Consider the following 57,251-nt stretch of genomic DNA (forward strand, 5'->3'; position numbering starts at 1 on the left):
GCGTTCGGGGTGTGCGGTGGTCATGCGCCCCAATGTGGCGTTGGTTGCGTCCAACGCACCGAACGCCACATTGGGGCGTTTGGGCCACCCTGAGAGCGGGCGGGTTAGTCGTCCTCGGGGTGGAGGTCGGGGATGGGCGGCGGGGCCCAGGTGAGGTCGTCCTGGGGGAGCAGGGCGGTGGCGCGCTGGGTGGCCGCCAAGTACTCGGCGTGTGCCTGCGGGTTGGCGGGGCCACCCGCGGCCATGTAGCCGTCGAATTCGAGTGCCTGTGCGGCGCTGACGGCCGCGACCTGCCGCAGGAACCGTTCTGCCCGCTGGGTCTGCTCTCGCAGCTCTGTCAGGTCGAAACCGTCCTGCTCCAGCTTTTCGAGGCGCCGGCCGATGTCGTGATGGGAGTCCGCGGCATCCATCGCCGCGGCCACCGCACGACGCAGCGGTTCGGCGCTCGGATGGGGCGGTGCCGGCCCGTTCTCGGCGTCCATCCCCCGACCCTACCTCCGGACATCAGGATTCGGAGGGCATCAGCTCCCGGCTGCCATCCCACGCGACGTCGACCGTGGCGAGGACGTCACCGGGCTCGTCGTAGTCGTCGATCTCGCCGTAGCAGAAGTTGAAGTACCCGGACTCGTACCGCCCGGTGCGCAGCAGCGCGAATCCCCACTCCCGCAGTTCCCGTACCGACGTCTCGTGTTTTCGTACCGCGGAGTTCATTTCGGCGAAGCCGATGAATCCGTAATCCACCTTGTTGATCGAGATCTTGCGTTGTTCGTAAGCGAAGTAGCCGTAGCGCATTGCTTCCCCTAATGGTGTGCTTGTTGCCGCAACTCTATGGCCTGCCTCTGTCGCCGTGCCAAGGTGTTTCACCTGAAAGGAGGTCCCCATGCCCAGACCCAAACCGAAACCGCAGGCACGTGGACTTGCAGAGGGGTTACGAAATACGCGTAAGGCCTGCAAGCTCGCGATGATCGAGGTGGCCGAGAAACTGGGGTGGTCGCAATCCACGCTGAGTCGTATCGAGACCGGTTTACGCAATGCATCGGCCGAAGAGGTGTCGGCGCTTCTCGCCGTGTACGGCGTGACAGGCGAGAAGAAGGAACGGCTCATGGAGCTGGCTCGCGACATCGACAGGCCTACGTGGCTCGAGACCGCGTACGCAGAGGTTCCCGAGCAAGCCAAGACACTGGCCAAACTCGAACTCGACGCCACCAGGCTCGTCGACGCGGAGGTGACGTTGATTCCGGGTTTGTTGCAGACGCCGTCCTATGTCCGCTCTCTCATGAACTCCGCTGGTGTGGCTCCCGCAGATATCCAGCCTCGGGTTGACCTGCGAAGGGAACGGCAGAAGGTGCTGGAGACCAGGAAACCGCCAGAGTTCGTCGCGTTCATGGATGAGGCTGTGCTGCACCGCCGAGTCGGGGGTGCCAGGGTCATGGCTGATCAGCTACGGCATTTGCTCGCTATGGCTCAACGCCCATCCGTTGAACTGCGGCTCATCCCTTTTGACGTCGGCGGACACGCCACGGTCAATGGTGCTTATTTGCTGCTGGAGTTCGGTGATGGCCGCCCGGTGGTGCATCTGGAACAACGACGTTCCCTGTTGTTCTTCGACCAGCCCGCCGACGTGGAGCCCTACATTCAGGCCACTGCCAGCCTGAATGCGGCGGCACTGGATCCTATGCAGTCGGTGCAAATGATCGAGCACCTCCTTGCAACCTACGAGTGAGTAGACTGCACACATGGACCTCACGTCGGCGATCTGGCGCAAATCCAGCTACAGCGGCACCGAGACGAACTGCGTCGAGGTCGCGTTCGGTACGGCGGAAGCGGCCGTCCGGGACTCCAAGGACCCGGCCGGAGGCGCGCTCGTCCTCGGCCGGGCCGCCTTCACCGCACTAGTTGTCGAGGCTGGCGCGCAGCGAGGCGATCTTCTGGGCCAGTAGTCCGGGTTCGCCCGGCAGCACGGTGATGTACCGGTTGCCGGGCGCCCCGGACAACTCCATGGCGACACGGCCCGAGTCGATGTCGAGGTAACTCAGCTCGTCTCGGGCTACTTCGCGCTGTCCGCCGCGAGGCCGCTTCGCCACCGTGAACTGGCCGAGCCCGTAGTAGGGCTGGTTGAACACGTCGTCGAGCATGCGGGCCGCGCGGGTGCGATCCTCGGAACGTTCGTAGCGGCCGTCGCCGCCGTCGGTGCGGAACTCGTCCTGCGGCAACGAGAACGTCGGAAAGCTCGCGGGCGCGTACTCCGGCAGATTGGCGACCAGCACCTCCGGCGGCTGCTGGCGGTCCGGGACCTCCTTGAGCCACACGCGCTCGCCCGAGCACAACGCGGTGACCGCGACCCCGCCCGCGACGGCGACGAGCACTCCGAACTGCTCGTTCATGTCGCGGGCGTACGCGAAGTACTCCGACTCGGGCCGATCCAGCGTGTGCAGGACGTCCTCGAACTCGCCGGTCAGCCGATCACCCCTGGTGAACCCGAACTGCGCGAGCTCGTTCAGGGCCTCGCGGCTGACCTGTCCCTCCGCGGACGGCGGGATGTACCGCAGCCCGCCCGCGAAGACCGGATGCGGATCGCCGCACCCGGCGTGACGCATCGCGGTCAACACGGTATTCAGCGTGAGCTCCACTGCGCGCGTGAGCACTACGTCACCCTCCCCTTGGCCGCGGTGCTACTTGCGCTGTTCGCCGATGACCGGCGGCATGGGTTTGACCTCGGTGCCGCCGAACGTCTCGTCGGGGTCGGGGTTGAGCAGGTAGGACGGGGCCTTGTGCTCTTTGTCCTCCTCCTTCTTCTTGCCCTTGCCGCCAGCACCCGCGCCCATCGGCATCCCGTTCGCGCCCTTGGCACCCGCGGCCCCGGCAGGCCCACCCGGCATCCCGGCCCGACCGCCTCCCGGCACCCGCTCACCCGGCATTCCCGCCCCGGAGCCACGTCCCGCACCCCGGCCCGGCTCGTTCGCGCCACCACCGGTCCCGCTGCCACTGCGATAACCGCCGCTGCCGCTACCGCCCGGCCCGCCACCGCCCGGCACATTGCCGGATCCATACGGCCCGAACTCGCCGCCGCCACCCGTCGAGGTGTACGGATTCACCGGCTGCCCGGTCGGCCCGAACTGGTAATTGTTCGACGCCGCGGGCGGCACAATCGGCTTCGGCACATAGGAATTCGCGCGCGTACCGTCCGGAATGGACGATGTGTGTCCCGGCGGCTGCTGCCACCCGCCCGGCCTGTTGGGCTGCTGCCCCGTCTGCCCGCGCTGATCGCCGCCGGTCGTCTGCCCGGTGTTGCCCGTGTTGGTGCCCGGCTGCTGCGTGCTGCGCCCCGTTGTTCCCGTGTCCGTCCCGGTCCCGGTACGGGTATCCGTGCCGAACCCGCGAACCTGCTTACCGTCCTGCCCGCCCGTGTCGCCGGTTCCGCCCGGCGGAGCCATGCTGACCGGCGCCCCGGGATCCCGCAGCTCGGAATATTGCGTCGGAATCCGCGCGTTGTTGTCGCCGCTGGACGAATGGTAAGCACTGAAGGTATCGATATTGTGCTGACTGTCTGCCTGCCACTGTGAAACCTTGTCGCGGTAACCACCGCTGTTGCCGTTGAGCGCGCTGACGAGGTCTTCGGCGGTGAACTCCGGCTGCTGCGCCGGCACCTTCTTCACACTGTTCCTCGCCGAACTGAACGCGGTCATCTGATCCCCAACCGCCTGATCGGCGTTGGAGAGATGCACACTGTCGTCAGCCGACGCCATCGCCAACGGCTCCGTCGAATCAGCCGCCGCTTGAGCAGCCCCACCCTGCCACCCGGAAAGAGTCTTCTCGCGCAACAGGATAACCCGGTTGGACCGGTCATTCAGCTTCTTGCCCAAGTAATCGATTATCCCTTGGGCTTCAGACAGCTTCCCTGTTCCTGGCCCATTGGTGATCTGATCGTAGATCTCGGCGGCTGTCAAAGGCCCCTCGGCAACCATCAGCGCCCTCCCTTGACGTTGGCTAACGCTTCGCCAGCGACCTTCTGGGCAATCTCACACGGATCCTTTTTTCCAATGTTTTTGTCGGAAAGTGTGATCACGCTATCGAGCCTCGAAGTGTCACTGGTGCCGATCGCGACAATGCACTCGCCTTTGGTGTTGCGCCGGTCGCTCACGTCGTAGGCGACGGCGGGGAATCCTGCTATAGGAGGAAGTTCCATGAAGAATTTGTAGTCGTTTCCACGCTGGCGGTAGATCCTGCTTAATCCCGTCGCATCGGCGGTGAAGAAGGATACCTGGACTAGTGTGTTCGAATTTCCCGGTGGCCGCCAAGTGCATGTTGGACCGGCAGGGTCATTGAGGTCGGATTTAGAACGTGCGTCCGCGCCAAGAAGCTCGGAGACCTGTGCTTCTGTAAGGGTTGTGCAGGGGGTTTGATGGTACGAAGTAGTGTCGATCGGGCTGTTGACCTTGGGTACACCTGGCCCGGGGACTTGGTCGGCAGATCCGGGCGGTGGTGCTGTTTGGCTGCGTGAGCTACTCGTGCCGGGTGAAGGTTGGGCATTGCCTGGTGTGTCGGTGGAGCAGGCGGTGAGCGCCAGTGCGACTACTCCGAGCACCGGAGCGATCCGGTGGACTGCTGACCTCACAGAATGCCTCCTCCGGCCTGCCGGACATCACTCTTGCCGGTTTCCTCAGCCGTGGCGTACTTGCCCAAAGCGGCGATGTACTTGTCGGCCATGTCGCGGCAGTACTTCTGGCGTTGTTCGAAGGTCACGGCCAGGGCTTCGCCGGAAGTATGGATTCGGTCCGCGTGTCCAGCGCTGGCGTACTCCTTGCCTGGGCCCACCACGTCGCCCAGGCGCCTGGCGGTCGACGCGTCTTCCTGGAACTCGTCGGCTAGGCCCTTCCAGTCCGCGACCAGGGAGTGGAGGGTGGCTTCGTCGTACTGGAAGCCGGGGGTGTCGCCGGTGAGGTCGGTGACCCAGGAGTTGGCGGGCTTGCCACCGTAGCTGCCGCCAGGCGGCGGCGCCTCGGGCTCGAACCAGCGGATGTTGCCGTTCGGATCGTAGGTCGGCGGCTGCTCAGCCATGGCGTTTCACCCCCGTCACCCCGAATGGTTCCGGTGTGCAAGGGCGAGGGCGCCCCGAAGCCGTCGTCATCACTGTGCTCTCCCCGTAGCAGCAGGGTGCTTTCTCCCCGGCACCCTGCGTAGTCCGACGCACCGGAGCTTACCTGAGTTCCTTCACCGCGTCGTCCGGTCCGCAAGAAGATCCGTACCGGGCTGAATAGCGCTCGTGAACATCGTGACTAAAAGTAATTGCCATTCGGGTGAATGTCTCGACGAGAAGTGCATTTTTCCTGGTGAAGATGCAGATCCGTATGCACACTCAGCGTGATGATTACGCGTAAAGTGGCGCTCGTCGCAGCTCTGGTCCTCCCGCTCGCCCTTTCCGGTTGCGCGACCGAAACCGCGCCGGGACCCGCCTCTGAATCGGCGTCGCCATCGGCGGAATGGGCGCCTCGGCAGCCGCGGCCCGCCGATCGTGACCGGGCCGCGCTGGCGGAGGTGGACAAACTGGACCTTTGCGCATTGATCGACCTCGGCGTCTACGCGAAGCGCAAGGCGAACGACACCCCGGTCAACCTCGTGCCCTGGACGCGTGACGACCGGCGCGAGTGTCGGTTGACGCGCGATGACGCGCCGCTGCTCACGGTGACCGACGAGGAATCGACCGGCGACACCGAACGGCGGTTCAGCACGGTCGTCGACCTGGGCGGGGTCAAGGGTTATCAGCTGGAGAGCCGACGCGGCGGAGAGACCGTCGACTGCGTGTATCGCATTCCGGTCAGTTTCCGTCGCGCGATCCGGATCGATCCGTACGTCGGCAGAGCCGAGGGGCCGCATGCCTGTGAAATGGTCAAGGATTTCGCGGCGGGGGCGGCGGCGAAGCTGCCCAGGAACCTCGTCTATCCGCCGGACGGGCAGGACACCGGGGCGCTAGGGGCATGCGCGGACCTGCTGGGCGGCGAAATCTGCGATCCGGCCGTACCGGTGCCGGTTCCGGAGGATCACCGGGAACTGCTGGTCGCTGGTGAGCACAATCCGAACGTGCTGTGTGCGACGTTCGCCGCAGCGGTTACCCAGGTCTACGGTGCCGGTTTCCGTCCGGTCGCAACGCCGAATGCGTGTTATTTCGTCGAATCACAGCACCGGCTCCAGATCGAAGCCGGATTCACGGCGAGGGGCGACAACGCGGGCATTTTCGGATCGGACACCACGCTGTGGAAGGACAAAAAGAAGATAACCGTGGTCGACAAGCCCGCGGTCATGTATCAGACCCTCGGCGAGGACGAATTCGACATCTACGCCTCGCCTACGGGCGACCTCGACGAACGCGGGCACGTCCGGTTCCGGCTGAGTGCGAAGGATGAACGCGGGATACACAGCGACGCGCACCCAAAGCTGTCCAAAGAGGACTGGGTGCGCGCGCTGCGTGTCATGGAATCCGTGATCGACCGGCACTTCCTCGGCTGGTGATCACGGCGTCGGGGAGCAGGCCGTGGAGCCGACGGTGACGCTGCCGGTGATGCCCGAGTCCGGCGTGAAGTCGATGCGCAGCATGGTCAGGGACATGCTGCCGTCGCCGGGCAGGTTCTGGACGTTGAACACCGCGTTCGCCAGCACGGTTCCGCCGGACTTCGTCAGCGGCTTCGTGTAGTTGGCGGGCATGGGTGAGGGCAGGCCGGTTATGCCGCTGAGACCGCCGAACGTCCAGTTCGCGTTCGTTTGCGTCTGGGTGGCGGTGCAGGTGACCTCGTAGTTGCGGATCCGGACGCGCGGGCCGCCGAGGCTCACCAGCGCGGACAGTTCGAAGTTCGTTCCGGTGGCCTTCGACGTCGTGGTCGTGATGTCGTTGGCGGGGTCGGTCACGGTGGTCGTGCACGACGAGGTGCCGCCGCCGAAGCTGACGCCGGGCTTGGTCACCAGGCCGGATTGCGCGCTCGTCGGGCCTTCGACGGCGCAGGGCGCCAGCGTCGGGATCGTGCTCGTGGTACCGGACTTGGTGAAGTCGGCCGCGCCAAGCGAGGCGACGCCCGCCGGAGTCGTGGCGTGGGCGGGGAGGACGCCGGCGGTCAGCCCTGCCACCAGCAACGCGGTCAGTGCGCCGGCTCGTTTCGCCATCGTGCTGCGCATTTCGTGTCCTCCTCGCTCGCCTTGCTTGTACGAGGTGAATATCCGTCAGGTTGTTCCGGCTGTTGCATTCACGGCCGATGTGTCACTCGTTCGTGCGGGACGACCACCCGATCGCAAATCCAGTCGTGTATCCGGATACAGGTATGTATCTTGACGATCATGCCGACCTACCGCGTGCTCGTCCGGGGCAAGTTCGACCGGCCCGACGAGCCGACCCGAGCCCGGCTGCTCGCCGCCGACCAGCCCGAAATGGCCTTCACCGAAGAGGGTTCGCTGTCCTACAACCACCATCTCGCGAGCTTCGGCTTCCGGATCGTCGTGCACGTCGAGCCGGGGGAGAACGCCGAACGCGAGGCGCGCGACCAAGCCGAGCTGAGGGCGATGGAACTACTCGAGGAACAGCGCTACCCGTATCGGGACCTCGGATCCACCGCGACCTGCATGGACGACATCAAGATCAACCGTCGCGGCCGCTGAACACGACACCGCTCCGCCGGTGTCATGTTCGTCACCGTTTCCGCAGGACAGCGGGTAAACGGCGGCACCGGGCGTACTACTACGCTGGAGGCCGACTCGACTGGTGCATGAGAGAGCGGAGCCGACGTGTCTGTGTCTTCACCAGCCCCCGGGGCGGGATCCAGCCCCGCTGTGCCCGGTGACGCCCTCGCGGACCTGCGCGCGACCGTTGGGCTCCAGATCGCCGACGAGACCCTGCTTCGCTCGATCGCGGGCGGCCTGGCGGAGGTCGAGAAGCTGCTTCGCGACGTCGTGCGCAGCGACGTCCAGGCCGTCAACGACGCGGCGTCGCACCTGGTGGAGGCGGGGGGCAAACGTTTCCGTCCGCTGTTCACGCTGCTCTCCGCCCAGTTCGGGCCGAAGCAGGACGAGCACGTCGTCATCGCGGCCGCCGCGGTGGAGCTGGTGCACCTCGCGACGCTGTACCACGACGACGTCATGGACGAGGCGACCATGCGGCGGGGCGCGGAGAGCGTCAACGCGCGGTGGGACAACACCGTCGCCATCCTGACCGGCGACTTCCTCTTCGCGCACGCTTCGCGGCTCGTTGCGGATCTCGGGACCGACGCAGCGCGGATCATCGCGGAGACCTTCGGCGAGCTCGTCACCGGTCAGATGCGCGAGACCGTCGGGCCCCGCGAAGGGGATGACCCGGTCGAGCACTACCTGACGGTCATCGCGCAGAAGACCGGCTCGCTGATCGCGACATCCGGCCGGTTCGGCGGGATGATGTCCGGCGCCGCCGAGGAGCACATCGAGGCGCTGCGCCGCTTCGGCGACATCATCGGGACCGCGTTCCAGATCTCCGACGACGTCATCGACATCGCCTCGCCTTCGGCCGAGCTGGGCAAGGTGCAGGGCACTGACCTGCGCGAAGGCGTCCGCACGCTGCCGATGCTCTACGCGCTGGCCGATCCCGCCATCGACCCGCGCCTTGCCGAGCTGCTGTCCGGTCCGATCGCCGACGACGCCCTGGTGGCCGAGGCACTCGAACTCCTCCGCCGGTCCAGTGGCCTTGAACGCGCACGGGTGACCCTTTCCGACTACGCTCAGCGAGCACGTGCCGAGCTCGCAGCGCTGCCCGCGTCCCCTGCGCGGGACGCGTGTGAGTCGGTCGCCGACTACCTGGTCGAGCGCACGCACTAAGGGCACTAAGGGGCAGATGGATGTCCATTTTCGGACAGGTGTGGCTGTGGAGCCTGCTGGCGTTCTTCATCGGCGTGCTGCTGACCTGGCTGCTGCTGGTGCTGCCCGCCCGCAAGCGCGTCCGTGAGCTGGAAGGCGCGCTGAGCGACGCCCGCGCCGATGCCGCGCGGATACCGGCGAACGCGGGCGTTCTCGCCGCCGGGGCCGGGGCGGCGGGCGCCGCCGCGGCCGGAACGGCGATCTTCGCGCGGCCGGGTGCCGACGAGGAGCCGCCCGCGCGGGGCTATCCGGACACGATCGTGGAACAGGAGCCGGTCGCGGCTCCGGAGTACGAGCACGCGGCCGAAGAAGGTGTGCTCGGTTCTCACCGCGAGCCGGAGTCTCGGGCGGAGGCGGACGAGGAAGCGCTTACTGCGACGCAGGTCTTCCAGCCGGAACCCGCGTACCCGGCGGAGGATCACGAAGCCGCGTACGCCGCCGAGCCTGCGCCCGAGCCGGAGCCCGCTCCCACTGCGGAGGAGGAGTTCACGCACTCCATCGAGCGAGTGAGCGATCCCGAGCCGGACTACCGCGCCGCCGCGACCGAGTACCTCAGCGTGCCGCCGGAGAGTGGTTACCAGTCGGACGCGACGGAGTACCTGCGCCCGGTCGAGCCACCGTTGCCGGAGGAGCCCGCTCCGCCGGCGGGGTCGTTGTTCACCTCCCCGCTGGAGGACGCCGAACCGGCCGAGTACGAACCCGCGGAGCCCGGCGAATCCGTCGAGTCCTTCGAATCCGGGGCGTCCGGGGCGGCCGAAACCCCGGCGGAGCCGGAAGAACAGCCCGCTCAGACCGGCTCGCTGTTCCAGTCCGAACCCGTCGCCGACGCGCCGCAGCGCTCGATGCTGGAGGAGCGGCTCGAACCGGGTGGCGAACCGGCTTCCCTTTTCCAGCCGTCTTCCCGCACCGAGTCCGAACTGGCGCCCGACTGGTTCGACAAGGAACCGTTGCCGGAGCGGTCCCCGTTCGAGGAGCCCGCTTCCGCCGAATACCTCGGCGAGCACGCGGCTACCGAGCAGTCTCCGTCCACATCGGACACCCCCGCGTACGCCTTCGGTGGCGGCGAGGAAACGGCTTCGGACGGCGTGCTCGAGGACGTTCCGGAGGAGACTCCCGCGGAGGCGACCCAGGTGCTGCCGAAGCGGCAGCCGAGGGAGTCGCCGCGTGGCGGGTTCGAGCCGCCGCGGCCGATCCAGCCGTCGATGCGGCCGGTCGAACGGCGCGACCCGGAACTCACCGGCGGGCACAGCGGATCGCTCTTCGAGCCGTCCGTGCAGCCGAACCAGGTCGCGGCCTCGATGGCGCAGCCGCCGGAGCCGCCGCCCGCGCGGGAAGTGGCCGAGGATTCGGTGCCGCCCGGTCCGTTCGGCCCCGGCTCGGCGATGCCGCGTCCCGGCGGTGGACGTCCCGCCGAGGGCTTCGCGGTCAAGGCGAGCGTGACGGCTTTGCGGTACTGCACCGAGGATTCGCCGCAGTTCCCGCGCATGGTGGCCGAGGTCTGGTTCCGGACGCCCAGCGACGCCGAACGAGTCGGCTTCCGCCCCCTCACCTGAGGTAGCTCCGGCAAAGGTCCGTGAATGCCACATTGAGGGAATCAGAGTCCCTCAATGTGGCATTCACGGACCTCGGAAGCTCTTACGCGACCGTCCAGGTGTCCTTGCCGCGCAACAGGCCCTGCAGATCGGGCGTGCGGGCGGCGCGGGCCTCCTCGACCTGGGCGCGGGCGCCGTCGTCGTAGGTGGGGCGCTCGACCTGGCGCAGGATGCCGGTCGGAACGTGCGTGAGGTTCTGGTCGCCCAGCCGCGTCAGCGCGAAGGCGTACGAGGTGTCAGCGATCGACGGGTCGTGCACCACGAGGTTGTCCTCGCCGATGTCGGCGACCTTGCCGATGTCCAGACCACCCCAGTCACCGCGCTGGACGCCGAACTCGCTCTCCGGGCCGAAGCGGATCGGCTCACCGGCCCGCAGCGGGATCAGCCGCTGCGCCGCCTCGTCCTTGTCCTTGAGGACGTCGAACGCGCCGTCGTTGAAGATCGGGCAGTTCTGGTAGATCTCGACCAGCGCCGAGCCGCGGTGCTTCGCGGCGGCTTCGAGGACCTCGGTGAGGCCCTTGCGGTCGGAGTCCAGCGCGCGCCCGACGAACGACGCCTCGGCGCCGATGGCCAGCGAGAGCGGGTTGAACGGGGTGTCGACCGAGCCCATCGGGGTGGACTTGGTGACCATGCCCTGCCCGGACGTCGGCGAGTACTGGCCCTTGGTGAGCCCGTAGATCCGGTTGTTGAACAGCAGGATCTTGATGTTCACGTTGCGCCGCAACGCGTGGATCAGGTGGTTGCCGCCGATGGACAGCGCGTCGCCGTCCCCGGTGACGACCCATACCGACAGGTCCGGGCGGGCGGTGGCCAGGCCGGTCGCGATCGACGGCGCGCGGCCGTGGATCGAGTGCATGCCGTAGGTGTTGAGGTAGTACGGGAAACGCGAGGAGCAGCCGATCCCGGAGATGAAGACGATGTTCTCGCGCTTGAGCCCGAGCGTCGGCAGGAACGACTGGACGGCGTTGAGCACGACGTAGTCGCCGCAGCCGGGGCACCAGCGGACTTCCTGGTCGGACTTGTAGTCCTTCGCCTTCTGCGGGTCCTCGGTGCTGGGCACGAGGTCCAGACCACCGAGCGTGGGCAGCCCCAGATCGATCGCGGTCACTTGACCCCCTCCGTAACACTGCTGGTGATGATCTCGGTGAACACGTTCTGCAGTTCCTCGGCCTTGAACGGCAGCCCGGCGACCTTGGTGTGCGAGTGCACGTCGACGAGGTACTTCGCCCGCAGCAGGAGTGCGAGCTGGCCGAGGTTCATTTCCGGGACGACGACCTTGTCGTAGGAACGCAGGACGTCGCCGAGGTTGGCGGGCAACGGGTTCAGGTGCCGCAGATGCGCCTGCGCGATCGGCATCCCGAGCTTGCGCACCCGGCGGCACGCCGCGCCGATCGGGCCGAACGAGGAGCCCCAGCCGAGCGCGAGCACGCGGGCCTTGCCACCGCTGGGATCGTCGACGACGACGTCCGGGACGTCGATGCCGTCGATCTTCGCCTGGCGCAGGCGGACCATCTTGTCGTGGTTGTCCGGGTCGTAGGAGATGTGGCCGGTGCGGTCGGCCTTCTCCAGCCCGCCGATGCGGTGCTGGAGCCCGGCGGTGCCGGGGATCGCCCACGCGCGGGCCAGCGTCTCGGGATCGCGCACGTACGGCCAGAACTCGCCGGATTCGTTGTCGGAGTTGGGTTCCGACGCGAACTCGACGCGCAGGTCCGGCAGGTCGGCGACGTCCGGGATGAGCCACGGCTCGCTGCCGTTGGCGATCGCGCCGTCCGAGAGCAGCAGCACCGGGGTGCGGTACTTCAGCGCGATGCGGGTGGCTTCGAGCGCGGCGTCGAAGCAGTCCGCAGGCGAGAGCGGCGCGACGATCGGCACCGGGGATTCGCCGTTGCGGCCGAACATCGCCTGCAGCAGGTCGGCCTGTTCGGTCTTGGTCGGCAGTCCCGTCGACGGCCCGCCGCGCTGGACGTCGATGACGACCAGCGGCAGCTCGGTCATCACGCCGAGGCCGACGGCCTCCGACTTCAGCGCGACACCGGGACCGGAGGTCGAGGTGACGCCGAGCGCGCCGCCGTAGGAAGCGCCGAGCGCGGCACCGATCCCGGCGATCTCGTCCTCGGCCTGGAAGGTGATGATGCCGAAGTTCTTGTGCTTGCTCAGTTCGTGCAGGATGTCCGACGCCGGGGTGATCGGGTACGTGCCGAGCAGGATCTGCAGGCCGGACTGCTGCCCGGCGGCGACGATCCCGTACGCGAGCGCGGTGTTGCCGGTGATCTGGCGGTAGGTGCCCTTGTTCAGCTTCGCCGGGGCGACCTCGAACGTCGTCGCGAAGGATTCGGTGGTCTCGCCGTAGTTCCAGCCCGCGCGGAAGGCGAGGATGTTGGCCTCGGCGATGTCGGGCTTCTTCGCGAACTTCTCGCGCAGGAACCGCTCGGTGCCCTCGGTCGGCCGGTGGTACATCCACGACAACAGGCCGAGCGCGAACATGTTCTTGCAGCGCTCGGCGTCCTTCTTGCCGAGCCCGGTGTCCGCGAGCGCACCCTGCGTCAGTGTCGACATGGCGACGCGGTGTACCTGGAACGAGGACAGCGTGTCGTCGTCGAGCGGGTCGTTGTCGTAGCCGACCTTGACCAGGTTCCGCTTCGAGAACTCGTCGGTGTTGAGGATGATCGTCCCGCCCGACGGGACGTCGCCGAGGTTCGCCTTCAGCGCGGCGGGATTCATCGCGACGAGGACGTCGGGACGGTCGCCGGGGGTCAGGATGTCGTAGTCGGCGAAGTGCACCTGGAACGAGGAGACGCCGGGGATGGTGCCCTGGGGCGCCCGGATCTCGGCGGGGAAGTTCGGCATCGTCGACAGGTCGTTGCCGAACGCCGCGGCCTCCGACGTGAAGCGGTCGCCGGTCAGCTGCATACCGTCACCGGAGTCGCCGGCGAACCGGATCACCACGCGGTCCAGCTTGCTGACCTCGGTCGGCCTGGAAGCGGCCAGGCTCGCGGAGGCGCCGTTGCCGTTCGCACTCGTGCTCATGGGTCAGGGATTCCCTCTCTCCCGACATGCTGCGTGGCCCGGGTCGGCTCCTCGGGTGGACGCCCGCCCGGTGGTGTCGGCTCCGGCCACAGGGCCTTCCACGAGGTTAGCTCGTACCGGACCTCAGGGTCGTCGGGTGCCCGCTCGATGGACGCCTTCCGGGCTGCTGTTCCGGCGTCGCTCGCCGGACGTCCTATTTACCTGTAACTGATGGTAACGGTTAAGCGCGCGGATCGCTGTGACCCACGTCTCGGCGCCGACCGTAGTGGCCGGGTGTCGAGGTCTTCTCAACGCCCGCTGATACGGGCCTTCATCGCCGCGAGCCGTTCCGCGAAGGCCGGTGAGGCCAGCGAAGCGAGCTGCGGCTTGATCTCGGCGTTGACCGCGTCGGCGTGCTCCGTGAGTCCGCGGCTGTTCCGCAGTGACTCCTTCGTCGCGAGGACAACGTCGCGCGGTGCGGCCACGGCCGGAGCGGCGAGGTCGAGTGCGGCGGTGAGCAAGGCGTCGTGATCGCCGTCGACGACCCGGAGCGCGAGCCCGGCCCGTACGGCGGCTTCGGCGTCGAGTACTTCGCCGAACAGTGTCATCGCCGCCGCTTGCTGGCTGCTGACGGCTCGCTGAACCATCCACGTCATCCCGCCGCCGGGATGCAGCCCCAGTTCCAGGAACCGGGCGACGAACTTGGCGCGGGGTCCGGCGAGGCGGACGTCCGCGGCGAGCGCGAGGTTGAGTCCCGCGCCGACGGCCGCGCCGCCGACCGCGGCGATCGTCGGAAGCCGACATCGGGCCACGGCTAGGAAACCGTCGTAGATCGCGCGGAGGCCTTCTTCGTTCGCGGTGCCCAGGGCGGTCAGGTCGGCGCCCGCGCAGAACGCCGGGGGAGCGCCGGTGACGACCACGGCGTGCACGGCCGTGTCCGCTTCGGCTCTCGCGACGGCTTCGGCCAGTTCGGCGGAGAGGTCGAGCGTGAGTGCGTTGCGGGTGTCCGGGGCGTCGACGGTCAGCAGCGCGACGCCCTTGTCGTGTTCGCTGCGGATGGTGTCGCTCATCCTCCGAGCGTGACACGGAACACGCGGCGGGTTCCCGGAATGTGGCGCACACCGCCCTTTTCGGTGCTGTTTCAAGATTCGGGAGAGGGCGGTCGTTCCAACAGGCGAGACAACACGACCGTGGAGACGGTCCGGTCGACGATCTCCAGACCGCGCAGCCGCTCCAGCGCCGTCTCCAGATGGTGGATGTCGCTCGCGCGCAGATGCACGATGGCGTCGGCGGCGCCGGACACCGTGTAGGCGGCGACGACCTCGGGCAGTGGTTCGAGCCGGGCGCGGATCCGCGCGGGCGTGATGTTGCCGTTGCAGGTGACCTCGACGAACGCCTCGGTGCCCCAGCCGAGCGCCTCGGGGTCGACGACGGCCGTGAAACCCCGCAGGACACCGGTTTCCAGCAGCCGGTCGACCCGCCGTTTCACCGCCGGGGCGGACAGGCCGACGACCTTGCCGATCTCGGCGTAGCTGGAGCGCGCGTTCGCCACGAGGCACGAAACGATTCGCTGGTCGATGGTGTTCACGCGCAATGTTTAGCATGCGGATGCGCAGTGAACAGTGATTGATTGCGGTATTAGGCGCCCCTTACCCTGCAATCATGCAGGGATCCCGACCGCTGGAGCAGCCGCGCGTGCCCACCACGCGCCGATACCTGATGTGCCCGCCGCGGTTCTTCGCGGTGGAGTACGCGATCAACCCCTGGATGGACCCGACCCAACCGGCGAGCGCCGAGGTCGCGCTCGAACAGTGGACGGCGCTGCGCGACACGTATCGCAGGCTCGGCCACACCGTCGAAGAGATCGACCCCGAACCCGGCCTCCCGGACATGGTCTTCGCCGCCAACTCCGGCACGGTCGTCGCGGGCCGCGTCCTCGGCTCGCGGTTCCGCGCGCCGCAGCGGGCCGCGGAGGCCGAGCACTTCCGCCGCTGGTTCGTCGAGCACGGCTACCGCGACATCACGATGCCGGAGAAGATCAACGAGGCCGAGGGCGACTTCGCCTGGACAGGGAACCTGCTGCTGGCGGGCACCGGCTTCCGCACAGACCCCGCGGCGCACGCCGAGGCACAGGAGGTCCTCGGCGTACCGGTGGTTTCGCTGAACCTCGTCGACCCGCGCTACTACCACCTCGACACCGCGTTGTTCGTGCTCGCCGAAGCCACCGACACCACCCGTGCGCAGATCGCGTACTACCCGGAGGCGTTCTCGCCGGGGTCGCGCCGGGTGCTGGAGCGGCTCTTCCCGGACGCCGTGCTGGCCGACGCCGCCGACGCGGAGTGCTTCGGGCTCAACGGTGTTTCCGATGGCCGCAACGTCGTCCTGCCGGTCGAGGCGACCGGATTGGCCGCACGCCTGGAAAAGCAGGGCTACGAGCCCGTCTTCGTGGACATTTCGGAGCTGCGCAAGGCCGGTGGCGGGCCGAAATGCTGCACGATGGAGATCCGCAAAGGCTAACTGCCGGTAAAAAGATGTAACTCTCGCGCTAATCGCTCGATAGATCCACGAACCCGACCGAAAGATCTGAGCGAGGCGAGAGATGGCGGTGGCGGTCAATCTGGCCGTGCACGGGATAGGCCGCCCGGCCAGGGCGCTCGACCCCGGGGAGGACGAGCGCTGGGTGACCGAGGAGCAGTTCGAGCAGCTGCTCGACGCGGTCGCCGGGCGGACGGACGTGCACCTGAGCTTCGACGACGGCAACTCCTCCGACGTCGAGATCGCGTTGCCGCGGCTGGTGGAGCGTGGCTTGCGTGCCGAGTTCTTCCCACTCGCGGGCAAGCTCGGCGAGCGGGGTTACGTGGATTCCGACGGCGTGCGCGAACTCGTGCGCGCGGGGATGACCATCGGGTCGCACGGCTGGGAGCACCAAGACTGGCGGCGGCTCGACGACCGGCGCGCGCGGCGGGAACTCGAGAAGGCGCCGCGGGTGCTCGGCGAGCTGAGCGGGACGCCGGTGCGGCGTTTCTCGCTGCCCTACGGCGCTTACGACCGCCGAGTGCTCGGGCGGCTGCGTGCGGCCGGGGCGATCCGGGTGTACACGAGCGACGGTTTCCCCGCGCGGGCGGACAGCTGGCTGCAGTCGCGCACCGAGGTACGGCACGATCTCGACCAGCGGTGGCTCGATGACGTCCTCGCCGGCGCGGGCACTGTGTACCGTCGAGCGGGACGCTGGGCCGCTCGCTGGGTGCGGCGCGTCGCGCGCTAGCTGGCGCTTCTTCACGCGCGTTTGAACAGTGGGAAAACTACTCACGCCTGGCTCTTGAGTTCGGTGACGCTGCGGTGCATCCTAAGTACCCGCCGCGCACGTAAGGAAGTCTTCCTAACAAATGGGAGCCAGGTTATGCGGAAACTGATCCTGCTCGTGACCCTCTTGCTGGCCGCGGCGGTGACCCCATCGGCTGTGGCCGCGCCTTTGGGTGCGTCTTTGGGTGCTCCGGCTGATGCTTCTGGTGCTTCTGTACAGGCGGGGCCGAGTGCGGCGGAACTGCTGGCGAAAACCGCGGGCTGCAAGCAGATCTCGAAGGGCAAGTACAAGACCGACGAGGAAACCGGTGCTTCGATCCCGGTGTGTGATGCCAACGGTGCCGTGTTCTGGAAGGCCGACATGGACATCGACTGCGACGGTCAGCGGACCGCGCAGTGCAACGAAAAGACCGACTGCTGCTTCCTGCCGGACACCGCTTTCCCGCAGTCCGACGGGAAACCGCTGAACGCCGCTGCGTTGCCGTATATCGTCGTGCCGCAGGCGAGCGGGATCTGGAACTACGAGGCGTCCAAACTGAAGGGCGCGGGTTCCTGCGCGGTGATCTACAACAACAAGGTGGTCTACGCGGTCATCGGGGACACCGGGCCGAAGTCCATCATCGGTGAGGCCTCCTATGCCACCGCCAAGGCACTGGGCATCAACCCCGACCCGAAGAACGGTGGCGTCGACTCCGGCGTGACCTACATCTGCTTCAAGAACTCCACGGTGTCGCCGATCGAGAACCACAGCAAGGCGACGTCGGTCGGTGAGGGGCTGGCGACGAAGTTCGTGCAGAGCAACTGATTCTTTCTCGATCTTCTGCGAGGGGCGCCTTCGGTGCGGTGGTCGCGTCGGGGCGCCCTTTGGCGTGTTCAGGTCCACAAAGGACGGAGAGGTGGGTGTGCTGAAGGACGCCTTCGGTGCGCTCCGTGCGCTCAAGGCGTCCTTCAGTGCCGGGAAGTCTCGCCTGCCAAGCCTGCCGGACGCCGTGAAGGCCTCCTTACCGGCGCTCAGCGCCCTTAAGGACCCCTTCGCGGCTAGACTGTCCACAAAGGACAAGCCTGCTGGCGCTGAACTGGGTGCCGAGGGACGCCTTGGGTGCGTTGAGTGCGACAAGGGCGTCCCTCGGTGCATCGAGCGCACCGAAGGCGTCCCTCGGCACACCGCCCAGCACTCGCTGCGGCAGATATCCACAGCCATTCGTGATTGTGGACAACTTCCCTTCCCGGAGCGCTTTTCGCGGGTTTTGTCGTACCCGGGCGATAGAATGTTGCGGGGACGCCCCCCAAGGGAAGGGTGGGGGAGGGGGTTAGGGCGGAGCGGAGCCGCGGTGATCGCCGGGTGAGTCGATCATCGGAGGCCCGGTGTCAGGGGTTCCGTTGTGTGCCAAGGATAGTGGGCCGAACGGACGTGGGGAGAGTCAAGGAAGCGTAACGACACGCACCGTCGCCGAATCGACGCGTGGGAAGCGGTAACGAACCGCGCGCGGGTACCGACCAAGGGTGCAGCGAATCCGGCTGGAGGGTGTGTCGTGAAGATCAGCGTCTTCGGGCTGGGCTACGTGGGCTGCGTGTCCGCCGCGTGCCTCGCCGGTCGTGGTCATCAGGTCGTCGGGGTGGACGTCAACCCGATCAAAATCGATCTCGTCACCCGGGGCAAGGCCCCGGTGGTCGAGGAACGCATCGGCGAGCTGACGGCGGAGGTCGTGGCGTCCGGGGCGCTGCGCGCCACCACCGACGTCGCCGAGGCCGTCGCCGCCAGTGAGATCTCGCTCGTCTGCGTCGGTACGCCGTCGGCGCCCAACGGCAGCCTTTCCACCGCGTACCTCGAACGCGTCGCGGAGGAGATCGGCGAGGCACTGAGCGCGAAAGCCCGGCGCCCCGAAGGGGCCCGCCACACGGTCGTCTTCCGCAGCACCATGCTGCCCGGCACCTGTCTCGACCTGCTGGTTCCCATTCTGGAAAAGGCCTCCGGCGGCACCGCCGGGGTCGACTTCGGGGTCGCGGTGAACCCGGAGTTCCTGCGCGAGGGCAGCAGCGTCCGCGACTTCTTCGACCCGCCGAAGACCGTCATCGGCGAGTTCGACAAGCAGAGCGGCGACGCCGTCGCGCAGCTCTACGAAGGTCTGCCCGGCGACGTCTTCCGCGTGCCGATCCCGGTCGCCGAGATGACCAAGTACGCCGACAATGCCTTCCACGGCTTGAAGATCGGCTTCGCGAACGAACTCGGCGCCGTCTGCCGCGCGCTCGGGCTCGACTCGCACCAGGTCATCGACGTCTTCCTCGCCGACCGCAAGCTCAACATCAGCCCGGCCTACCTGAGACCCGGGTTCGCGTTCGGCGGCTCCTGCCTGCCGAAGGACCTGCGTGGCCTGGTCTACGCCGCGCACCGCGCCGACGTGTCGGTGCCGATCCTCGCGCACGTGCTCCCGTCGAACGACGAGCACCTGCAGCGCGCGTTCGACCTCGTCGCCCGCACCGGGAAGCGCAAGATCGGCCTGTTCGGGCTGTCGTTCAAGCCCGGCACGGACGACCTCCGCGAGAGCCCGCTCGTCGAACTGGCCGAACGGCTGCTCGGCAAGGGCTACGACCTCAAGATCTACGACGCCAACGTCAGCCTGTCCCGGCTGATGGGCGCCAACCGCGAGTACATCGAGAGCAGGCTCCCGCACCTCGGCCAGCTGCTCGCGGGCTCCATCGGCGAAGTCCTCGCCCACGCCGACGTGTGCCTCGTCGGCAGCTCCGACGCCGCGGTCGCCGACGCGCTCCCGCACGGCGGCGACCAGGTGCTCATCGATCTCGTCCGCCTCCCCGACGCCGCCACGCGCCGGAACGAAAAGGGATACGTCGGCCTTGCCTGGTAAAAGAGCCCTGATCCTCGTCGAGAATCTTTCGGTCCCGTTCGACCGCCGGGTATGGCAGGAGAGCACGACCCTGCGCGACGCGGGGTGGGAGGTGCACGTCATCTGCCCGCAGGGCACCAAGCGGGACACCGAGGCGTACGCGGAGATCGACGGCGTCCACATCCACCGGTACCCGCTCAAGGCCGCGACCGGTGGCCCCGCCGGGTACCTGCAGGAGTACGGATCCGCGCTGTGGCACACCTTCCGGCTCGCGCGGAGGATCGGCCGCGTCGACGTCGTGCACGCCTGCAACCCGCCGGACCTGCTCTTCCTCGTCGCGCTGCTGCTCAAACGCCAGGGCGCCCGGTTCATCTTCGATCAGCACGATCTATGCCCCGAGCTGTATCTTTCGCGCTTCGACCGCGGCGAGGACTTCCTCTACCGCGGGGTCTGCGCGCTCGAACGCGCCACCTACCGCGCCGCCGACGTCGTGATCTCGACCAACGAGAGCTACCGCGAGGCCGCGCTGACCCGCGGGAAGAAGTCGCCCGACGACGTCTTCGTGGTGCGCAGCGCGCCGGTGATCGACCGCTTCCAGCAGGTCCCCGCCGAACCCGAACTCAAGCGCGGCAAGCCGCATCTGCTCTGCTACCTGGGGGTCATGGGCCCGCAGGACGGCGTCGACTACGCCCTGCGTGCGCTCGCCGCGCTGCGTGACGAGGTCGGCCGTGACGACTGGCACGCCGCGTTCGTCGGCTCCGGAGACACTTTCGACGAGATGGTCGCGCTGTCGAAACAGCTCGGGCTGGCCGATCAGGTCGAGTTCACCGGCCGCATCCCGGACGCCGATCTGGTGCGCTACCTGTCGGCCGCCGACGTCTGCCTCGCGCCCGACCCGCTGAACCCGCTCAACGACGTGTCGACGATGAACAAGATCATGGAGTACATGGCCATGAGCCGCCCGATCGTCTCGTTCGACCTGCGGGAGGCGCGGGTTTCGGCGGGGGACGCGGCCCTCTACGCGCCCGCCAACGACGTCGGCGAGTTCGCGAAGCTCATCGCGAAGCTGCTCGACGATCCCGCCGAGCGTGAGCGCATGGGCGAGCTGGGCAAGGAACGCGTGAACGGGCCGCTTTCGTGGGACAACTCCCGCACCGCGTTACTCGCTGCCTACGAGCGCGCGACCTCCTGAGTGCCGAGTACAAAACTTTGAACAAAACTCCGGCGTAGCTGTAACCAATGTCGTGAACGCGACGACGGGTGGGATGAAAGCCGCGCTTCCAGCGGTGACAAGCCTTTACCAAGGCCGGATTGGTATCCACCGGCACAGTACGAGGGGAGACCCCGGCGTTGCGTGACGATACGGTGCGCCTGTCCATGGTCGGGCAGGTTCTCCGCAGGCGTTGGCGGCTGCTCGCTGTCCTCGTCGTGGTGGGGGGCCTGGCCGGTGCCGGCGCTTCCCTGCTGTTCTCCCCCGGCTACAAGACCACCGCGAGCGTGCTGATGCAGGGCCCCCGGCAGGCCGACGAGCTGCTGACCCAGGCCCAGGTCGCGACCAGCTCCGTGGTGCTCGACCGGTCCGCCGCCAACCTCGGCTGGCACGTCTCCTCCGACGACCTCCGCAAGCGGATCACCGCCTCGGCCGCGCAGGGCAACGTGGTGACCCTGGAAGTCTCCGGCGCCACCGCCGACGCGGCGAAACAGCTCGCCGACCAGGTCGCGGACCAGTTCGTGAAGTACTCGACCCAGCTGCTGGCCAACAGCATGGACCCCGCCGGGCAGCTCGCGCGGGAACAGCGGGAGACCCTGCGCCAGCAGGTCGTGCAGACCAACCAGAAGATCTCCGATCTGCAGCGTTCGGTCGAGGGCAAGGACCTGACCGTGGAAAGCGTCCAGGCCCGCACCCAGCTCGAAGGGCTGCGGACCTCGCTGGAGCAGGCGATCAACAACCTCAACCAGGCCGACGCCGCCACCGGGCAGGGCAACATGGTCGTCATGGGCCCGGCCGCGCGGCCCAGCGCCGCGGCGGCGCCGACCATGGTCCAGTTCGTCGCGGGCGGCGCCGTGTTGTTCTTCCTCGTCGGAGTCCTCGGCCACCTCTTCGCCGCGCGCGCGGACCGCAGGCTCCGGAGCGAGACGGAAATCGCCGCCGCGCTCGGTGCCCCGGTCCTTTCCGCGATCGACGTCCCCGACGCCGCCGCCCCGGCCGCCGCCACCGGACTCGGCGGGAAACTGCGCCGCGCGGTGGGCGGCGACCGGCCGTGGCACGTCCCGCGGCTCGAAATCCCGGCGGACGACCTCAACCGCGACGTCCGCTACCGGCGTGTCCTGACCCGGCTCGGGCTCACCCACGGCACCCGCGAGCGGATTCTGGTGCTCACCGCGGACGACGACGGGCCCGCGGCGGGCGCCGCCGAACAGCTCGGCGTCGCGGCCGACGCCGAGGCCGTCCCACGGTCGGCGATGGACCGTGCCGAGATCGTCGCCTCGCGTCCGATCGTCCTCGACGGCGGCGGCGTGACGGGCGTGCTCGTCGTGCTCGGCGCGGGTTCGCGGACCGCGTGGGAGCTGGTCGGGATCGCCGAGGCCTGCGCGGACGCCGGGCACGAGATCCTCGGCGCGCTGCTGGTCCATCCGGTGCGGCCCGGTGCGGAACCCTCGAAAAGCCAGGACACCGTCCGGCGCGACGCGATGGCGGGTTCGGCGTGACTACCCGGCAAACCTCCTCCCAGCCGCTGCTCGACCTGCCGCGGCTGATCGCCTCGGTCCGCCGGGGCCGCAGGCTGTGGCTTTCCCTCGCCCTGCTCGGTCTTGTAGCAGGCGGCGCGCTCGCGGTCGTCCTGCCGTCGCCGCCGACCGCGGTCACGAAGATCATCGTGCTGCACAAGGACGATTCCCCGACCGACAGCGGCACGCTGATCCGCACCGACGTCGCCCTCATGCAGACGACGCAGATCGCCGGCGCCGCGCTGAAAGCCGTCAACAGCACGCAGAAACCGGAAGACTTCCTGAAGGACTACCAGGGTCTCGGCCTGACGAACAACGTCCTGCAGGTGACGGTCAAGGGCACCAGCGCGGCCGACGCGACAGCGCGCGCCAAGGCACTCGCCGACGCGTTCATCGCCGATCACGCGCAGCGCAACCAGGCCGCCGCGTCCGCGCAGGCCAAGGCGCTGAGCGATCAGCGCAACCAGATCCAGGCCCAGCTCGCCGACGTCGACGCGCAGATCGCGGAGAAGGAGAAGACGAACGTCAGGGGCCGGACGGCAGGCAACGCGACGGAACTCGAAACGCTGTACGGCAGGCGCGCCGCGCTCACCGCGCAGATCTCCGACTTCGAACAACGCGCGCAGCAGGCCGGGATCGGCACCCCGCAGATCGCCGCGGGCACGCAGATCATCGAGACACCGCGGGTCCTGCCGCGTTCGCTGCTCAAGACCGGCGCGCTCAACAGCGGTATCGGTCTCGCGCTGGGCCTGGCACTGGGGCTCGCCCTCGCGCTCGTCACCGGCGTCGTGCGGGACAGGCCGGTGCTGCGCCGCGAGATCTCCGAACACCTCGGTGCGTCGGTCATCGCACAGCTTTCTTCGCCGCCGCGCGGTCCGGTCAAACTCTGGCGACGTTCACGCGGGGTCACCGACCGGAAGAGGATCGCGACGACACTCGTCCGCGCGATCCGCTCCGACGCCGGGTCCGTGTCGTTGCTGGAACTCGGCTGTCCGAAGGTCACCGCCGCGCTCGCCCTCGACATGGCAGCTGAACTCGATGAGCCGGTCGCGCTCGTCGACGATCTGCCGGGCGGGGAGCTGCGCACGCTCGCCGCCGCCTCGGGCAGCGAGGCCAGGCTCGTGGCCGTCGACGCCCCACCGGCCGAGCCCGAGGAACGCCGGATCGGCGTCGGCTCGGTCTCGCCGGGGGTGGCGTGGACCGACCTTGACGCGCTCGGCGAGGAGACCGTGCTCGTCGTGCGGGCAGGGAAGGAAAGCACGCTGTGGCTGCACACCGTGGCGCGGCAGCTGGCCGACCGGGCCATCCCGATCATCGGCGTCGTCGTGGTCGACCCCGATCCGCGCGACCGTACCGACGGCACGTTGTGGGACGGCCTGCACACCGCGTTGCGCGGCCGTGCGGCCGCACAGCGGTCGAAGGAACTGGACGTCCCCGAAACCACGCCGGCGATTCCGGAACCGGTGGACGACGGACGGAAGATCTCGGACTCCGAGGCCCCGACGAGGATTCTGGCGCCGGTCAAGCCGGTGGCGAAACCCAAGCCGGGCAAGCAAATCCGCAACGGCGTGCCACGCAGGCCGACACCGTTGCTGCACGATCCCGCGCACAAGGGCGAACTGCCGACCGAGCACTTTTCGCCGGTCACCGGGGAGAAGAACGCGGAAGTCTCGTGACGACCGCACCCAGTTCCACGAATTGAAGGGGACGCCACGCAGATGTGCGGCATCGCAGGCACCTATCTCTGGCCCGACGGCGGCCCGCTCACCCAGCGGCTCACGAAGGCGCTGGCCCACCGCGGCCCGGACGGCGCCGGCCACTACGAGCACGCCGCCGGCGCTGGGGAAGTCCACTTCGGACACCGACGGTTGTCGATCATCGACCTGTCGGAGACCGGCGCGCAGCCGATGGTCGCCGACGGCCTCGCGCTGACCTACAACGGAGAGCTGTACAACGCGCCGGAGCTGCGTGCCGAACTGGAGGCGGCCGGGGTGCGTTTCCGTGGCACCTCGGACACCGAGGTGGTGTTGCAGGCGTGGCGGGTGTGGGACATCGGATGCCTGCCGCGGCTGCGGGGCATGTTCGCGTTCGCGGTGTTCGACGAACGCTCCGGCGAACTCGTGCTGGCCCGCGACCAGCTCGGTATCAAGCCGCTGTTCCTGGTACGACGTGGCGGCGGGGTGGTGTTCTCCTCGGAGCTGAAGGCGCTCGCGTCCGAACTCGGTGGCTCGCTGCGCATCGACGAAGCCGCCCTCGTGGCCTCGCTGCTGTACTACTGGGTGCCGGACGGCCGGTGCGCGTTCCGGGAGGCCGAGAAGCTCCCGCCCGGCAGCTGGCTGCGCTTCCACCCCGACGGACGAACCGAACAGGGCAGCTTCTGGTCCCTGCGCGAGGTCGCGGCCGAGGGCGCCGAATACACCGGTGACGTCGATCTGGACGCGGTTGTCGCCGAGTCGACAAGGAAACACCTGCTCGCGGACGTCCCCGTCGCGACGTTCCTTTCCGGTGGGCTCGATTCGAGCTACCTGACCGCGCTCGCCGCCCGCGAGCAGCCGGGGATTTCGGCTTACACCATCGGTTTCCGCGCCGAGGACGCGAAGTTCGAGGCCATGCCGGACGATCTGCGCTACGCCCGGCAGGTCGCCGCTAAGTTCGGCGTCGACCTGCACGAGATCGAGATCGCGCCGCAGGTGCTGGACCTGCTGCCGCGGATGACCTATCACCTCGACGAGCCGATCGGCGATCCGGCGGCGATCAACACCTTCCTGATCTGCACCGCCGCGCGGGAGGCCGGGGTGAAGGTCATGCTGTCCGGGATGGGCGCCGACGAGCTGTTCGCCGGTTACCGCAAGCACCTCGCGAACGTCCTGGCGCTGCGGTACCAGCAGGTCCCCGGCGCGCTGCGCAAACCAGTCCATTCCCTTGTGGACAGACTGCCGGTCGCGACGGCGAAGCGGGGCTTCCGCTCGGTGCGGTTCGCGAAGCGATTCCTTTCGTTCGCCGAGCTGCCGGAGGAGACGGCGTTCCGGCGCAGCTACACGATGTACGACCGGGCCGAGCTGCTCGATCTGCTCAACCCGGACCTTTCGTCCACTGTGGACGACGTGCTGACCGAGCACGCCGACACGTACAACGACAACGTCCTCGACGACTTCGTCAACCGGATGTGCCTCGCGGACTCCCGGCTGTTCCTGCCCGGCCTGAACCTGACCTACACCGACCGGTCCAGCATGGCGGCCTCGACCGAGGTGCGGGTGCCCTTTGTGGACGTCGAGGTCGTCAAGGCCGCCTTCCGTATCCCCGGCAACCGCAAGATCGTGGGGCGGCAGGGGAAGATGGCGCTCAAGCAGGCCGCACTGTCCATTTTGCCCGGTGAGATCGTGCACCGGCCGAAGGGCCTGTTCAGCGCGCCGATCCGGGCGTGGATGAGCCGGGACCTCGCACCCGTGGTGCGGGAGGTCGTCAACGACGGCGAACTCGTCAAATCCGGGTTCCTGCGGCGCGAGGCGTTGCAGCGGCTCGTCGACGAGGACGCGGCCGGGCAGCAGGACCGGTCGAAACACCTCTGGCACGTACTGACTCTCGAATACTGGTACCGCGGCGCCACCGCCGCGGGCGCGGGCAGCGGTAACAACTAGGAGTGACGTGAAACAGGTAGTGCAGAACTACAAGAGCGGTGAGCTGGCCCTTCTCGAGGTGGCCGCGCCGGCGTGCAAGGCGGGCGGGGTGCTCGTGCGGACGCTGTTCTCGCTGATCTCCACCGGCACCGAGATGATGAAGGTCTCCGAGGCGAGCCTTTCCTTGGTGGGCAAGGCCCGTGCCCGGCCGGACCAGGTCGCGAAGGTTGTGCAGAGCGTGGCCACCAACGGCCTCGCCGCCACCTACCGCAAGGCCATCAACAAGCTCGACTCCTACACTCCGCTCGGCTACTCGCTGTGTGGCGTGGTGGAGCAGGTCGGCGACGGCATCGAGGACGTCCAGATCGGTGACCTCGTGGCCTGTGCGGGCAACGAGCAGGCGCTGCACGCCGAGCTGAACTGGGTGCCGAAGAACCTGTACAGCCGCGTTCCCGCCGGGGTCGATCCGCGGCACGCCGCCTTCGGCACCGTCGGTTCGATCGCGATGCAGGGTGTCCGGCGCGGGGAACCGCAGCTCGGCGATGTCGCGCTGGTGATCGGGCTCGGCCTGATCGGCCAGCTCGTCGTGCAGCTGCTGACCGCGTCCGGTGTCCGCGTCATCGGTGTCGACCCGGACCCGACGCGCTGCGAACTCGGCGAAAAGCTCGGCGCGCTGGCGTGCGGGAATCCGGCGTCCGAGCAGATCGAGGCCGCGGTCGCCGAAATCACCGCGGGCCACGGCGTCGACCAGGTCTACCTCGCGGCGGGTGGCAGCACGAACGAGCCGGTGGAGCTGGCCGCGAAGCTCGCGCGCGACCGCGGCCGCATCGTCGACATCGGCAAGTGCAAGCTCGACCTGCCGTGGAACGCTTACTACGAAAAGGAACTCGAGGTCCGGTTCTCCCGTTCGTACGGACCCGGCCGCTACGACCCGGAATACGAACTCCAGGGCCGCGACTACCCGATCGGCCAGGTGCGCTGGACGGAACGCCGCAATATCGAAAGCGTTCTCGACCTGATCGCCCGCAAGCGCATCGACGTCGAACCACTGATCTCGCACGTCGCGGACTTCTCGACCGCCGTCGAGACGTACCGCAAGCTCAACGACGGCGAGCTGAAAGCGGTGGCGGTGCTCTTCCGCTACCCGGACGCGCTGGCCGACGTCCATGTCCAGGAAGCCATTCTCACGGCGCCGCGGGTGGCTCCGGCGACCAAGGTCGCGAAGGCGCTTCCGCTGGGGCAGCCGCTGCGGCTCGGCTTCATCGGCGCGGGGAACTACGCGTCCTCGATGCTCCTGCCGCATCTGGCCGAGATGACCGATGTCCAGCTCCGGCACGTGGCCACCACCTCGGCGCTGTCCGGAGCCAACGCTCAGCGCAAGTTCGGCTTCGCCGAGGCGTCCACCGAGGTCGACAAGGTACTGGAGGACCCGTCGATCGACGCGGTGTTCGTCGTGACCCGGCACAGCTCGCACGCCGAGCTGACCCGCCGCGCGTTGCTCGCGGGCAAGGCCGTGTTCGTCGAGAAACCCCTTGCCCTGTCGGAAAAAGAGCTGACCACCGTGGTGGAGGCTATCGAGGAGTCGGGCAACGACCGGCTCCAGGTCGGGTTCAACCGCCGCTTCGCACCGCTGCTGCTGGAGGCGCGGGGCCAGTTCGGCCCGCGGGTCGGCGCGGCTTCGGTGCGCTACCTCGTCAACGCCGGACGTCTCGAGCACAACAGCTGGTACAACCAGGTCGACAGCGAGGGCTCGCGGTTCGCCGGTGAGGGCGGGCACTTCATCGACACGGTGAGCTGGCTGCTCGGCAGCGACCCGGTTTCGGTGTACGCGTGCGCGACTCCGAGCGGCGCCGACCTCCAGATCCTCCTGCGCTACCCGGACGGCTCGACGGCTTCGATCAGCTACGCCACCAGCGGGTCCAGTGGTTTCCCGAAGGAAACGCTCGACGTCGTCGCGGACGGGAAGGTCCTGAAGTTCGACGACTTCGTCCGCGCGTCGGTGTTCTCCCGCAAGAAGTGGGCCAGCTCGCGGATTCCGAAGGGCCGCGACAAGGGCCAGCGCGCCGAACTGGAGGCGTTCGTCCGCGCGGTCCGGCGCGGTTCACCGATGCCGGTTTCGCTGAATTCCCTGGTCGCGACGACGCTCACCACGTTGGCCGTACAGCGCAGCCTCACCACCGGCACCCCGGTGCGGATCGAGGGTTCGTGATGGATCCCGCCTGGTACCTGCGCCGGCTATCCCGGATGGGACCGGCCGAGATCGCCGGGCGCGTCACCGACGTCGTCCGGAAACGGCAGTGGCGTGAGCTGCCCGCCCAGTCCACGCCGTTGCCCCGGCGAAGATTCGCCGCGGTCCTCGATGACGACGTGCTCAAGGCCGTCGGCGACGAGGCCGTAACCCGGCTCGTCGCCACTGCAGACCGCTTGCTGGACGGCCATGGCGAGTACTTCGGCGTCGAACGGCACGACCTGGTCGCGCCGGAGTGGTCCCGCGACCCGAAGACCGGGCTCGGCGCACCGTCCGATGTGTACTCGTTCGACATCGACTACCGCAGCGAGGACACGGTCGGGGACATCAAGCAGATCTGGGAACCCTCACGGCACCAGCACCTGACCGTGCTCGCCGCCGCGTTCGCGCTGACCGGCGAGGTGCGGTACGCCCGGCGCGTCGCCGAACACCTGCGGTCCTGGTGGTCGGCCAACCCGCCGATGCGTGGTGTGCACTGGGTGAGCGGGATCGAACTGGGCATCCGGCTGCTGTCCTGGGTCTGGGTCCGCCGCCTGCTCGACGGCTGGCCAGGGGCGCGCGACCTGTTCGAGGACAACCCGGTGGCACTGCGGCAGATCTGGTACCACCAGCGCTGGCTCGAGGACTTCCCGAGCCGGGGTTCCTCGGCGAACAACCACGTCATCGCCGAGGCGGCCGGGCAGCTCGCCGCCGCGAGCGCGTTCGCGTGGTTCCCGGAATCCCCGGGCTGGCGGGCGGACGCGCTGCGCTCGCTCGACGAGCACCTGCGCGCGAACACCTTCGACTCCGGCCTGAACCGCGAGCTGGCCACCGAGTACCACGGCCTCGTCCTGGAACTGGGTCTCGCGGCGGCACTGGAGGCGAACGCCGCGGGCGCCCACGTTCCGGATTCGACCTGGCTCGTCCTGCGACGGATGTGCGACGCACTGGCGTCCATTGTGGACGTGAAGCTGCATCCGCCGAGGCAGGGTGACGCCGACGACGGTTTCGGCCTGATCCTCGACGGTCCCGACGTCGGTCGCTGGGCGTCGTTGCTCGCCACCGGGGACGCGCTGTTCGGCCGTCGCGACTGGTGGCCGGAAGTGTCCGAAAAGGACGTACGAACCCCGCTGCTCGCCGCGCTCGGCCCGGTGCCACAGCCGACGTCCGCGCGGCCCGCGCGCCACCCGGCGCATCACGCCGACGCCGGGATGACCATCCTGCGTTCGCGCGGTGAAACGGGGGAGATCTGGTGCCGGTGCGACGCCGGGCCGCACGGCTTCCTCTCGATCGCCGCCCACGCGCACGCCGACGCGCTCTCGGTGGAGGTGCGGCACGACGGCGTCGAGATCCTCGCGGACCCGGGAACGTATTGCTACCACGGCGAACCCCGCTGGCGGTCGTACTTCCGGTCCACCCTCGGCCACAACACCCTGGAGCTGGACGGTGCCGATCAGTCTGCTTCGGGCGGTCCGTTCCTGTGGGTCCGGCACGCGCACAGCACGGTTCTCGACGTGCATACTCCGGACAGTGGCCCGTCGCGCTGGAGTGCCGAGCATGACGGCTACCGTCCGGCGATCCACCGCCGCTCGGTGACACTCGACGGCGGGGTGCTCACGATCCTCGACGAGGTCGACGGCTCGGAAGGTCGCTGGGGCAGGCTCGCCTTCCATCTCGGGCCCGCGGTCGACGTCTCGCTCGATGGGCACACCGCGAGTCTGAAGTGGACACAAGGGCGCGCCGCGGTGCTGGAACTCCCGCCGGAGCTGGCTTGGACGGCACACCGGGGCCAGGAGGATCCGCCGCTGGGCTGGTATTCCGCGGGCTTCGGCCGTCGTGAGCCCGCGACGACGTTGGTCGGCAGTGGCGGTGCCGGTGCGGTGACCACGAGACTGAGATTCGCGAGATAGTCCACAGTAGACAGTCCAGATCGGAAGGAGGTTCGCGGTGATCCGCACGAAAAGCCTGATGGCGCTGCTGGGCGTGGCAGCGCTGGTACTGAGCGCGTGTTCCGGGCAGGACGGCGACGCCGCGAACCGGCCGCCGTCGGCCGCGCCGTCCGGGCAGGTCGCGGCGGTGTGCGACAAGCTGCCGCCCGGCCCGGCCACCGCACCGGCGGGCGCGGTGACGATCGACCCGGCCGTCAAGGGGGACATCCGGGAGAAGACCAAGTCCAGCCCAGCGGGTACGACGTTCTGGCTGGCGCCGGGCGCGCACCTGCTCGGTGACGACCGGTACAACCAGGTAGAGCCGAAGGACGGCGATGTCTACATCGGTGCGCCCGGGGCCATTGTGGACGGTAAGAAGCTCAACAACTACGCGTTCACCGGCCACGCGAAGAACGTCAAAATCCAGAACCTGACCGTCCAGGGTTTCACCGCGCCCCGCGACGAGGGCGTGGTCAACCACGACTCCGGCGACGGCTGGGTGATCGAGCACAGCGCGATCCAGGACAACGACGGCGCCGGGCTGATGGCGGGCGACCGTCAACAGGTCAGGGGCAACTGCCTGCGACGCAACGGGCAGTACGGGATGAACGCGTTCGCCGAGGGCAACCGGATCACCGGGCTCGTCGTCGAGGGCAACGAGATCGCCGGGAACAACACCGGTGACTGGGAGAAACACGTCGACGGCTGCGGCTGCACCGGCGGCGTCAAGTTCTGGTCGGTCAACGGCGCAGACATCAGCGGGAACTGGGTGCACGACAACCGCGGCACCGGCCTGTGGGCCGACACGAACAACAACGACTTCCTCATCGCGAGCAATGTCATCGAGGGCAACGACGGCGCCGCGATCTTCTACGAGATCAGCTACAACGCGATCATCCGGGACAACACCATCCGCCGGAACAACTGGGTCGACGGCCGCAAGCGCGCGGACAGCGGCGACAACTTCCCGGCGGGCACCATCTACCTGTCCGAGGCGGGCGGCGACCCACGGGTGAAGGCCCGCACCGACAAGATCGATGTCTTCGGCAACGTGCTGCAGGACAACTGGTCCGGCGTGACGTTGTGGGAGAACGCCGACCGGTTCTGCAACAGCCCGGCTAACACCTCCACCGACTCCTGTACCCGCCTGGTCACCAATCGTACCCAGTGCGCGGCGCCCGGAATCGACACCGCACAGTTAAAGGCCGACTGCCGCTGGAAGACCCAGCGCGTCGACATTCACGACAACCGGTTCCTGCTCGACCCCGCCGTCATCGGCTGCACGGTCACCTGCGGCCGGATGGCGTTGCTGTCGAACTACGGCACCTACCCGGAGTGGTCGCCGTACAAGGGCGGCGTGGTGCAGGACGCGATCACGTTCAACCAGGGCAACCGCTGGTACCACAACACCTACGCCGGCCCGTGGACGTTCGTGGTTCACCAGCCCGGCCAGGTCGTCGAGTTCGGGGAGTGGCAGGGCGCGCCGTACCAGCAGGACAAGGAGAGCACGTTCAGCAGGGGTGGTGGCTGACGTGGCCGACACGACCGCGCGGACGCCCGCCTACTCGTCCATTGTGGACACAGAGCGCCCGCCGAAACTGGTGGGTGCCGCGTGGGCACTGCTGATCATCAACACCCTCGGCTCGACCGGGGCGCAGACCGTGATCCCGCTGCCGCGTTCGGTGAGCCAGCTCGTCACCATGGGCTCCCTGATGACGGCGTTCGTGCTGGCGCTGGTGCTCAACCCCCGCCTCCGGATCCGGCCGAGCGCCTATCTGCTGCTGCTCACGTTCCTGCTGCTCACCAGCATCGTGGCGAGCGTGGACCTGCAGTCGGGCCTCGGCGCGCTCTTCCGGTGCTTCCGGTTTTCGGTTTTCCTGGCCACCCTGTGGCTGCTGACGCGGTGGTGGGACGGTGGTGTCACGTTCGTCCGGCACCACATCCGCGCGTACGGCGCGATCCTCGTGACCGTGGCGATCGGGCTCGTCGTCGCACCGGGCAAGGCTTTTCCGGACATCTACGGCGGCAGGCTCTCCGGTGCGGTGTGGCCGCTCACCCCGCCGCAGGTCGGACAGTACGCGGCGATCATCGCCGGACTTTCGCTGCTGCTCTGGCTCGGCCGCCGGACGGACCGCTGGAGCGCGCTGGCCGTCGTCGTCCCGTCGCTCGGCCTCCTGCTGCTGACCCACACCCGCACGGCGACGCTCGGCCTCGTCGTCGGGCTGGCGGTCGCGCTCGGCTCGCTGCTGCTGACCAGCCCCCGCGTGCGGAAGGTGTTCGCGTGGAGCGCGCTGGTGGTCGGGTTCGCGGCGGTCGCGCTGGCCTCGGCGTTGCAGACCTGGTTCCTGCGCGGGCAGAGCGCGGACAACTTCTCCAGTCTGACCGGCCGTGCGAAGGTGTGGGACGCCCTGCTGGACGCGCCGCGCTCGACGTTCGACTATCTCTTCGGCGTCGGGCTGACCGACAAGTCCTACGCCGGGCTGCCGATCGACAACAGCTGGCTGGCGGTCTACCACGAGCAGGGCTACCTCGGGATAGGACTGGTGGCGGCCTTCCTGCTGGTCCTGGTGGCCGTCGCGGTCCTGCGTCCGCCCTCGCTGCAACGCGCCTGCGCGATCTTCCTGATCGCGTACTGCCTGAGCGCGTCCTACACCGAGGCCGGGCTGGGCGACGCCTCGCCGTATCTGCTGCACCTGGCGGTCGCGGCGTCCTTGCTGGCCCGCGGTCCGGCGTCGGACAGTGCCGAAGAGAAGTTCATTCCCGGGGGAGGGGTGCGACGATGAAGGTGCTGGTGGTGCACAACCGCTACCGGTCCGAGCAGCCGAGCGGCGAGAACACCGTCGTCGACCAGGAGATGGCCCTGCTCGCCGACGGCGGGCACCAGGTCGGGTTGTTCGAACGCCGCAGCGACGACATCGCCTCGATGTCCTTGCCGCGTAAGGCCGCCGTGCCATTGCTCGTGCCGTGGAACCCGGCAGCGCGGCGAGACCTGGTGACCCGCTTGCGGGCCGACCGCCCGGACGTTGTGCACCTGCACAACACGTTCCCGCTGCTCTCGCCGTCGGTCGTGGCCGCTTGCGCGGACGCGCGGGTGCCGGTGGTCGCGACGCTGCACAACTACACGATGGTCTGTCCACCTGGGACGCTTTACCGCGACGGGCGCGTCTGCACCGACTGCGTCGGCGGCTCGCCGCTGCCCGCCGTGCGGCACGGCTGCTACCGGGGTTCCGCGGTCGCGACGGCGCCGATGGCGGTGAGCATGGTCGCGAACCGGCGGCGCTGGTGGTCCGGGATCGACCGGTTCTTCTGCATTTCGGCCGCACAGCGTGCCACGCTGGTGGCGGCGGGGATGCCCGCCGAACGGCTCGTCGTGAAGCACAACTTCGTCCCCGACCCTGGTGTGCGTCGGTCCGGCACGGGCTCCCACATACTGTTTCTCGGCCGGATCACCGCGGAGAAGGGCATCCTGACCTTGATGACCGCGTGGGATCGCGTGGCGGCCTCCGGTGGTCTCGGGTTACCGCTGGTCATCGCGGGCACCGGCCCACTCTCCGACGACGTCTCTCGCTGGGCCTCGGGCCGGGAGGACGTCCGGTATGTGGGCCTGCAGTCCAAAGAGGACTGCCGAGCGCTGACCGCGGACGCCGCCGCGGTGGTCGCGCCCTCGTCGTGGCTGGAGGCGTTCGGGCTGGTAGTCGTCGAGGCGATGGCCGCCGGCGTGCCAACGGTCGCGGCGGCTCACGGGGCTTTCACCGAGCTGGTCGATGATGGGGAGACGGGCCTGCTGCACCGCCCGGACGATCCGGCGTCGCTGGCGGAGTGCCTGCGGCGGATCGTCTCGGCGGACAACCGCGCGATGGGCGAAGTGGCGAGGCTGCGCTACGAAAAGGGCTTCACGCCGTCGGTCGGGCTGGACCGGCTGATCGCCGGATACACCGACGCGATCGCCACCCACACCTCGTCCGGCGGTGCGGGCCGGGCGAGGAGCATGCGCTGACTGACGTACGAGGCAACGCCCGCCGGGTGTTCGACGCCGTCGCGTCCGCACCCGCGGCCTTGCCGCCCCTGCTGCGTGCTCCGGCTCTCGTGCTGGTGATTCTCGGTGTGCTCGTGGTTTTCGTGCTCGCCGTGGTCTTCGCGGGCGAGACGTCGGTCGGCGGCGTGGACGCGGCGATCCTGCCCGCCATCGACGGCGTTACGCCGCCGCTGCGCTACGCGGCGTTGGTGTTCGATTTCGGCGGTGAACCACTGGGCTCGCCGCTGCTGGTGGCGGCGGTGGCAGGGATGTGTCTGTGGCGGCGCCGGATGCGGCTCGCGGTGGTGACCATCGCCGGGGTCGTCGTGACGGTCGGGGTGACCAGTGTGCTGAAACCCGTTGTCGGCCGGATGATCCACGGCCACTACTTGTCGTTCCCCAGCGGCCACACCGCTTTCGCGACCGCGTTGGCCGTGGTGGTGGCGTTGCTCTTCGCCGAGCGGCTGAGCCGGGTCGCGGCCGTGTCGCTGCTCCTGGGGTTGGGGCTGATCGCCGCGTTGCTGATGGGCTGGGCGCAGGTCGCGCTCGGGGCGCACTATCCGACCGACGCGCTGGGCGGCTTCTTCGCGGCACTCGCCGTCATGCTCGCGGTGGCCTGGTGCGTGGACCGGCTCTTGCCCCGCCGTCACGCTGGATGATCAAGCGCTAACCTTGAGCACCAAATACGGCCTTTCGGCTCAGTATCTTGCGCCGAATGCTCAGGGGGAGACATGTCGGAGGAGATGAAGAGCGCGGTGCGCACCAACGTGTCCGGCACCGCGGACACCGTCGTGCAGGTCGCGGAGCAGCATGGCGACACGAACATCCACCTGCCGCGGAAACCCGGTTCGCCGTGGCTGATCGGCGCGATGCTCTTCGTGGTCATCGTGGCCGCGGCCGTGGTCGTTTATCTCGAGCACGAGCGGCTGTCCGCCCGGTCAGCGCCGGAGTCGCAGACGCCTTCGGTCCAACCTCCGGCTGCGGGCGGGGTTCTCGACTGTGGTCCCACCGCGCAACCGATCTACAGCGGTTCCTATCGAGGCTGTGAGATCAAGAACGCGAACATGGGGCAGAAAACTCACGTTTCGGCCGATTGGGGCTCCAGGAGAAGGACACTGCTGGTGATCGGTCAGGGCTACCAGTTGTATGTCGCGGACAACGACGGGCCGTTCAGCACGCTGGGCAAGGTCGCCGCCTCGGGAGGCGGCGGCCTCTTCTTCACCTATACCGGGGACAACGCGGGCTACGTCCGGTTTCTCGCCACGGATTCGAAGCGTTACTGCCTCGACCTCACCGCGGCCCCCGTCGGCTCCGGGAAGCCGGCGACGCGAGGCGACTGGTACGTCTGCTGACCGGCGATCGGCCGATCCGCGACGTGAAAGACGTTGCGTCTCGGTCTGCGCAGGGGGTCCAGGTAATCCGGCGGGATGAACTCGGGGAGTCCGTCTTCGGCGACGCGGACCGACCAGCCGGCGTGATGCAGCAGCCGGTGGTGGGCGCCGCAGAGCAGGACGAAATTCCGGAGGACGGTGAGTCCGCCGTTCACCCACTCGAGCACGTGGTGGGCGTCGCAGTGTCTCGGTTTCCGCCGACAGCCTGGGAACGCGCAGCCGCCGTCCCGGATGACCAACGCCTTGCGCAGGGCCGGGGTGACGAGTCGCTTGGCCCGGCCGAGGTCGAGGGGTTCGCCCTGGGAACCCAGTACCGCAGGGATGACCTGGCAGTCGCAGGCCAGCACCCGGGCCTCGGTGGCGGAGATCTTGCTGACCATGTCCAGGCAGGCGGTGCCGAGCTGGGACTTCAAGTCCTCCAACGTCACCGTGACCAGCAATTGGGCGCGGTCGCCGCCGGGCGCGTCGGGGGTGTTGGCGAGCATGGCGATGGCTTCGCCGAAGGCTTCCCCGTAACGCTGGGACGGCGATCGCAAGTCCGGCCACTTCTCTTCGCCCGCGGGGCGAGGGGTGGCCAGCGGGTCGAGGACGGTGCTGAGCCGGACTCCGGTGATGGGGTCGAGTTGCCCGTCGATGTCGAACCAGCCGTCTTTCCGTTGCCGCAGCCGTAACTCGGGTTTGCGGTCTGACGGCGTCGGGTCCTTCGGTGGCTTTCCGTCCTGATCCATGCGGGCCAGGATCTCGTCGGCGGCCTTGGCCACTTCCTGTGGTGTCGCGTGGCGGGCGAGTTCGACGAGGATCTTCTCCGCGCTGCTTCTGTCCTCTTCGGACACAAAGCTGGGGACCTTCTTGAGGAAGTGGAGGATCGTGTCGCTGTGGTGTGGCCCGATCTCACCGTCAAGAGCGGCCGTCCCGGTTGCGGGCGCGTCCGCGGGGAGTTCGGTACCGTCGATGTTACGGCCGGGATTCAACCCGTGGGCCCGATCGAGGTACTTTTTGGCTTCACCACGCGACATTCGCCCCAGGTGCGCGAACCATGCCGCGGTGGATCTGTAGCCGTACAGCTCGGAGGCGCCACGCGCGTCGATCTCTACGAGGAACTGCCCGAGCTCGGCGTCCAGGCGCCACATGGACTCCAGCCGTGTACGCACCTCGTCGGCGAGTTCACGACCGGATCGCCGCCACAGCTCCTGCGGCGGTTCCAGAGTGGACGGATTCTCGGACACGCCACCATCATACCGCGCTACTAGAACATACGTTCGACACGAACGAGTGAATTCCGACGTGGTGCTTCCGCGCTGATGGTCCGTGAAGGCCTCCTTCACAGCGCTCAACGCCGGTAAGGAGGCCTTCACGGCATTGGGCGAGGGCTCAGCGGTCCGTGTACTTCACCGCGGTCAGCGTGATCACCGTGTGCGGCGGGACCTTCGTGCCCGCCGGCGGATCCTGGCCCACCTGCACCCAGTTCCGGTCGTTGATCAGGGCCCGGCCCAGCCCCTTCCCATCCACCTCGCGCAGGTTGTAGAGCCCGGCGGCCTGCATGGTGTCCTGCGCCTGCTGGTGGTTCATCCCGGAGACGTCGGGGACCGTGATCAACTTCGCCGCGGTGCTGCTGGTGGGAGAGCCTCCGGTCGGCGCCGAGGACGCGGGAGAACGCTGTTGCCCGGGTGCCCCGCAAGCGGACAGCGCAGCGACGAGAACCACCAACGGCACGGCTTTCCGAACTATCGAAGACAACCGCATCCCCTCTCGCCGACGTCCTCACGAACAGTGTGGCACTCAGGAGCCGCTGAAGGTACTCCCCGCGTCCTGCCCGTACGGCGCGGCCTGCCAGCGCGCGACGTCGAAGGTTCGTGACGTGTCGTGCGCGGTGAAGCGCCACGGGCCGGTGTAGGTGTTCGACCGCCAGTGGTTGTCCTGCCCGAACGTGACCGCCTCCTGCACCACCTCACCGTGGTACGGCGACCAGTCCGGGTACGTCCCGAAGTTCGCCAGTAACGCCATCCGCCCGCACGATCCCACGGCACAACCGAGCCGCCCGGGATCGAAGCGGAACGTGTTCTCGTGAATGGAAACCCGCTGCGTCTTCCACCGGCAGTCCGCGTATTTCGCGCCGGACGCGATTTCCGGCTGCGCGCACGAAGATGTCGGGCCGTTCGTCCGGGTGCAGTAGTTCGTCGAGGTGTTCGCGGGGCTGTTGCAGAAGCGGTCCGCGTTCTCCCACAGCGTGATCCCGGACCAGTTGTCCTCGAACGTGTTCCCGGTGATGTCGATGGACGACGTCCTGGCTCGCACGCGCGGTTCCCCACCGGACTCCGAGAGATACACCGTCGCCGTCGGGAAGTTGTCACCGCGGTCGGCGAACCGGCGGCCCTGCACGACGCCGTTGCCGCGGAAGGTGTTGTTGCGCAGGATCAGGTTGTAACTGGTCTCGTAGAACAGCCCTTCCGCCTCGTTCGCCTCGAACAGGTTGTCCTCGACGAGGAAGTCGTTGTTGTTCGTGTCCGCCCACAGGCCGGCGCCGTGGTTGTGGTGGATCCGGTTCCGCCGCACGTCGGCGCCGTCGACCACCCAGAACTTCGCGCCACCGCTGCATCCGCAGCCCGGGACCTTCGTTTCCCAGTCGCCGGTGTTGTTGCCGGTGATCTCGTTGTCCTCCAGCACGAGCCCGGTGATCCCGTCGCCAGGCTGATAGGCGTTCAGCCCGTACTGCCCGTTGTCCCGCAGGCAGGTGTGCCGCACCTGTTGCCGCGCACCGGCCATCAGCCCGGCGCCCTCGTTCCGTTCGATCGTGGCGTTCTCGATCGTCCAGCCGTCCCCGGAATCGTGGTTCACCACACCCTGGTCCTGTGGCGCGGCGAAGCCTCGCACGGTGAGGTTCCGGATGACGACGTCGTGCGCGCGGCCGGTGAAGGCGAACTTGTTGACCCCGCGCCCGTCCAGCACCGCACCGGGCGCGCCGAGGTAGACGTCGCCGTCCTGGGGGACGACCTGGCCGAACTCGTCCTTGCCGAGGGTGTGCGTGCCGGGCCCGAGCCAGAACGTCGTCCCGGGCGGGGACGCCGTGGTCTTCGCGGTCAGGTCGGCGTCCACCGCGGGATCGACGAGGACGGCACCAGCAGGCGCCGACGGGTACGAGACCGGCTGGTGGTCGCAGACCGGCGCGCCGGGGGCGGCTGCCGCCAAGGCCGGGAAAAGACACGACATCAGCAGCGCGGACGCCAGCAGCACACCTGATCTCGGCATACGGGTAACGGTACGTCCGACCGGGCGTCATCGCTGTCACCCCGAAGTGTGGACTCGTGCGCGTTCCACCGCCAGAACCAGCCGGGACCAGCCAGAACGCGCACGAGCCCCGCTACGCGAACCGCCTGAACACCGGCTTCACCGAGCGGCCGCCCATGAACGCGGCCGGGTCGTCGGCGTCGAGTGCCTTGCGGTAGACGGTGCACGCCTGCGCCACGACGTCGATCGTCCGGTCGATGTCGGCCTCGGTCAGCGCACTGCTGACCACAAAGGACGGACCGATCACCCCGCCGGTGAGAAGCTGCCGCAGGAACAACGTCCGGTACGGTTGCGACGGCTTGAGCCGCTCGTCCAGTGTCGCGAACACGAGGTTGCTCGCCCGCCCCCGTACGAGGACGTGCTCGCCGACACCCATGCTTTCCGCGACCTCGCGGACTCCCGTCGCGAGCCGCCCGCCGAGGGTGTGCAGCCGCGCGGTGACACCCTCCTCGGCGTAGGTGTCGAACACCGCGATCGCGGCGGCCAGCGAATGCGTTTCCGCGCCGTGCGTGGTCGAAAGCAGGAACACCCGGTCCCGCGTATCGCGCAGGCCGCCCAGCTCCATCAGCTCGCGACGTCCCGCCAAGGCCGACACGGCGAACCCGTTGCCCAGCGCCTTCCCGAACGTCGAGAGATCGGGCTGGACGCCGTAGAGCCCCTGAGCGCCGGCCTCCGACCAGCGGAACCCGGTGATCATCTCGTCGAAGATCAGCACACATCCGTGCCGGTGCGCCAGCTCGCGCAGCGCGGCGAGGTAGCCGGGCGCCGGTTCGGTCTGCGTCGCGGGTTCGAGGATCAGGCACGCGACCTTTCCCTCGTGCTCCCGCAACATCTCTTCGGTGGCCGCGAGGTCGCCGTAGGGGAACGACACGGTCAGCGCTGTCGTCTCGCCCGGGATTCCCGACGACATCGCGGTGGTGCCGATGAACCAGTCGTCGACGGAGAAGAACGCGTGGTCGGCGCAGATCGCCACCAGCGGCCTGCCGGTGGCCGCGCGGGCCAGCCGGACGGCCGCGGTGGTCGCGTCCGAACCGTTCTTCGCGAACTTCACCATTTCCGCGGTCGGCACCGAGGCGAGGAATCGTTCCGCCGCCTCGGCCTCCACAATGGACGGACGGACGAAGTTGCTGCCTCGCTCGATCTCGCGGCGCACCGCCTCGACGACGCGCGGGTGTACGTGCCCGAGGCTGACCGAACGCAACCCGGAGCCGTATTCGATGTACTCGTTCCCGTCGATGTCCCACACGTGGGCGCCCTTGCCGTGCGAGATCACCGGCGCCAGGTCTTCGGGATACTGGTCTTCCCCCTTGGCGTAGGTGTGCGCGCCGCCGGGAATCGCCGCGTGCAGCCGCTCGTTCGCCTCTGACGATCGTGGCAGCGGCCGGTTCTCGGTCATGTCGGTTTTCCCCCGATCACCTCGGTGAGTTTCGGTGCCTTTCTGTCTCGCGATGACGCCGTTGTCACCGGAAGCGGCCAGGGGATGGCGAGTTCGGGGTCGTCGAAGGCGATGGTGACGTCCTCCGCAGGGTCGTGCGCCCGGTCGATCCGGTACGACACGTCGGCGGGATCGGTCAGCGCCTGGAACCCGTGTGCGCATCCCGCGGGGATGTAGAGCGAAACCTGGGTTTCCCCGGAAAGCTCGAAGTATTCCTGATTGCGGTAGGTCGGCGAATCGGGCCGCAGATCCACGACGACGTCGAAAATCTCTCCGTACGAACAGCGGACCAGTTTCGCCTCGCCCTTGCCCGAACGCAGATGCATTCCGCGCAACACGCCTTTGCGGGAGCGGGACACGCTGTCCTGGAGGAATCCGTCCGGGTCGATGCCGACCGACCGCGCGACGCCGGCGTCGAAAGTGCGACTGAAGAAACCGCGTTCGTCGACATGCGGGGTCGGTTCGAAAAGATACGCGCCGGTGATGGTGGTGACCGGGGAGACTTTCATCGGGCGCCCCTCGGGATCAATGTGTCGGACAGTGTGGCGAACTGGTGCTTGAGCCGTTCGGAAAGCCCGGCGTTGCGCGAGGCCAGCGTTGCGCGCAGTTCGGCGGACCGTGCTTCCAGTTCGGTGAACTGCGTGATCAGCCGCTCGAGGTCGATGGCACGGGCCGACTGACAGAATTCGGCGAGCCCCAGTTCCGCCATGAGCACGTCGTTCTTCTTCGCGTACCCAATTGCCACGGTCGGTTTCGCGAGCTTCAGCGCGCACAGGACGTTGTGATAGCGAGTGGCCACGACCGTCTCGACGCACGCCATCGAGGTCATCAGCTCGTCCAAAGTGGACATCGGCGCCGCGGTGACCAGCGGCGAGTCCACAGTGGCCCGGATCGCGTCCGTGACCTCGGTGTCCGCCTGGTCGCCGATGAACAGCCGCACCGGCCGTCCCCGGTCGACGAGCCATTGGACGAACGCGGTCATGGTGCCGACGTAGTCGCGATAGATCTCGTCGGCATGTGCGCGGTCGTCGTTCCCGCCGGAGTACGCCATCACGCCGACGCCGACGGTCCCGAGTTCGGCGGGCACGTCCGGCACCGGCAACGCGAAGGCGAGGTCCGGATAGACCTGATCGCGCGAGACGTCGACACCCATGGCGCGCATGGCGTCCTGCGACAGTTCGTCCCGATAGGACCGATACGCCGCCAGCCGCGCAGCCGTCCGCACGATCGCCCGGGTGACCCGGTGGGTGATCACGTTGGCGCCGACGCTGACCAGTGCCACGCGCGTGCCGAGCAGCCGACCGGACGCGCAGAGCAGCAGCAGTGCGTACGGGAAACCCCAGGGGCGCAAGGGAAGCGTGGCTTCGAGCACGCCCATGCCCGGCACGATCACCGCGTCCTGGCGGCGAACCCACCGCGCGGTCCGGACGATGTCGACGACCTTGCCGAACCCTTTCAGCGCGATCGACCGCACCCCGGACGCCGTGCGGTATTCGTCGCGGTACCAGTTCAGCCGCGTCGCCCGGATCCCGTAGCGGGCCGAGACCTGTTCCGGCCCACCGCACAACGCGCTGATGACGGCGTCGGGATGCTCGGCCCGCAGGTAGGCGAGTACCGCCTCCAGCGAGCCGTCGTTGCCGAGGTTGCCCGAGCCCAGCAGCCCGAACACGCCGACCCGGGTGGTCACCAGCCCCGTCCTTCCTGGCCGGCGACGATCGCGCTCACCGTCAACGCCTCTTCGGGCGTCGCCGTGGGCGCCCGGTCTTCGATCCGTTCGCCGCGGGCACGCGCCCGGCTCGACGCCCACGTCCACAGGTGCCGGTAGCACTGCTGACGCTCTCTTGTGGACAGTGGCGCACGCTGGATCGCCGTGACGAACCCGAGGACGTACTCGCCGAGCAGGCGCACGGCGGGGTTCCGGAGCCGGTCCGCGCGCCGCGGGTCCAGATTCGCACACCGGCTCCGGATGGTCGGATTGGCCCGCTCGGCCCGGTGCGGGTGGTCGCGGCGGAAGTACAGCAGTTCGGGGACCTGGTGGAACGGCCCGTGCAGCGCCAGTTCCGCGACATAGGTCCGGTCCGCGTGGTGGTAGCTGTTCATCGGCGTCACGCGCCGCAGCACGTCGGAACGGATCACGCCGTAGAAGTCGTCGCCGCCAGGCTCGAACAGCAGGCTCAGGAACCGCTCCGGAGCGTACGGCGAGTCCGTGTCGATGTGGTAGTCGAACACCTGCGTGACGGCGCCGGAACCGTCGATGATCGCCGTCCCCGCGTGCGCCACGACCACGTGCGGCCGTTCGTCGAGCGCCTCGACACAGCGCAACAGCAGGTCCCGCGCGTAGAGGTCGTCGTGCGAAACCCATTTGAACAGCTCGGTCCGGCACACTTCGAAGAGGTAGTTGTGGTTCGGCGTCGCGCCGATGTTGACCGGTTGCCGGACGTACCGGATCCGCGAGTCCTTCTCCGCGTACTGGCGGCAGATCTCCTCGGTGCCATCGGCCGAAGCGTTGTCGGAGATGACCAGCTCGAAGTCCCCATAGGACTGTCCGAGCAGCGCGTCGAGCGATTCGGCCAGGTACTCCTCGCCGTTGTACACCGGAAGGCCGAGGCTCAGCCGGGGAAGAGTGGTCATGACTGGGTCATCTCCTCAGAGGTATCGGGCGCGGTGTACTCGCGAAGCCCGGCGTGCAGCTGGAACCACCAGACGATCGATCCGCTGAGCGTGGCGGTCGCGACGCCCCAGGCCGAGCCGACCGCGCCGCCGATGAAGGCGCCGATGAGGCCGCCGCCCAGGTAGAACGCGGAGGCGACGAGCTGCGAGCGCAGGCTCCGCGGCGCCGCACCCAGTGCTCGCAGGCCCGCCGCGGCGCCGGTGCTGAAGCTCGCGCCGACGACCGAGAACGTCACCGGCAGGATCAGCTGCGACGACGTCGTCCAGACCTCGCCGAGCGCGAACCGGCCCCAGGAATCCGGTAGCAGGAACAGCAGCCCGAGGCCCCACACGAACGCGGCGGCGGCCTGGCCGGTGCCGAGCAGCGCGCAGAACAACCGCAGCCGGTGCGGCGAACGGCGCAGCACCCGGGCGCCTTCGGCGACCGTGACGAGCGAAAGTCCCATCAGCAGCGCGAGGAACGGGCCGAGCAGCTGTTCAGCGCCGCGGACGGTGCCGACGGCGGCGAGCCCGGCGATCGCGCCGAGCCCGTACGCGCGCAGCTGCGACGCGCCGCTGTTGCTGACGTTCTCGATCAGGTACCGCGGCCCGAGGTCGCGGTGTTCGCCGACCCAGCCACGGACCCCACCCAGCCGGGGCAGGATTCCGGTGCGCAGTAAGCCGAAGCAGGCAGCGACGGCGCTCGCCACGCCCCAGGCCAGCAGGAACGCGACGACGCTGCGGAAGTGTGCGGCCACGAACATCGACGGGATCAGCGCGACCCCGGCGATGGCGTCGGTGGTGAACGCGCGGCGTCCTTCACCCGCCGCGAAGAAGGCGAACCGCCAGCTGTCCTGCAGCAGCAAGGCGGGCAGCGCCAGAGCGAGCGCGAGGAACGCATGGCCGACCGCGCCGCCGATGGCGAGGCCGACAAGAAGACTGCCGATGCCCGACACACAGCCGACGGCCAGCGCGGTGCCCGAAGCTCGGCCGACCGCCGCTCGCCAGTCCGTTGTGGACACTCCGCTGTAGCGCACCATCAGCGGATCGGTCGCCAGCCCGCGTGAGACGTTGAGAATGACGCCGTAGGTCACCCACGCGATACTGAACACGCCGAACGCGTGCGGGCCGAGCGAGCGGGCCACGAACATGCCGACGACGAAGTTCGTCAGGCTGGACACGGCCTGATCGCCGAGTCCCCAGCTCAACCGGCCAGCCATGGCGCGCACCGCGCCGGAACGCAACAGCGAACGCTTCGGCTGCTCCCCGACGGTGGTCACGGCTCACTCCTTGATCAGGCCGGCGTCGTGCAGGGCACGCGCCGCGACGGCGACGACGTCGAACGGCAGCCCGGAACGCTCGGCGATGTCGAGCAGGCTGTGTTCGCCGTCGGAGAAGTTGAGCACCCACAACATCGCCATCTGCGCCTGCTTGGCGTCGCTGCGCCCGCCGAGGGAGTCGTACAGGCCGCGTTTGCCCAGCTGCGGCTCGCCGTACGGGCTCAGGTTGACGTAGCGGCGGTTGCGGTCCAGCACCGCGACCGCGTCACGCAGAGCCGCCAAGGTGCCTTCCATTGCCTCGGGGGAGACGAAGTCCGGATTGTCGGCCGAGGTGTGGTACTCGGGATAACCCGCGTACGGCGTCCTCGTGAGCGAACCGACACCGAGGTTGAACCCCGGTGAGCAGAACTGACGCTCGTCATATCCGTAGGGCGAGAACTCGACCGTCTTGTGTGGACGTCCATCGAGGACATACCGCATGACCCGGTCGATCTCGGCGTCTCCGCGCCTGCTCTGCTTGTATGTCAGCGGGCCGGAGTCGCCCGCGCAGGCCAGCACGAGGCCGTGCTTGACCTTGTCGACGCGCTCGGCGTTGCGGGCGAGCCAGGTGATCGAGCCGATCGTGCCGGGCATGAACAGGAAGCGGTAGGTGTACCAGGGCTTCGTCGCGGCCAGCGACTGGGCCAGCGAGATCGCGACGGCGATCCCGGCCAGGTTGTCGTTCGCCAGCGACGGGTGACAGACGTGGCAGGACACGATCACCTCGCCGGTGATGTGGCCCGGAACGACGTGCTCGCCGTAGGTGAGGCTGCCATCCTCCAAAGTGGAATCGATGACGACCTCGTACTCCGCCTCCGGCAGCGCGTCGAGCTTTTCCTGGGACAGGCAGAAACCCCAGGTGGGGGCGTAGTAGCTCGTCCGGTAGGGAATCCACTGTGGAGTGTCGGGCAGCGTGTGCAGGTGTGCGCGCAGCTCGGACAGTGGCATGCGCCGGTTCACCGGGACGCTGTAGCCGACCACGTGCAGGTTGTGCTCGGTGAAGTCCACCACGCGATTGCCCGCGCTGTCGGCGATGTAGGCGTCGCGGATGTTCCACTCCTGCGGGATCGTCCAGTCCAGCACCTGCGCCCCGGTCGGCACTTCGTGCAGTTCGAGCGGAATGTGCTCGCCGATGATGCCCAGGGTGCGGCGGACCCCGTCGCCGGTGATGCTCCGGCAGATCGGGTACAGCCGCTCGACGAGCGCGTGCATTTCCGCCCCGGTTTTCATCACCGGCGCCGCAGGGTGTCGTCGATGAGGCCGTCTTCGCTGCGGTCCTTCAGCCACGCGAGCCGGGTGAACTTGCGCTCGAAGTCCTCTTTGGACAGCTCGAACCGGCGGTAGGCGTCGATCAGCTCGACCGCGCCGTCCTTGACCGACCAGTCGCAGTCGAAACCGGGGACCGCCGCGCGGAAGCGCGAGAAGTCCACCCGGTACGAACGCGGGTCGGCGCCCGCTTCGCCGGTGATGCGCAGCGTCGAGCCTGGCACGGCCTCGACGACTTCCTGCGCGATTTCGGCCACGGTGACATTGTTCTTTTCGGTCCCGATGTTGAACGCCTTGGCGTGCACGGCTTCCTTCGGGGCGTCCAGCGCGGCGGCGAACGCGCGGGCGATGTCCTTGGCGTGCACCAGCGGCCGCCACGGCGTCCCGTCCGAGAGCACCAGCACCTCACCGGACAGGTGGGCGTGCGCGGTCAGGTTGTTCAGCACGATGTCCGCGCGCAGCCGCGGGGAGTAACCGAACGCCGTCGCGTTGCGCATGAAGACGGGCGTGAAGTGGTCGTCGGCGATCTCGCGGACGTCGTCCTCGACACGGACCTTCGACTCCGCGTACGGCGTCACCGGACGCAGCGGCGCGTCCTCGTCCACCAGCCCGTCACCGCCGGAAGCGCCGTAGACCGAGCACGTCGAGGCGTAGAGGAACCGTTCGACGCCCGCGTCCTTGGCCAGCCGGGCGAGCCAGACGGACGCGTGGTGGTTGATGTCGTAGGTCAGCCCTGGCGCGAGCGAGCCCAGCGGGTCGTTGGACAGCGCGGCCAGGTGGATCACGGCGTCCACATCGGACAGATGCTGGGCGGTGACGTCCCGCAGGTCGACCTGGTACCCGGCGGGGTCGTCCGGCGCCGGACCCAGCAGACAGCCCTCGAACAGGCCCGAGTCGAGGCCGACGACCTGGTGTCCGGCGGCGGCCAGCACCGGCGCCATCACCGTGCCCAGGTACCCCTTGTGCCCGGTCAGCAGGACCCGCATGTCCCCTCCATATCGAGAACGATTTTTTTGACGTCAAAGGCTTCCGCGTACCGCGTGCCGCATTCGATGCCGCGGATGCGGGCCAGCCCGAGGAACGCTTCCCGGTCGTACCAGGGCCGGTGCCGCTGAGAGGCGTAATGTTCTTGCAGCAACTGGACTTTTCGCTCGGCCAGCTCCGGCGTAAGCGGCTGGTACAGCGACGGCCTGCCGAGATCGCCGTCCCATTTGACGATCTCGTAGCCGAGCGTGAGGTGATCGCGGAATGCCGTCGGGACCAGCTTCGCGAGCCCGCGGTGATCCTGGTGCGCGTCCTCGGTCCGCGGAGCCAGGATGAGGTCGGGATCGGTGCGCCGCCGCAGGTCCTCGAGCGCGTTCTTGGCCTCTTCCCAGTGGGTCGGCAGCCGCCCGTCCGGGAGTTTCAGCACCGTGACGTCGACGTCCGCACCGGGACAGAACGCGGCGAGCGCGGCTCGCTCCTCGTCCTCCCGTTCGGTGCCGCCGCCGGAGAGCACGAGCGCGTCGACCTTCAGGCCGGGCCGCTCGGCGCACAACGCGAGCAGCGTGCCGCCCGCGCCGATCGCGATGTCGTCGCAGTGCGCGCCCAGCGCGACGATCCTGCCGAGCCGTTCGGCCCCGAGCCGGATCACGCCGTGCGCTCCTGTTTGTCGCTCTCCCAGAGCGCCCACGGCCGCACGCCGCGCGAATAGCTCTCGTCGAGTGCGTACCGTTCCTTCACCGTGTCGGTCGGTTTCCAGAACCCGCGGTAGGGATAGGCGAGCAGGCGCCCGCGCTTCGCCAGTTCGCCGCAGCCGTCGGCAACGAGATCGCCGCCCTCGGGGATGTGGTCGAACACTTCCTGGCGCAGCACGAAATACCCGCCGTTCTCCCACAACGGCATCTCGCTGACCGCGGTGATCGACCCGACCATTCCGGACTCGTTCATCTCGACGCAGTGGAACGAGGACTGCGGCGGCACGACCATCATCGACGCGCCGGCGTCGGAGTTCGAGAACCGTTCGATCATGTCCGGCAGCGGCGCGTCGGTGAGGACGTCGGCGTAGTTGGCGAGGAACATTTCGTCGTCGTCGAGATGCGGGCGCACGCGGCGCAGGCGTTCCCCGATCGCGGATTCGATACCGGTCTGCACGAAGGTGATCGACCAGTCGGAGATGTCGGTCGAGAGCAGTTCGGGTTTCCCGTTGCGCAGCACGAAGTCGTTCGACGCGGTTTCCTCGTAGTGGAGGAAGAATTCCTTGATGTGGTGTGCCCCGTAACCGAGGCAGAGAATGAATTCGGTGTGGCCGAAATGCGCGTAGTACCGCATCACGTGCCAGATCAGGGGTCTCGGGCCGACCATCGCCATCGGCTTGGGCACGTCGGACGCGGTGCCGTTGCGCATCCGCATCCCGTACCCGCCGCAGAACAGCACTACCTTCACGACGTCACCTCGACGTTTGCGAGTCTGGGCTCGACGATTTCCAGGGAAGGAATGGGGAAGACCAGTTTCCCGCCCCATTCGTCCACATAGGACAGCTGGGCGGTCAGTTCCTCCCGCAGGTTCCAGGGCAGGATCAGGACGTAGTCCGGCCGGTCCGCGGTGATGCGTTCCGGTGGCAGCACCGGGATCCGCGTCCCGGGGGTGAACCGGCCGTGTTTGTACGGATTGCGATCGACCGTGTAGGCCAGCAGATCCGTACGGATACCGCAGTGGTTGAGCAGGGTGTTTCCCTTGCCTGGCGCGCCGTAGCCGACGACGGTCTTGCCGACGCGCGCCGCCTCGATGAGGAAGTGGAGCAGATCGAGCCGGACGCGGGCGACGCGCTCGGCGAATTCGGTGTAGCCGGACAGTTCGTGCAGTCCGGCGGCCTTCTCCCGGGACAGCACGTCGGTCATCCGCGCGCTCGGCTCGCCCGCGACCACGTCGTGCGAGGGCGGAGTGGGGCGGGCCCACAGCCGGATCGAGCCGCCGTGCGTGGGCAGGAGTTCGACATCTACCACGGTGAGCCCGCCGGTGGCCAGTGCCCGGCGCGCGGATTCCACGGTGTAGTACTGGAAATGCTCGTGGTAGATCGTGTCGTACTGGTTGAGTTCGATCAGCGTGAGCAGGTGCTGCACCTCGATCGACACCCAGCCGTCGTCCGCCACGAGCGTGCGCAGGCCCTGGGTGAAACCGAGGATGTCCGGGATGTGCGCGTAGACGTTGTTCGCGACCACGAGGTCGGCCGGGCCGTGCTCCGCGCGGATCGCGGCGGCCGTTTCCGGGCCGAGGAACTCGGTGACCGTCGGCACGCCCTTGTCGCGCGCGGCCTGCCCGACGTTCGCCGAGGGTTCGACGCCGAGACATCGGATCCCGCGCTCGGCGACGTGCTGCAGGAGGTAGCCGTCGTTGCTGGCGACCTCGACCACGAACGGTTCGGCGCGGTCGATCCGCGGGAGCGCGCCCTCGACGAACCGCCGCGCGTGCTCCACCCACGAGGTGGAAAACGACGAGAAATAGGCGTATTCGGTGAACGTCTCTTCCGGGGTGATCAACGGCGGCAGCTGCGCGAGCCAGCACTCGGTGCAGACGCGCAGGTGCAGCGGGTAGGTCGCTTCGGGTTCGTCCAGCTGTTGTGCGGTGAGAAACAGCTCACAAGGGGGCGTGGCGCCCAGATCGACGACACTCGCCATTCCCGCCGATCCGCACAGCCTGCATTTCGTCATGAGTGGGCAACTCCCCGTTTTCCGCTGCCGGAGCCGGCCGCGTCGCCCATAGGTTCGCTACCTTCGCCGCCCCTGTTACAACGCCCCTCCGCCGTGTCGTCCATCCACGTACGCGTGTCGGCCGTCCGGGTGCGCGTGTCGTCCGTTCCGCCCCGGAACCGCACCTCGTCAAGGTCGCACCCGGCGCCCCGGCCAGGCGTCGGTGGGCTCGAACCCCGAGGTCACACCCCTGGGAGGGACCCACCACTCGCGGCCGCGGATCCCACTGGACACAATCCGCGCACGGGTGCGTCCCGGCGAGATAACGGCTGGTTCGCCCGCCGGGTTCACGGGCATGAGAAAGGGGACTCCCGTCGCGTCCCCACGACGGAAGCCCCCTCCCCGCTCCGGTGGCGCGAGCTCCCCCTTCGCGCCGTTCCGGGCGGGTCCGCGGCCCGGTCCCCCTGGCCACCGAGCCGCGGACGTACTGAAGGGGACCTTCCTCGATCCCCCTTGCGGGGAAGGTCCCCTTCAGCGCACCCCCAGCCTCTCCCCTCTATGCAAGACAGGAGGAGGGTCCCGCCCGGGAGATACATGGTTCGTCAGAATTTTTCGGCCAGGATTTCCGACCCGCCGGGACGAGGGCGAACAGCGCCGTCAGAAGTCGCGGATCACTGAGACTCTGCCGTGCAAGGGATCCGTCACGAAGATCGTCCGCGTCCGCTGGTCGACGGCGACGTCGCCGGGGTTGACGCCGAGGTCGAGTTCCCCGCTGAGCGTGCCGGCGGCGCCGTCGATCCGGGCCAGCCCGTTGCTGCCACCGTTGCTGTAGACAGTATCCGTTCCCTGGTGCACGGCGATCGCCGACGACTCGCTGCGCAACAGCACGGTCTTGCGCTCGCTCCGCGTCGCGGCGTCCACAATGGACATGTGGTGGATGGCCGAGTTCGCGACGTAGACGGTGCCGCTCTGCTGGTGCACCGCCACTCCGGTGGGGGACGCCCCGACCCGGATGCTCGCGGTGAACCTCCCCCTGCCGATGTCGAAGACCTCCACCGAGTTCGTTGCCGCGCTGGTGCAGTAGGCGAGCTTGCGCCCGCTGTCGACGGCGATGCCGGATAGTGCCTTCACCGGGCTGTTCGCCGTTCTGCGCAGCGTGGCGCTGATCCCGTCGAGCACCGCGAGCGCGCCGGTCGCGGCGCTCACCGCATAGATCCGGTTGGCCTGCGGGTCGAGCGCGAGCGACGACGTCCCGGCACCGGCGCCGATCACGCTGACCAGGGCGAGCCTCAGGCCGTCGAGCACCAGCACGGTGCCCGCCGGGGGATTGGCGACGTAGATCCGGTTGGTCAGCGGGTCGACGGCGACGTCGCCGGGTGCGCCGCCGGTGCGGACGACCGCGGTGACCGTCGCGCTGAAGCCGTCGATGATCGAGACCGAGCCGGTGGCCGGATCGGAGACGTACGCGAGACCGGTGAGCGGATTCACCGCGACCGCCGCCGGCGTGCCCCCGACGTCCACCGTCACGACCTGCTCGGCCCGCGCTTCAGTGGTCGCGGCCACGGTGCCCGCACCCGCCGCGACCAGTGTGAACAGGCCGCGCCTGCTCAGTTCCGGACCACGCATCGGCACCTCCGCGGAGAAGGGGAATGCCCTCGCATTGCCGTTCGACCCTAACCCGGGTGACGATCATGCGAAGGAACTTCGGATCGCCCGATCGCGTTGTTTCCGGTGGGTAACCCGCGAGTTCGAGCGGAAGGAGGCGAGCATCGTGCACAAGCATCACAACGGGCTGAAGACCGCGCTGCTGCTCGGCCTGCTCTCCGCGATCATCATCGCGATCAGCGGGTTCTTCGGCCGTGGCGCGCTGATCATCGGCCTGCTGCTGGCGCTGGGCATGAACGCCTTCGCGTACTACAACTCCGACAAACTCGCGCTGCGCGCCATGCACGCGCGGCCGGTCTCGCAGGCCGAGCAGCCCGCGATGTACCGCATCGTGCGCGAGCTGGCGACGACGGCGCGGCAGCCCATGCCCCGCCTCTACATCAGCCCGACGCAGGCGCCCAACGCGTTCGCCACCGGCCGCAGCCCGCGGCACGCGGCGGTGTGCTGCACCACCGGCATCCTCGACCTGCTCGACGAGCGGGAGCTGCGTGCCGTGCTCGGGCACGAACTGTCGCATGTATACAATCGCGATATTCTCATCTCGTGCGTCGCCGGCGCGCTGGCCAGCGTCATCAGCGTGATCGCGAACATCGCACTGTTCTTCGGCGGCAACAACCGCGACGGCAACCCGCTCGTTTCGCTGCTGCTCGTGCTGGTCGGCCCGATCGCCGCCGCGATCATCAAGATGGGCGTCAGCCGCTCCCGTGAGTACCAGGCCGACGCCTCGGGCGCGGAGCTGACCGGCGACCCGCTCGGCCTGGCGTCGGCCCTGCGGAAGCTCGAACGCGGCACCCGCGCGGCGCCGCTGGCACCCGAGCCCGCCGTGGTCTCGCAGTCACACCTGATGATCGCGAACCCGTTCCGGCCGGGGGAGGGGCTGTCGAAGATGTTCTCGACGCACCCGCCCATCCAGGACCGCATCCGCCGCCTGGAAGAAATGGCGAACCGCCCCTACTGAGTCTTGTGCGTTGCGGCCGGTTCTAACCGGACGCAACGCTCACGAGTTCTTTCGGCCCCGCACACGCGGGGACAATCGGGGCGTGGTGGTGATTGACCCGAAGGGCGACGGACCACCCCCGCCGCTCAAGCGCCGGTCGCCCCGGCAACCCGGGCGACGTTCATCACATAGTCGCCGTAGCCGGACTTCGCCAGCTTCGAGCCCAGCGCGTAGCACTGGTCCGCGTCGATGAAGCCCATCCGCAGCGCGATCTCCTCCAGACACGCGATCCGCACCCCGGTCCGGTGCTCCAGCACCTGCACGAACTGGCCCGCTTCGAGCAGCGAATCGTGCGTCCCGGTGTCCAGCCACGCGAAGCCCCGGCCCAGATCGACCAGCCGCGCGCGGTCCTGCCGCAGGTAGGCGAGGTTGACGTCGGTGATCTCCAGCTCGCCCCGCGGCGACGGCTTGAGGCCACGCGCGATCTCCACGACCTGGTTGTCGTAGAAGTACAGCCCGGTGATCGCCTTGTTCGACCGCGGCCGCTCCGGCTTCTCCTCGATGGACACCAGCTTGCCGCTGTCGTCGACCTCGCCGACGCCATAGCGTTCGGGGTCCTTCACCGGATAGCCGAACAGCACACAGCCGTCCAGCGTGCCGACCGCCTCGTGCAGCCTGCCGCGGAACCCCTGGCCGTAGAAGATGTTGTCGCCCAGCACCAGCGCGACGTCGTCGTCGCCGACGAAGTCCGCGCCGATCACGAACGCCTCGGCGAGCCCGTTGGGGCTGGGCTGCACGGCGTACGAAAAGGACAGTCCCAGCTGCTCGCCGTCGCCGAGCAACTTGCCGAAGTTCGGCAGGTCGGCCGGGGTGGAGATGATCAGGATCTCGCGGATCCCGGCCAGCATCAGCACCGAGATCGGGTAGTAGATCATCGGCTTGTCGAACACCGGCAGAAGCTGTTTCGAAACCGCTTGGGTGATCGGATGCAGCCGTGTCCCGCTGCCCCCCGCCAGCACGATCCCCTTCATCCCGCTCCTCCGCTCGACACCTGTAGGGCCGATGACCGACCCTACTGGCCGCTGCTAGGGGAACGCTGGACCCTTTCCGAAGTACGCCTTGCAGCCGTTGTTGTTCTCGGTGGCGATCTCCAGGACGTTCCTGCCGCCGTCCACGGGCAGCAGCGTCGAGCTGTAGTTGGGGCAGAAGTTGTTGTAGATGCCGGAGATGTGCACCGGTGCGGGCAGCTCGTACCAGTTTCCGGCACCGAGGTCGTCGTTCGCGAGCAGCACCTGGCCGTTGGCGGACTGCGGAGTGCCGTAGGAGTTGGTGTAGATCTGCCCGACCATGACGATCCGGACGCCGCGGGGGCCGCCGGGGAACAGCGCGATCGTCTGCGCGTGCTGGAAGTAGTTGCCGTTCGCGGTCGTCACCCGGGTACCGGGGTCGGCGGGGTCGCCCCAGTTCGCGCCGTCGTCGGAGATCTTGTAGTACGGGTCGCAGTAGCGGTCGCCGTAGTTGCAGATCTCGTACGCGAAGTAGTAGCGCCCGTCGGGCAGCCGCCGGATGATCGGCATCCCGGGCCGCACGCGATGCGGCGGGATGGCCATGGTCAGCTGCTTGGTGCCCCAGTTCACGCCGTCGGTCGAGGCGACCCGGTTGAGCACCTGCGCGTACTGCGGCGCCTGGGTCTCGTCGGCGTAGTGCAGCCACAGCGTGCCACCGGCGTCGACGGTGAACTCGGCTTCCCAGATGCCGTCGTGGTTGTGCGAGCGCGCGGCCTCGGACAGGAAGCTCCAGGTGCGCCCGCCGTCCCGGCTCGACCAGATCTTGATGCCGACCCGGCGCTGGGGCCCGGCGTCCTGCCGGTAGCTCGCCGCCCACAGCAGGGTCCCCGTCCGCAGACGCCCGACGCGCTGGGGCAGTTCGTACAGGGTGCCGCAGCACATGCCCGCCGCGCCGTCGGGATCGCGGATCTCGCTGAGCTTGTGGAAGGTTTCGCCCTCGTCGGTGCTCTCCATGATCGGCGTGAACTTGCCGCCGCCGTCCTCGCTGCTGAGCGACGCGAGGATGTGCCCGCGGCCGACCGGCGAATGTTCGAGCCGGATGAGCCGCGCGTAGTTGCCGAAGCCCGGGACGAGCTGTTTACGCGTCGCCGCCTGCGCCGGGCTGAGCGTCGCAGCGCTCACTGTCAGTGACAGCACGAGGGCGAGCAGAAGTCTGAACCGGCGCATCTCGAACCCTTCTCCGCGCAGTAGCGGCGTGATTACACCACGCACTTCGGAAGTGACATCGGCTTTGCGTTCGGCACAGCTACGTCGGTCGCGGGATTTCGCTCGTCCGGGGAAAAGGCATGGCTCGACCGGGTGAACCCCGCACTGTCCGTGGCGGTAACGCGAGACCGTGGCCCGGCGAAAGACGTCACGAGCCGAGAAGCGGCTCATGAGGGGGACGCACCGTCTTGACCAGGAACTTCCGTCGCTGGGCGGGCTGCGCGCTGACCGTTGCCATCCTGGCGACGACGGCCGCCTGCGCCGAAGGCTCGTACGGCGTCGGCTACATCATCGGCCGACGTGGCAACTCGGGCGCGTTCACCGCTCCGCCGCCACCGCCTCCGTCACCGACGCGACCGGCTCCCGCGGAGCTGCCGAACGAAACCCACAGTGGCAAGGGCGACGCGACGGTCCCGATCTCCTGGCCGAGCGACCAGCCGGGGTTCGTCACCTTCGAATGCCCGAAGTGCGTCAGCAACGTCTTCGTGAACACCGACGGTGACGAGATCTCGCTCGTCAACGCCATCGGCTCCTACCGCGGCACGCACTGGATCAACATGTCCCTGCACGCCCACCGGCCGACCCGCACCCTCACGATCAGGGCGAACTCCGCCTGGACCGTGACCATCGCCGACGCGCGGAGCCTGCCGGTCGCCGAGCCGGGCAAGGAGCTGTCCGGCAAGGCCGAATCGGTGCTCAAGATCCCCGCCGGAGTGACGAAGGCCGCGGTCGTCGCGAACGGCGACTTCCACTTCGCGCTCTGGGTCACGACGGACTCCAGCAGCAGGCTCGTGGTCAACCAGCGGCCGCCGTACCGGAACACCATCCCGGTCGACGGCCCCGGCTACGTCCAGGTCGAGGCCGCGGCGAACTGGACGTTCACCGCGTCCTGACGCTCACCGGTAGTTGGTGAACTGCAGCGCGATCTCGAAGTCCTTGCCCTTGAGCAGGCTGATGACCTCCTGCAGGTGATCCTTCTTCTTGCCGGACACCCGCAGCTGGTCACCCTGGATCTGGGCCTGCACGCCCTTGGGCGCCTCGTCGCGGATGAACTTGGCGATCTGCTTCGCCTTGTCCGAGGCGATGCCCTGCAGGATCTTCCCGCCGATCTTGTAGATCTTGCCCGAGAGTGCCGGCTCGCCCGCCTCGAACGCCTTGAGCGAGATGCCGCGCTTGATCAGCTTCTCCTTGAACACCTCGACCGCCGCCAGCGCGCGCTCCTCGGTCTCCGACTCGATCGCGACGGCCTCCTCGCCGGACCAGCCGATCGAGGTCCCGGTGCCGCGGAAGTCGAACCGGGTGGACAGCTCCTTGCTCGCCTGGTTCAGCGCGTTGTCCACCTCCTGGCGATCGACCTTGCTCACCACGTCGAAAGAGGGATCCGCCACGTGTTCTCACACCTCGTACTCGCTCGTCAGGGGCCACCAGCCTAGCCCCACGCCGTGCCGATCCGGGCACCCGACGCGACGGGGGATCCCCGGGTGCGGGGCGCCCGCACCCGTTGGGTATGCTTTTGCCCGGCCGGTTCGCCGTGCCATGGCAGGTTACCCAAGTGGCCAAAGGGATCTGACTGTAAATCAGACGGCTCAGCCTACGGGGGTTCGAATCCCTCACCTGCCACGAGCGATGTGGGCGAGGTGTGCCGACGGGAAGCGTCGGCGTGCCTCGCTCGTCGTGTTTTCTGGGGGTGCGACCCCCAGGCCCCGCCCGGAGGGGCTTCGCCCCCCGGACCCCCGCCTGTGGTCCCGTGTTCGAGTTGGGTTCCTTGTGGATCCGCCTCTGCGGCAGGGCGATCGACTCCGTTGTGTGGCGCGAGTCATACGGACGCTCTCGAGCGGCCCCTCGATGGTCTCTTCCGTGAAGACGGCCTCTTCGATGCTCCGGTGGGCCTTCTTCGCCGAATGGGGTTCGTGCGTGCGGGACAGTGCGAAACGCGTCGAATGTGTTCGATATCGAACACATTCTGCTGGCTTTCTCGAAAGAGTTTAATCCAGGCTAAATATTTGCCGAATGCGTGAGCTGGCGCTTTCTGGTCGTACGCTTTTTTGACTGGCCGCCAACAACCGTGAACTTCGAAGGTTGTGGATCTTGTCTCTCATCATGCCGAACGCATGATCGTGAAGAACGAAACTTGTCGCCGTCGGCTCGACTGGACGACCTCGAACACGTGGCTGCGATGTGCCTGCTAAGGTTCTCGCCCACCTGAGTACGTCCGGTAGCGATTTTGTTGCGACAGAGGACGATAATGATCATCAGTGACAACGGCTCCAGTGCCTTCACCTTGGTGTCCGCCGATGGAACCTCGAAGCTTTCGCTGCGCATGACGGATCTGCTGTCCGGCGATTTTCGGGAACACCTTACAGCGCAGGGGTTCTGCGTCTCGGACGACGATGCTCGCTCGGTCGTGTCCGAGGCTGTCGTTGCCGTGGCGGCCAATCCCGCCGCATGGACCGCCGTGGGTGGAATTATCGTGACGTTCCTTCGCCGGCACCGCGGGAAAGTGCACCGCTTCGAGGTCGAGAACAAGAAGATCTCCATCGAGGGATACTCCGCCCGGGACGCGAGGAAGCTGGCCGCGGATCTTCTGAAGCTGAGCCGGCAACACGGTAAACCCGAGTAGCAGGCCGGGACCGGTCCCGGTCCCGGGCCGTAGCCTTCCCCACCATCCCTTCCCTCATCAGGAGGAACAGTGCCGAACGCTTTGGTGATCGGCATCGACCGATACGCCGCGAAGCGGATCCCCGCGCTCAAGTGCGCTGTCAACGATGCCGAGGTGATGTCCCGGCGACTCGTGGACGCGGGATTCGAAGTCGTGACGTTGACCGATGACGCCGCCACCCGCAAGGACATCTCCTGGCAACTCGAAGTCGGCCTCAATGACAGGGTGCCGGACGAGGACGACCCGGTCCTGATCTACTGGGCCGGGCACGGCATGTCCGACCTGCGCGAGAACGCCGACAGCGACGAGGGATGGTCGACCTTTCTCCTCCCGTTCGACGCCGACATCGACCAGCCGCTGGCCTCCGCCTTCCCGGTCCAGAACGTGTGGGCCTTGTTGAACAGGCTCAGGACCCGCCGGCTGCTCGTCATGCTCGACACCTGCTTCAGCGGAGCCTTCGCCGAGGATGACCGTCGTGGTTTTTCTCTGGGCGGGAGAGGCGGATCCGCGCGCATGACGGACGATTTCCTGCGGATGGAAGGCCACGGCCGTGTGGTCATTTCGGCATGCGGCCCGAACGA

The 57,251-nt window shown here is 68.2% G+C and carries 53 protein-coding genes and 1 tRNA gene (1 of these 54 running past the window's edge); 26 read left to right on the top strand and 28 right to left on the bottom strand.

Annotation, left to right across the window (positions count from 1 at the left end):
* Window positions 1-104: 104 nt before the first annotated feature.
* Complete coding sequence (locus ACFWY9_RS23010) at window positions 105-482, bottom strand: hypothetical protein (RefSeq protein ID WP_378339881.1); 378 nt, start codon at window positions 480-482, stop codon at window positions 105-107.
* A gap of 22 nt (window positions 483-504) precedes the next feature.
* Window positions 505-792: a hypothetical protein gene (locus ACFWY9_RS23015; RefSeq protein ID WP_378323579.1), complete on the bottom strand. Its 288-nt coding sequence runs from the start codon at window positions 790-792 to the stop codon at window positions 505-507.
* Between the two features lie 88 nt (window positions 793-880).
* Between ACFWY9_RS23015 and ACFWY9_RS23020 the strand changes: the two genes are divergently transcribed.
* Window positions 881-1,723: a helix-turn-helix domain-containing protein gene (locus tag ACFWY9_RS23020; protein ID WP_378323578.1), complete on the top strand. Its 843-nt coding sequence runs from the start codon at window positions 881-883 to the stop codon at window positions 1,721-1,723.
* 13 nt (window positions 1,724-1,736) lie between these two features.
* A complete protein-coding gene (locus ACFWY9_RS23025; protein ID WP_378339882.1) occupies window positions 1,737-1,940 on the top strand; it encodes a DUF397 domain-containing protein in 204 nt (67 codons plus the stop codon).
* Here the strand turns inward: ACFWY9_RS23025 and ACFWY9_RS23030 are convergent.
* The 4 genes from ACFWY9_RS23030 to ACFWY9_RS23045 all read right to left on the bottom strand — a co-directional run bounded on the left by ACFWY9_RS23030 (window position 1,893) and on the right by ACFWY9_RS23045 (window position 5,058).
* The gene (locus tag ACFWY9_RS23030) at window positions 1,893-2,609 is read right to left on the bottom strand and encodes an ESX secretion-associated protein EspG (RefSeq protein ID WP_378339883.1); all 717 of its coding nucleotides are present in this window, start codon (window positions 2,607-2,609) and stop codon (window positions 1,893-1,895) included. The genes ACFWY9_RS23025 and ACFWY9_RS23030 overlap by 48 nt on opposite strands.
* 63 nt (window positions 2,610-2,672) lie before the next feature.
* Window positions 2,673-3,965 (bottom strand): hypothetical protein, encoded by a 1,293-nt coding sequence (locus tag ACFWY9_RS23035; protein WP_378339884.1) that lies wholly within the window; start codon window positions 3,963-3,965, stop codon window positions 2,673-2,675.
* On the bottom strand, window positions 3,965-4,615 hold the full coding sequence (locus tag ACFWY9_RS23040; RefSeq protein WP_378339885.1) for a DUF3558 domain-containing protein: 651 nt from the start codon (window positions 4,613-4,615) through the stop codon (window positions 3,965-3,967). Before ACFWY9_RS23040 ends, ACFWY9_RS23035 begins: the two co-directional genes overlap by 1 nt.
* Window positions 4,612-5,058, bottom strand: a complete 447-nt coding sequence (locus ACFWY9_RS23045) for a hypothetical protein (protein ID WP_378339886.1) — start codon at window positions 5,056-5,058, stop codon at window positions 4,612-4,614. The genes ACFWY9_RS23040 and ACFWY9_RS23045 overlap by 4 nt, the downstream gene beginning before the upstream one ends.
* A gap of 303 nt (window positions 5,059-5,361) precedes the next feature.
* Between ACFWY9_RS23045 and ACFWY9_RS23050 the strand changes: the two genes are divergently transcribed.
* Window positions 5,362-6,507 carry a hypothetical protein gene (locus ACFWY9_RS23050; protein ID WP_378339887.1) on the top strand — a complete coding sequence of 382 codons (1,146 nt, stop codon included), beginning with the start codon at window positions 5,362-5,364 and terminating at the stop codon, window positions 6,505-6,507.
* Here ACFWY9_RS23050 and ACFWY9_RS23055 read toward each other — a convergent pair whose 3' ends face one another.
* Window positions 6,508-7,164 carry a hypothetical protein gene (locus ACFWY9_RS23055; RefSeq protein ID WP_378339888.1) on the bottom strand — a complete coding sequence of 219 codons (657 nt, stop codon included), beginning with the start codon at window positions 7,162-7,164 and terminating at the stop codon, window positions 6,508-6,510.
* 159 nt (window positions 7,165-7,323) lie between these two features.
* Here ACFWY9_RS23055 and ACFWY9_RS23060 point away from each other — a divergent pair, with 159 nt between their 5' ends.
* From ACFWY9_RS23060 to ACFWY9_RS23070, 3 genes are all read left to right on the top strand, one after another.
* On the top strand, window positions 7,324-7,641 hold the full coding sequence (locus tag ACFWY9_RS23060) for a DUF6204 family protein (RefSeq protein WP_378339889.1): 318 nt from the start codon (window positions 7,324-7,326) through the stop codon (window positions 7,639-7,641).
* Window positions 7,642-7,773: 132 nt separating this feature from the next.
* A complete protein-coding gene (locus ACFWY9_RS23065; protein ID WP_378323560.1) occupies window positions 7,774-8,826 on the top strand; it encodes a polyprenyl synthetase family protein in 1,053 nt (350 codons plus the stop codon).
* Window positions 8,827-8,846: 20 nt separating this feature from the next.
* A complete protein-coding gene (locus ACFWY9_RS23070) occupies window positions 8,847-10,418 on the top strand; it encodes a hypothetical protein (protein ID WP_378339890.1) in 1,572 nt (523 codons plus the stop codon).
* 82 nt (window positions 10,419-10,500) lie between these two features.
* Here ACFWY9_RS23070 and ACFWY9_RS23075 read toward each other — a convergent pair whose 3' ends face one another.
* From ACFWY9_RS23075 to ACFWY9_RS23090, 4 genes are all read right to left on the bottom strand, one after another.
* On the bottom strand, window positions 10,501-11,565 hold the full coding sequence (locus ACFWY9_RS23075; protein ID WP_378339891.1) for a 2-oxoacid:ferredoxin oxidoreductase subunit beta: 1,065 nt from the start codon (window positions 11,563-11,565) through the stop codon (window positions 10,501-10,503).
* Entirely contained in the window at window positions 11,562-13,484 is a 1,923-nt protein-coding gene (locus ACFWY9_RS23080; protein ID WP_378323557.1) for a 2-oxoacid:acceptor oxidoreductase subunit alpha, read from the bottom strand. Before ACFWY9_RS23080 ends, ACFWY9_RS23075 begins: the two co-directional genes overlap by 4 nt.
* Before the next feature lie 287 nt (window positions 13,485-13,771).
* On the bottom strand, window positions 13,772-14,533 hold the full coding sequence (locus tag ACFWY9_RS23085; RefSeq protein WP_378339892.1) for an enoyl-CoA hydratase: 762 nt from the start codon (window positions 14,531-14,533) through the stop codon (window positions 13,772-13,774).
* 71 nt (window positions 14,534-14,604) lie between these two features.
* Entirely contained in the window at window positions 14,605-15,051 is a 447-nt protein-coding gene (locus ACFWY9_RS23090) for an Lrp/AsnC family transcriptional regulator (RefSeq protein ID WP_378323555.1), read from the bottom strand.
* Between the two features lie 74 nt (window positions 15,052-15,125).
* On the opposite strand from ACFWY9_RS23090, the gene ddaH reads away from it, so the two are divergent.
* The 15 genes from ddaH (at window position 15,126) to ACFWY9_RS23165 (ending at window position 35,475) form a co-directional block, all read left to right on the top strand.
* Window positions 15,126-15,980, top strand: coding sequence for a dimethylargininase (gene ddaH / locus ACFWY9_RS23095; RefSeq protein ID WP_378339893.1), 855 nt, complete (start codon window positions 15,126-15,128; stop codon window positions 15,978-15,980).
* Window positions 15,981-16,062: 82 nt separating this feature from the next.
* Window positions 16,063-16,728 (top strand): polysaccharide deacetylase family protein, encoded by a 666-nt coding sequence (locus ACFWY9_RS23100; protein ID WP_378323552.1) that lies wholly within the window; start codon window positions 16,063-16,065, stop codon window positions 16,726-16,728.
* 135 nt (window positions 16,729-16,863) lie between these two features.
* Window positions 16,864-17,571, top strand: a complete 708-nt coding sequence (locus ACFWY9_RS23105; protein ID WP_378323551.1) for a glycoside hydrolase family 75 protein — start codon at window positions 16,864-16,866, stop codon at window positions 17,569-17,571.
* 727 nt (window positions 17,572-18,298) lie between these two features.
* The gene (locus ACFWY9_RS23110) at window positions 18,299-19,630 is read left to right on the top strand and encodes a nucleotide sugar dehydrogenase (RefSeq protein WP_378339894.1); all 1,332 of its coding nucleotides are present in this window, start codon (window positions 18,299-18,301) and stop codon (window positions 19,628-19,630) included.
* A complete protein-coding gene (locus ACFWY9_RS23115) occupies window positions 19,620-20,801 on the top strand; it encodes a glycosyltransferase family 4 protein (RefSeq protein WP_378339895.1) in 1,182 nt (393 codons plus the stop codon). The genes ACFWY9_RS23110 and ACFWY9_RS23115 overlap by 11 nt, the downstream gene beginning before the upstream one ends.
* A gap of 158 nt (window positions 20,802-20,959) precedes the next feature.
* Window positions 20,960-22,318, top strand: coding sequence for an exopolysaccharide biosynthesis protein (locus tag ACFWY9_RS23120; protein ID WP_378323548.1), 1,359 nt, complete (start codon window positions 20,960-20,962; stop codon window positions 22,316-22,318).
* On the top strand, window positions 22,315-24,012 hold the full coding sequence (locus ACFWY9_RS23125; RefSeq protein ID WP_378323547.1) for a Wzz/FepE/Etk N-terminal domain-containing protein: 1,698 nt from the start codon (window positions 22,315-22,317) through the stop codon (window positions 24,010-24,012). The genes ACFWY9_RS23120 and ACFWY9_RS23125 overlap by 4 nt, the downstream gene beginning before the upstream one ends.
* Window positions 24,013-24,054: 42 nt before the next feature.
* Window positions 24,055-25,974, top strand: coding sequence for an asparagine synthase (glutamine-hydrolyzing) (asnB, locus tag ACFWY9_RS23130; RefSeq protein ID WP_378323546.1), 1,920 nt, complete (start codon window positions 24,055-24,057; stop codon window positions 25,972-25,974).
* 7 nt (window positions 25,975-25,981) lie between these two features.
* Entirely contained in the window at window positions 25,982-28,162 is a 2,181-nt protein-coding gene (locus tag ACFWY9_RS23135) for a bi-domain-containing oxidoreductase (protein ID WP_378339896.1), read from the top strand.
* Window positions 28,162-30,090, top strand: a complete 1,929-nt coding sequence (locus ACFWY9_RS23140; protein WP_378339897.1) for an alginate lyase family protein — start codon at window positions 28,162-28,164, stop codon at window positions 30,088-30,090. Before ACFWY9_RS23135 ends, ACFWY9_RS23140 begins: the two co-directional genes overlap by 1 nt.
* Window positions 30,091-30,148: 58 nt before the next feature.
* Window positions 30,149-31,639, top strand: a complete 1,491-nt coding sequence (locus ACFWY9_RS23145) for a right-handed parallel beta-helix repeat-containing protein (protein ID WP_378339909.1) — start codon at window positions 30,149-30,151, stop codon at window positions 31,637-31,639.
* 1 nt (window position 31,640) lies between these two features.
* On the top strand, window positions 31,641-32,891 hold the full coding sequence (locus ACFWY9_RS23150) for an O-antigen ligase family protein (RefSeq protein WP_378339898.1): 1,251 nt from the start codon (window positions 31,641-31,643) through the stop codon (window positions 32,889-32,891).
* Window positions 32,888-34,105, top strand: a complete 1,218-nt coding sequence (locus tag ACFWY9_RS23155; protein WP_378339899.1) for a glycosyltransferase — start codon at window positions 32,888-32,890, stop codon at window positions 34,103-34,105. Before ACFWY9_RS23150 ends, ACFWY9_RS23155 begins: the two co-directional genes overlap by 4 nt.
* 26 nt (window positions 34,106-34,131) lie before the next feature.
* Entirely contained in the window at window positions 34,132-34,782 is a 651-nt protein-coding gene (locus tag ACFWY9_RS23160) for a phosphatase PAP2 family protein (protein ID WP_378339900.1), read from the top strand.
* Window positions 34,783-34,854: 72 nt separating this feature from the next.
* Complete coding sequence (locus ACFWY9_RS23165; protein WP_378323539.1) at window positions 34,855-35,475, top strand: hypothetical protein; 621 nt, start codon at window positions 34,855-34,857, stop codon at window positions 35,473-35,475.
* Here the strand turns inward: ACFWY9_RS23165 and ACFWY9_RS23170 are convergent.
* The 14 genes from ACFWY9_RS23170 to ACFWY9_RS23235 all read right to left on the bottom strand — a co-directional run bounded on the left by ACFWY9_RS23170 (window position 35,400) and on the right by ACFWY9_RS23235 (window position 50,762).
* On the bottom strand, window positions 35,400-36,740 hold the full coding sequence (locus ACFWY9_RS23170; protein ID WP_378339901.1) for a DUF222 domain-containing protein: 1,341 nt from the start codon (window positions 36,738-36,740) through the stop codon (window positions 35,400-35,402). The genes ACFWY9_RS23165 and ACFWY9_RS23170 overlap by 76 nt on opposite strands.
* A gap of 145 nt (window positions 36,741-36,885) precedes the next feature.
* Window positions 36,886-37,110: a PASTA domain-containing protein gene (locus ACFWY9_RS23175; RefSeq protein ID WP_378323536.1), complete on the bottom strand. Its 225-nt coding sequence runs from the start codon at window positions 37,108-37,110 to the stop codon at window positions 36,886-36,888.
* Window positions 37,111-37,293: 183 nt separating this feature from the next.
* Complete coding sequence (locus ACFWY9_RS23180; protein ID WP_378339902.1) at window positions 37,294-38,760, bottom strand: right-handed parallel beta-helix repeat-containing protein; 1,467 nt, start codon at window positions 38,758-38,760, stop codon at window positions 37,294-37,296.
* Window positions 38,761-38,872: 112 nt separating this feature from the next.
* Entirely contained in the window at window positions 38,873-40,195 is a 1,323-nt protein-coding gene (locus ACFWY9_RS23185) for a glutamate-1-semialdehyde 2,1-aminomutase (RefSeq protein ID WP_378323535.1), read from the bottom strand.
* Window positions 40,192-40,743, bottom strand: a complete 552-nt coding sequence (locus tag ACFWY9_RS23190) for a dTDP-4-dehydrorhamnose 3,5-epimerase family protein (protein ID WP_378323534.1) — start codon at window positions 40,741-40,743, stop codon at window positions 40,192-40,194. Before ACFWY9_RS23190 ends, ACFWY9_RS23185 begins: the two co-directional genes overlap by 4 nt.
* Complete coding sequence (locus tag ACFWY9_RS23195) at window positions 40,740-41,921, bottom strand: polysaccharide pyruvyl transferase family protein (RefSeq protein WP_378323533.1); 1,182 nt, start codon at window positions 41,919-41,921, stop codon at window positions 40,740-40,742. The genes ACFWY9_RS23190 and ACFWY9_RS23195 overlap by 4 nt, the downstream gene beginning before the upstream one ends.
* Window positions 41,918-42,865: a glycosyltransferase family 2 protein gene (locus tag ACFWY9_RS23200; RefSeq protein ID WP_378323532.1), complete on the bottom strand. Its 948-nt coding sequence runs from the start codon at window positions 42,863-42,865 to the stop codon at window positions 41,918-41,920. Before ACFWY9_RS23200 ends, ACFWY9_RS23195 begins: the two co-directional genes overlap by 4 nt.
* Entirely contained in the window at window positions 42,862-44,103 is a 1,242-nt protein-coding gene (locus ACFWY9_RS23205) for a hypothetical protein (protein WP_378323723.1), read from the bottom strand. The genes ACFWY9_RS23200 and ACFWY9_RS23205 overlap by 4 nt, the downstream gene beginning before the upstream one ends.
* 63 nt (window positions 44,104-44,166) lie before the next feature.
* Window positions 44,167-45,432, bottom strand: coding sequence for a DUF4910 domain-containing protein (locus tag ACFWY9_RS23210; RefSeq protein ID WP_378323722.1), 1,266 nt, complete (start codon window positions 45,430-45,432; stop codon window positions 44,167-44,169).
* Window positions 45,432-46,454, bottom strand: coding sequence for an NAD-dependent epimerase/dehydratase family protein (locus ACFWY9_RS23215; protein ID WP_378323530.1), 1,023 nt, complete (start codon window positions 46,452-46,454; stop codon window positions 45,432-45,434). Before ACFWY9_RS23215 ends, ACFWY9_RS23210 begins: the two co-directional genes overlap by 1 nt.
* Window positions 46,439-47,101: a PIG-L deacetylase family protein gene (locus ACFWY9_RS23220; protein ID WP_378323529.1), complete on the bottom strand. Its 663-nt coding sequence runs from the start codon at window positions 47,099-47,101 to the stop codon at window positions 46,439-46,441. Before ACFWY9_RS23220 ends, ACFWY9_RS23215 begins: the two co-directional genes overlap by 16 nt.
* Window positions 47,098-47,892, bottom strand: a complete 795-nt coding sequence (locus ACFWY9_RS23225) for a sugar phosphate nucleotidyltransferase (RefSeq protein ID WP_378323528.1) — start codon at window positions 47,890-47,892, stop codon at window positions 47,098-47,100. Before ACFWY9_RS23225 ends, ACFWY9_RS23220 begins: the two co-directional genes overlap by 4 nt.
* On the bottom strand, window positions 47,889-49,157 hold the full coding sequence (locus ACFWY9_RS23230; RefSeq protein ID WP_378323526.1) for a class I SAM-dependent methyltransferase: 1,269 nt from the start codon (window positions 49,155-49,157) through the stop codon (window positions 47,889-47,891). The genes ACFWY9_RS23225 and ACFWY9_RS23230 overlap by 4 nt, the downstream gene beginning before the upstream one ends.
* A 636-nt stretch (window positions 49,158-49,793) precedes the next feature.
* On the bottom strand, window positions 49,794-50,762 hold the full coding sequence (locus tag ACFWY9_RS23235) for a YncE family protein (RefSeq protein WP_378323524.1): 969 nt from the start codon (window positions 50,760-50,762) through the stop codon (window positions 49,794-49,796).
* Window positions 50,763-50,907: 145 nt separating this feature from the next.
* Between ACFWY9_RS23235 and htpX the strand changes: the two genes are divergently transcribed.
* A complete protein-coding gene (gene htpX / locus ACFWY9_RS23240; protein WP_378323523.1) occupies window positions 50,908-51,759 on the top strand; it encodes a zinc metalloprotease HtpX in 852 nt (283 codons plus the stop codon).
* A 125-nt stretch (window positions 51,760-51,884) separates the two neighbouring features.
* On the opposite strand, the gene rfbA is transcribed toward htpX, so the two are convergent.
* Together rfbA and ACFWY9_RS23250 are read right to left on the bottom strand one after the other, a co-directional pair.
* Window positions 51,885-52,769 (bottom strand): glucose-1-phosphate thymidylyltransferase RfbA, encoded by an 885-nt coding sequence (gene rfbA, locus ACFWY9_RS23245; protein WP_378323522.1) that lies wholly within the window; start codon window positions 52,767-52,769, stop codon window positions 51,885-51,887.
* Window positions 52,770-52,823: 54 nt separating this feature from the next.
* A complete protein-coding gene (locus ACFWY9_RS23250) occupies window positions 52,824-53,972 on the bottom strand; it encodes a sialidase family protein (protein WP_378323521.1) in 1,149 nt (382 codons plus the stop codon).
* A gap of 227 nt (window positions 53,973-54,199) precedes the next feature.
* Here ACFWY9_RS23250 and ACFWY9_RS23255 point away from each other — a divergent pair, with 227 nt between their 5' ends.
* Window positions 54,200-54,904, top strand: a complete 705-nt coding sequence (locus ACFWY9_RS23255; RefSeq protein WP_378323519.1) for a hypothetical protein — start codon at window positions 54,200-54,202, stop codon at window positions 54,902-54,904.
* A 3-nt stretch (window positions 54,905-54,907) separates the two neighbouring features.
* On the opposite strand, the gene ACFWY9_RS23260 is transcribed toward ACFWY9_RS23255, so the two are convergent.
* A complete protein-coding gene (locus tag ACFWY9_RS23260; protein WP_378323518.1) occupies window positions 54,908-55,399 on the bottom strand; it encodes a YajQ family cyclic di-GMP-binding protein in 492 nt (163 codons plus the stop codon).
* A 150-nt stretch (window positions 55,400-55,549) separates the two neighbouring features.
* Between ACFWY9_RS23260 and ACFWY9_RS23265 the strand changes: the two genes are divergently transcribed.
* The 3 genes from ACFWY9_RS23265 to ACFWY9_RS23275 all read left to right on the top strand — a co-directional run.
* Window positions 55,550-55,631, top strand: a tRNA-Tyr gene (locus tag ACFWY9_RS23265).
* A gap of 625 nt (window positions 55,632-56,256) precedes the next feature.
* Complete coding sequence (locus ACFWY9_RS23270) at window positions 56,257-56,631, top strand: hypothetical protein (protein ID WP_378323517.1); 375 nt, start codon at window positions 56,257-56,259, stop codon at window positions 56,629-56,631.
* A 69-nt stretch (window positions 56,632-56,700) separates the two neighbouring features.
* Window positions 56,701-57,251 carry the 5' portion of a caspase family protein gene (locus ACFWY9_RS23275; protein ID WP_378323516.1) on the top strand. It continues 1,591 nt past the right edge of the window, so the window shows 551 of its 2,142 coding nt (coding positions 1-551); the start codon lies at window positions 56,701-56,703; the stop codon falls past the right edge of the window.

Source organism: Amycolatopsis sp. NPDC059027, assembly GCF_042739735.1.
In the GTDB taxonomy this organism is placed as follows: Bacteria; Actinomycetota; Actinomycetes; order Mycobacteriales; family Pseudonocardiaceae; genus Amycolatopsis.

Coding starts and splice junctions, on each gene's coding strand:
- ACFWY9_RS23235 (WP_378323524.1), bottom strand. CDS start 50,762: ATGCGTGGTCCGGAACTGAGCAGGCGCGGCCTGTTCACACTGGTCGCG.
- ACFWY9_RS23035 (WP_378339884.1), bottom strand. CDS start 3,965: ATGGTTGCCGAGGGGCCTTTGACAGCCGCCGAGATCTACGATCAGATC.
- ACFWY9_RS23045 (WP_378339886.1), bottom strand. CDS start 5,058: ATGGCTGAGCAGCCGCCGACCTACGATCCGAACGGCAACATCCGCTGG.
- ACFWY9_RS23085 (WP_378339892.1), bottom strand. CDS start 14,533: ATGAGCGACACCATCCGCAGCGAACACGACAAGGGCGTCGCGCTGCTG.
- ACFWY9_RS23145 (WP_378339909.1), top strand. CDS start 30,149: ATGGCGCTGCTGGGCGTGGCAGCGCTGGTACTGAGCGCGTGTTCCGGG.
- ACFWY9_RS23215 (WP_378323530.1), bottom strand. CDS start 46,454: ATGCGGGTCCTGCTGACCGGGCACAAGGGGTACCTGGGCACGGTGATG.
- ACFWY9_RS23010 (WP_378339881.1), bottom strand. CDS start 482: ATGGACGCCGAGAACGGGCCGGCACCGCCCCATCCGAGCGCCGAACCG.
- ACFWY9_RS23180 (WP_378339902.1), bottom strand. CDS start 38,760: ATGCCGAGATCAGGTGTGCTGCTGGCGTCCGCGCTGCTGATGTCGTGT.
- ACFWY9_RS23080 (WP_378323557.1), bottom strand. CDS start 13,484: ATGAGCACGAGTGCGAACGGCAACGGCGCCTCCGCGAGCCTGGCCGCT.
- asnB (WP_378323546.1), top strand. CDS start 24,055: ATGTGCGGCATCGCAGGCACCTATCTCTGGCCCGACGGCGGCCCGCTC.
- rfbA (WP_378323522.1), bottom strand. CDS start 52,769: ATGAAGGGGATCGTGCTGGCGGGGGGCAGCGGGACACGGCTGCATCCG.
- ACFWY9_RS23025 (WP_378339882.1), top strand. CDS start 1,737: ATGGACCTCACGTCGGCGATCTGGCGCAAATCCAGCTACAGCGGCACC.
- ACFWY9_RS23100 (WP_378323552.1), top strand. CDS start 16,063: ATGGCGGTGGCGGTCAATCTGGCCGTGCACGGGATAGGCCGCCCGGCC.
- ACFWY9_RS23140 (WP_378339897.1), top strand. CDS start 28,162: ATGGATCCCGCCTGGTACCTGCGCCGGCTATCCCGGATGGGACCGGCC.
- ACFWY9_RS23020 (WP_378323578.1), top strand. CDS start 881: ATGCCCAGACCCAAACCGAAACCGCAGGCACGTGGACTTGCAGAGGGG.
- ACFWY9_RS23270 (WP_378323517.1), top strand. CDS start 56,257: ATGATCATCAGTGACAACGGCTCCAGTGCCTTCACCTTGGTGTCCGCC.
- ACFWY9_RS23105 (WP_378323551.1), top strand. CDS start 16,864: ATGCGGAAACTGATCCTGCTCGTGACCCTCTTGCTGGCCGCGGCGGTG.
- ACFWY9_RS23210 (WP_378323722.1), bottom strand. CDS start 45,432: ATGAAAACCGGGGCGGAAATGCACGCGCTCGTCGAGCGGCTGTACCCG.
- ACFWY9_RS23185 (WP_378323535.1), bottom strand. CDS start 40,195: ATGACCGAGAACCGGCCGCTGCCACGATCGTCAGAGGCGAACGAGCGG.
- ACFWY9_RS23250 (WP_378323521.1), bottom strand. CDS start 53,972: ATGCGCCGGTTCAGACTTCTGCTCGCCCTCGTGCTGTCACTGACAGTG.
- ACFWY9_RS23070 (WP_378339890.1), top strand. CDS start 8,847: ATGTCCATTTTCGGACAGGTGTGGCTGTGGAGCCTGCTGGCGTTCTTC.
- ddaH (WP_378339893.1), top strand. CDS start 15,126: ATGCAGGGATCCCGACCGCTGGAGCAGCCGCGCGTGCCCACCACGCGC.
- ACFWY9_RS23200 (WP_378323532.1), bottom strand. CDS start 42,865: ATGACCACTCTTCCCCGGCTGAGCCTCGGCCTTCCGGTGTACAACGGC.
- ACFWY9_RS23190 (WP_378323534.1), bottom strand. CDS start 40,743: ATGAAAGTCTCCCCGGTCACCACCATCACCGGCGCGTATCTTTTCGAA.
- ACFWY9_RS23055 (WP_378339888.1), bottom strand. CDS start 7,164: ATGCGCAGCACGATGGCGAAACGAGCCGGCGCACTGACCGCGTTGCTG.
- ACFWY9_RS23165 (WP_378323539.1), top strand. CDS start 34,855: ATGTCGGAGGAGATGAAGAGCGCGGTGCGCACCAACGTGTCCGGCACC.
- ACFWY9_RS23015 (WP_378323579.1), bottom strand. CDS start 792: ATGCGCTACGGCTACTTCGCTTACGAACAACGCAAGATCTCGATCAAC.
- ACFWY9_RS23155 (WP_378339899.1), top strand. CDS start 32,888: ATGAAGGTGCTGGTGGTGCACAACCGCTACCGGTCCGAGCAGCCGAGC.
- ACFWY9_RS23205 (WP_378323723.1), bottom strand. CDS start 44,103: ATGGCTGGCCGGTTGAGCTGGGGACTCGGCGATCAGGCCGTGTCCAGC.
- ACFWY9_RS23060 (WP_378339889.1), top strand. CDS start 7,324: ATGCCGACCTACCGCGTGCTCGTCCGGGGCAAGTTCGACCGGCCCGAC.
- ACFWY9_RS23230 (WP_378323526.1), bottom strand. CDS start 49,157: ATGACGAAATGCAGGCTGTGCGGATCGGCGGGAATGGCGAGTGTCGTC.